At 63.5% G+C, this 57314-nt stretch carries 50 protein-coding genes and 1 pseudogene; 22 read left to right on the top strand and 29 right to left on the bottom strand.

All coding sequences use genetic code 11. The features are described 5' to 3' along the window. Positions 1-22: 22 nt before the first annotated feature. Both BO1_RS24170 and BO1_RS56500 read right to left on the bottom strand, forming a co-directional pair. Positions 23-451 carry a DUF3293 domain-containing protein gene (locus tag BO1_RS24170; RefSeq protein ID WP_028219756.1) on the bottom strand — a complete coding sequence of 143 codons (429 nt, stop codon included), beginning with the start codon at positions 449-451 and terminating at the stop codon, positions 23-25. 114 nt (positions 452-565) lie between these two features. Further along, entirely contained in the window at positions 566-1270 is a 705-nt protein-coding gene (locus BO1_RS56500) for a TetR/AcrR family transcriptional regulator (RefSeq protein ID WP_167338382.1), read from the bottom strand. A 417-nt stretch (positions 1271-1687) separates the two neighbouring features. On the opposite strand from BO1_RS56500, the gene BO1_RS52505 reads away from it, so the two are divergent. The 5 genes from BO1_RS52505 (at position 1688) to BO1_RS61300 (ending at position 6312) form a co-directional block, all read left to right on the top strand. Beyond that, on the top strand, positions 1688-3169 hold the full coding sequence (locus BO1_RS52505) for a flavin monoamine oxidase family protein (RefSeq protein ID WP_052409579.1): 1482 nt from the start codon (positions 1688-1690) through the stop codon (positions 3167-3169). A gap of 3 nt (positions 3170-3172) precedes the next feature. Further along, positions 3173-3559 (top strand): c-type cytochrome, encoded by a 387-nt coding sequence (locus BO1_RS56935; protein WP_063744705.1) that lies wholly within the window; start codon positions 3173-3175, stop codon positions 3557-3559. 139 nt (positions 3560-3698) lie between these two features. After that, complete coding sequence (locus BO1_RS52495; protein WP_043286212.1) at positions 3699-4469, top strand: NAD(P)H-dependent oxidoreductase; 771 nt, start codon at positions 3699-3701, stop codon at positions 4467-4469. Between the two features lie 60 nt (positions 4470-4529). After that, the gene (locus BO1_RS24145) at positions 4530-5207 is read left to right on the top strand and encodes a hypothetical protein (protein ID WP_156992377.1); all 678 of its coding nucleotides are present in this window, start codon (positions 4530-4532) and stop codon (positions 5205-5207) included. Between the two features lie 901 nt (positions 5208-6108). Next, entirely contained in the window at positions 6109-6312 is a 204-nt protein-coding gene (locus BO1_RS61300; protein ID WP_245643891.1) for a hypothetical protein, read from the top strand. Between the two features lie 418 nt (positions 6313-6730). Here BO1_RS61300 and BO1_RS24135 read toward each other — a convergent pair whose 3' ends face one another. Next, positions 6731-7573, bottom strand: a complete 843-nt coding sequence (locus BO1_RS24135) for a DUF1214 domain-containing protein (RefSeq protein ID WP_322788543.1) — start codon at positions 7571-7573, stop codon at positions 6731-6733. On the opposite strand from BO1_RS24135, the gene BO1_RS61885 reads away from it, so the two are divergent. After that, positions 7556-7738: a hypothetical protein gene (locus tag BO1_RS61885; RefSeq protein WP_322788542.1), complete on the top strand. Its 183-nt coding sequence runs from the start codon at positions 7556-7558 to the stop codon at positions 7736-7738. The genes BO1_RS24135 and BO1_RS61885 overlap by 18 nt on opposite strands. Positions 7739-8161: 423 nt before the next feature. Further along, positions 8162-9475 (top strand): DUF1254 domain-containing protein, encoded by a 1314-nt coding sequence (locus BO1_RS24130; protein ID WP_245643890.1) that lies wholly within the window; start codon positions 8162-8164, stop codon positions 9473-9475. Positions 9476-9929: 454 nt separating this feature from the next. Here BO1_RS24130 and BO1_RS24125 read toward each other — a convergent pair whose 3' ends face one another. The 10 genes and pseudogenes from BO1_RS24125 to BO1_RS24080 all read right to left on the bottom strand — a co-directional run bounded on the left by BO1_RS24125 (position 9930) and on the right by BO1_RS24080 (position 21774). After that, complete coding sequence (locus BO1_RS24125; protein WP_028219752.1) at positions 9930-10871, bottom strand: electron transfer flavoprotein subunit alpha/FixB family protein; 942 nt, start codon at positions 10869-10871, stop codon at positions 9930-9932. Between the two features lie 15 nt (positions 10872-10886). Further along, the gene (locus BO1_RS24120) at positions 10887-11636 is read right to left on the bottom strand and encodes an electron transfer flavoprotein subunit beta/FixA family protein (RefSeq protein WP_028219751.1); all 750 of its coding nucleotides are present in this window, start codon (positions 11634-11636) and stop codon (positions 10887-10889) included. A 51-nt stretch (positions 11637-11687) separates the two neighbouring features. Beyond that, entirely contained in the window at positions 11688-12599 is a 912-nt protein-coding gene (locus BO1_RS24115; RefSeq protein ID WP_028219750.1) for an SDR family NAD(P)-dependent oxidoreductase, read from the bottom strand. 33 nt (positions 12600-12632) lie between these two features. Continuing rightward, a complete protein-coding gene (locus tag BO1_RS24110) occupies positions 12633-13088 on the bottom strand; it encodes a MaoC family dehydratase (protein ID WP_028219749.1) in 456 nt (151 codons plus the stop codon). Between the two features lie 17 nt (positions 13089-13105). Beyond that, a complete protein-coding gene (locus BO1_RS24105) occupies positions 13106-14254 on the bottom strand; it encodes an acyl-CoA dehydrogenase family protein (RefSeq protein ID WP_028219748.1) in 1149 nt (382 codons plus the stop codon). A gap of 14 nt (positions 14255-14268) precedes the next feature. Next, on the bottom strand, positions 14269-15471 hold the full coding sequence (locus BO1_RS24100) for an acyl-CoA dehydrogenase family protein (RefSeq protein ID WP_028219747.1): 1203 nt from the start codon (positions 15469-15471) through the stop codon (positions 14269-14271). 45 nt (positions 15472-15516) lie between these two features. After that, positions 15517-16702 (bottom strand): annotated as a pseudogene (locus BO1_RS52485) (lipid-transfer protein). 37 nt (positions 16703-16739) lie between these two features. Beyond that, positions 16740-18281 (bottom strand): long-chain-fatty-acid--CoA ligase, encoded by a 1542-nt coding sequence (locus BO1_RS24090; RefSeq protein WP_028219746.1) that lies wholly within the window; start codon positions 18279-18281, stop codon positions 16740-16742. A gap of 158 nt (positions 18282-18439) precedes the next feature. Beyond that, positions 18440-20545 carry a 3-hydroxyacyl-CoA dehydrogenase NAD-binding domain-containing protein gene (locus tag BO1_RS52480; RefSeq protein WP_043286206.1) on the bottom strand — a complete coding sequence of 702 codons (2106 nt, stop codon included), beginning with the start codon at positions 20543-20545 and terminating at the stop codon, positions 18440-18442. A gap of 23 nt (positions 20546-20568) precedes the next feature. Next, the gene (locus BO1_RS24080) at positions 20569-21774 is read right to left on the bottom strand and encodes an acetyl-CoA C-acetyltransferase (protein ID WP_028219745.1); all 1206 of its coding nucleotides are present in this window, start codon (positions 21772-21774) and stop codon (positions 20569-20571) included. A gap of 246 nt (positions 21775-22020) precedes the next feature. On the opposite strand from BO1_RS24080, the gene BO1_RS24075 reads away from it, so the two are divergent. The 3 genes from BO1_RS24075 to BO1_RS24065 are packed head-to-tail and all read left to right on the top strand — an operon-like array spanning position 22021 to position 25452. After that, positions 22021-23703 carry an AMP-binding protein gene (locus BO1_RS24075; protein ID WP_028219744.1) on the top strand — a complete coding sequence of 561 codons (1683 nt, stop codon included), beginning with the start codon at positions 22021-22023 and terminating at the stop codon, positions 23701-23703. 39 nt (positions 23704-23742) lie between these two features. After that, entirely contained in the window at positions 23743-24405 is a 663-nt protein-coding gene (locus tag BO1_RS56490) for a TetR/AcrR family transcriptional regulator (RefSeq protein WP_052409577.1), read from the top strand. 33 nt (positions 24406-24438) lie between these two features. After that, complete coding sequence (locus BO1_RS24065; protein WP_028219743.1) at positions 24439-25452, top strand: AraC family transcriptional regulator; 1014 nt, start codon at positions 24439-24441, stop codon at positions 25450-25452. Positions 25453-25488: 36 nt separating this feature from the next. Here BO1_RS24065 and BO1_RS24060 read toward each other — a convergent pair whose 3' ends face one another. Beyond that, positions 25489-26631, bottom strand: a complete 1143-nt coding sequence (locus BO1_RS24060) for an acyl-CoA dehydrogenase family protein (protein WP_028219742.1) — start codon at positions 26629-26631, stop codon at positions 25489-25491. A gap of 306 nt (positions 26632-26937) precedes the next feature. Here BO1_RS24060 and BO1_RS24055 point away from each other — a divergent pair, with 306 nt between their 5' ends. Beyond that, positions 26938-27663, top strand: a complete 726-nt coding sequence (locus tag BO1_RS24055) for a TetR/AcrR family transcriptional regulator (protein WP_028219741.1) — start codon at positions 26938-26940, stop codon at positions 27661-27663. A gap of 69 nt (positions 27664-27732) precedes the next feature. On the opposite strand, the gene BO1_RS24050 is transcribed toward BO1_RS24055, so the two are convergent. From BO1_RS24050 to BO1_RS24040, 3 genes are read right to left on the bottom strand one after another with little or no spacing between them, the layout of a single operon-like run. Beyond that, positions 27733-29226 carry a DUF1254 domain-containing protein gene (locus BO1_RS24050; RefSeq protein ID WP_028219740.1) on the bottom strand — a complete coding sequence of 498 codons (1494 nt, stop codon included), beginning with the start codon at positions 29224-29226 and terminating at the stop codon, positions 27733-27735. Between the two features lie 13 nt (positions 29227-29239). After that, entirely contained in the window at positions 29240-30607 is a 1368-nt protein-coding gene (locus BO1_RS24045; protein ID WP_028219739.1) for a DUF1214 domain-containing protein, read from the bottom strand. Between the two features lie 22 nt (positions 30608-30629). Continuing rightward, complete coding sequence (locus BO1_RS24040; RefSeq protein ID WP_028219738.1) at positions 30630-31418, bottom strand: enoyl-CoA hydratase/isomerase family protein; 789 nt, start codon at positions 31416-31418, stop codon at positions 30630-30632. A gap of 181 nt (positions 31419-31599) precedes the next feature. Here BO1_RS24040 and BO1_RS24035 point away from each other — a divergent pair, with 181 nt between their 5' ends. From BO1_RS24035 to BO1_RS24020, 4 genes are all read left to right on the top strand, one after another. Further along, positions 31600-32724, top strand: a complete 1125-nt coding sequence (locus BO1_RS24035; protein WP_028219737.1) for a CaiB/BaiF CoA transferase family protein — start codon at positions 31600-31602, stop codon at positions 32722-32724. Positions 32725-32845: 121 nt separating this feature from the next. Further along, on the top strand, positions 32846-34084 hold the full coding sequence (locus BO1_RS24030; protein ID WP_028219736.1) for a thiolase family protein: 1239 nt from the start codon (positions 32846-32848) through the stop codon (positions 34082-34084). Between the two features lie 74 nt (positions 34085-34158). After that, positions 34159-34905 carry an SDR family NAD(P)-dependent oxidoreductase gene (locus BO1_RS24025; protein WP_028219735.1) on the top strand — a complete coding sequence of 249 codons (747 nt, stop codon included), beginning with the start codon at positions 34159-34161 and terminating at the stop codon, positions 34903-34905. 83 nt (positions 34906-34988) lie between these two features. Next, positions 34989-36152 carry a porin gene (locus tag BO1_RS24020; RefSeq protein WP_028219734.1) on the top strand — a complete coding sequence of 388 codons (1164 nt, stop codon included), beginning with the start codon at positions 34989-34991 and terminating at the stop codon, positions 36150-36152. 90 nt (positions 36153-36242) lie between these two features. On the opposite strand, the gene BO1_RS24015 is transcribed toward BO1_RS24020, so the two are convergent. From BO1_RS24015 to BO1_RS52470, 6 genes are all read right to left on the bottom strand, one after another. After that, positions 36243-36917, bottom strand: a complete 675-nt coding sequence (locus BO1_RS24015; RefSeq protein WP_028219733.1) for an NAD-dependent epimerase/dehydratase family protein — start codon at positions 36915-36917, stop codon at positions 36243-36245. 4 nt (positions 36918-36921) lie between these two features. Further along, entirely contained in the window at positions 36922-37779 is an 858-nt protein-coding gene (locus BO1_RS24010; protein ID WP_028219732.1) for an SDR family oxidoreductase, read from the bottom strand. A 99-nt stretch (positions 37780-37878) separates the two neighbouring features. After that, positions 37879-38724: an SDR family NAD(P)-dependent oxidoreductase gene (locus BO1_RS24005; protein ID WP_028219731.1), complete on the bottom strand. Its 846-nt coding sequence runs from the start codon at positions 38722-38724 to the stop codon at positions 37879-37881. A gap of 59 nt (positions 38725-38783) precedes the next feature. Continuing rightward, entirely contained in the window at positions 38784-39389 is a 606-nt protein-coding gene (locus tag BO1_RS24000; protein WP_245643889.1) for a TetR/AcrR family transcriptional regulator, read from the bottom strand. Positions 39390-39426: 37 nt separating this feature from the next. Further along, complete coding sequence (locus BO1_RS23995) at positions 39427-40176, bottom strand: hypothetical protein (RefSeq protein WP_245643888.1); 750 nt, start codon at positions 40174-40176, stop codon at positions 39427-39429. A gap of 46 nt (positions 40177-40222) precedes the next feature. Then, positions 40223-40513: a hypothetical protein gene (locus BO1_RS52470; RefSeq protein ID WP_156992376.1), complete on the bottom strand. Its 291-nt coding sequence runs from the start codon at positions 40511-40513 to the stop codon at positions 40223-40225. Positions 40514-40729: 216 nt separating this feature from the next. Here BO1_RS52470 and BO1_RS23985 point away from each other — a divergent pair, with 216 nt between their 5' ends. Then, on the top strand, positions 40730-41674 hold the full coding sequence (locus BO1_RS23985; RefSeq protein WP_028219728.1) for a metallophosphoesterase family protein: 945 nt from the start codon (positions 40730-40732) through the stop codon (positions 41672-41674). 34 nt (positions 41675-41708) lie between these two features. After that, positions 41709-42056: a cupredoxin domain-containing protein gene (locus tag BO1_RS23980; RefSeq protein WP_028219727.1), complete on the top strand. Its 348-nt coding sequence runs from the start codon at positions 41709-41711 to the stop codon at positions 42054-42056. Positions 42057-42180: 124 nt separating this feature from the next. Here the strand turns inward: BO1_RS23980 and BO1_RS23975 are convergent, their stop codons facing one another. From BO1_RS23975 to BO1_RS23955, 5 genes are all read right to left on the bottom strand, one after another. Next, positions 42181-42939, bottom strand: coding sequence for an amino acid ABC transporter ATP-binding protein (locus BO1_RS23975; RefSeq protein ID WP_167338383.1), 759 nt, complete (start codon positions 42937-42939; stop codon positions 42181-42183). Between the two features lie 14 nt (positions 42940-42953). Continuing rightward, positions 42954-43613, bottom strand: coding sequence for an amino acid ABC transporter permease (locus BO1_RS23970; protein ID WP_028219725.1), 660 nt, complete (start codon positions 43611-43613; stop codon positions 42954-42956). A gap of 10 nt (positions 43614-43623) precedes the next feature. Further along, positions 43624-44277, bottom strand: coding sequence for an amino acid ABC transporter permease (locus BO1_RS23965; protein ID WP_218002822.1), 654 nt, complete (start codon positions 44275-44277; stop codon positions 43624-43626). Between the two features lie 60 nt (positions 44278-44337). Then, positions 44338-45123, bottom strand: coding sequence for an ABC transporter substrate-binding protein (locus BO1_RS23960; RefSeq protein WP_084688158.1), 786 nt, complete (start codon positions 45121-45123; stop codon positions 44338-44340). A 216-nt stretch (positions 45124-45339) separates the two neighbouring features. Next, a complete protein-coding gene (locus BO1_RS23955; protein ID WP_028219722.1) occupies positions 45340-48387 on the bottom strand; it encodes an aminotransferase class III-fold pyridoxal phosphate-dependent enzyme in 3048 nt (1015 codons plus the stop codon). 331 nt (positions 48388-48718) lie between these two features. Between BO1_RS23955 and BO1_RS23950 the strand changes: the two genes are divergently transcribed. Then, complete coding sequence (locus BO1_RS23950) at positions 48719-49159, top strand: Lrp/AsnC family transcriptional regulator (protein WP_028219721.1); 441 nt, start codon at positions 48719-48721, stop codon at positions 49157-49159. A gap of 69 nt (positions 49160-49228) precedes the next feature. Here BO1_RS23950 and BO1_RS23945 read toward each other — a convergent pair whose 3' ends face one another. Further along, a complete protein-coding gene (locus BO1_RS23945) occupies positions 49229-50170 on the bottom strand; it encodes a hypothetical protein (protein ID WP_028219720.1) in 942 nt (313 codons plus the stop codon). 137 nt (positions 50171-50307) lie between these two features. On the opposite strand from BO1_RS23945, the gene BO1_RS23940 reads away from it, so the two are divergent. From BO1_RS23940 to BO1_RS23925, 4 genes are all read left to right on the top strand, one after another. Further along, positions 50308-51174 carry a M15 family metallopeptidase gene (locus tag BO1_RS23940; RefSeq protein WP_028219719.1) on the top strand — a complete coding sequence of 289 codons (867 nt, stop codon included), beginning with the start codon at positions 50308-50310 and terminating at the stop codon, positions 51172-51174. A gap of 120 nt (positions 51175-51294) precedes the next feature. Next, positions 51295-55203 carry a type VI secretion system membrane subunit TssM gene (gene tssM, locus BO1_RS23935; protein ID WP_028219718.1) on the top strand — a complete coding sequence of 1303 codons (3909 nt, stop codon included), beginning with the start codon at positions 51295-51297 and terminating at the stop codon, positions 55201-55203. Then, a complete protein-coding gene (gene tagF, locus BO1_RS23930) occupies positions 55200-56210 on the top strand; it encodes a type VI secretion system-associated protein TagF (protein WP_028219717.1) in 1011 nt (336 codons plus the stop codon). Before tssM ends, tagF begins: the two co-directional genes overlap by 4 nt. Further along, the gene (locus BO1_RS23925) at positions 56194-57183 is read left to right on the top strand and encodes an OmpA family protein (RefSeq protein WP_043286198.1); all 990 of its coding nucleotides are present in this window, start codon (positions 56194-56196) and stop codon (positions 57181-57183) included. The genes tagF and BO1_RS23925 overlap by 17 nt, the downstream gene beginning before the upstream one ends. The last annotated feature ends 131 nt before the right edge of the window (positions 57184-57314 follow it).

Genomic DNA, 57314 nt, shown 5'->3' with positions numbered 1-57314 from the left:
GACGGCATGTAAAGCGCGCGGGTCAGCGCAAGAGAATCAGGTGCGGCACGGCATCGGCGCCGCACCAGACGATCGCGTTCTGCCCGTGCTTTTCGCCTAACGCCTTCGCGGCGTCGAGCGTCACGCCCAACACGAGAAAGCTGGCTTCGCCGGGCCACTGATTCGACGGATGTTGTCCGACGCCCTCGATGCAGGCGAGGCCGAGCACCTCGAGTTCACGCGCGAGCGCCACTTGCCGGGCAGCATTGGCTTGGGGGTCGAGGCGCTGACTGAACGGATTGCAGGCGGTAATGAACGCGCTACAGTCAACATGGCGGGCGTCATGCAGTGTGGCAAGCGCCGGATTGAATTGACCGATCTGCAGCGTTACCGGCATCTCGCCCAATACCTCGTAGTGCGTCTCGAGGTACGTCTGGATCGTGTCGCGCGCAATGCTTGAATCTGAAACCACAAAAACCTCCGTCTATTGCGACCCGCCTTGCCCGAGAAGGCTCTCAAGAATACGCAGCAGGTGCCCTCAAGCGCAGCGCATTGGCTGCAGGCCCCATCGCTCGGCGGCCATCCCTCAGGGCATGGTGGCGACTGCAAGGATCGCTTTCACCGCCTCGTCCTCGATGCCCTTGATATCCGAAGGGAATCGGTTGCGCTGAGGGATCAATACCAGTAGTCCTTCAATTTGCCCCGTTATGAGCGCGGCCCGGCGCGCCAGCACGAGCGGTGGCAGTTGAGGGTTCACGTCGGCAACGAATCCACTAATCATGCGGCGCTGGAACATGTACCCTTCCTCCATACTCTTGCGTGCGAATTCCTGCGTTTGAGCCAGCGCCCAAAAATTCACAAAGAGGCCTTGGGTTCGAGGTTGTTTGCCGTCTTCAATCAGCAAGCGGACAAGCTTCTCCAGTCGCGCTTCGGGGGACAGCGACGAGTCGGTGCGAAGGCTGTCATAGTTCCTCGAATACTCCGCGATGGTCTCGGTAATGATCGCCGCAAACAGGTCTTCGCGGGTGGGGAAGTAATGCTGCAAATTGGATAGCGCCAGACCCGCATTGGCGGCCACCTTGCGCATGCTTAGCCCGCCGTAGCCCTCGGCCACGAAAATCTCGATCGCGCTGGCAAGGATGCGAGCGACGGTGTTGCGGCCGCGCCCCGTGAGCGAACGACTCGTGTCGCCGGTTTGAGGTTCCACAGGCGCGTCCAGGCGTCGATCGGCCAGTGCATCCTGGTGGCCATTTTTCTTGCCACTTTCGTCTGTCGTCGGTTTCGCGGCCATGAGGTTAGCTTCCCAAGTCGAGCAGTGAGCATCATGCTCAAGCTTGTAGTGATGCATTGTCGGTCAGATGACCTCATTCTGGCAAGCGGCTGCATTGCGTTCCGGGCACCCAAAAGGTCATCTGCACGCCCCCGTTTTGCCGAAGAAAGCTCAATCTTAGGTCGCAAGACCTAGATAATCGAATCTGGAGGTGTGGCAGGAAAGCTGATGCTCCGAGCCGCTCGCTCAAGGATTTATTGAGCTTCAGGCAGTACCTTCACATTGTCTTTAACCAACAAATTCAAGTGTTTATACCGCTCCCCGAGATACCGGGCGCTACGCCATCGCAACGAGATGAGGGTTTAACCTTAGTTGCGGCCCAAAACGCCGATGTGTATAACGCCAACTAGGTCAAATGACATAGTTACGGTGAATGAGATGAAAGAAGATCAGTCGGTAAAAGTAGGGCGGCGTACCTTCATGCGGGGCGCAGGATCCGCGCTGGCAGCGACCGCTTTGGCCAGCTCGGCCCTGGCGAAAGGCGGGCGCGCGTTGGCCGCCGAGCGCCCGTCGCTCCCGGGGCCGGAGTCGAAGTCCGTCGCATCGGGTGCGCAATATGACGTGATCGTTATCGGCGGAGGATTTGCTGGCCTCACCGCCGCGCGCGATTGCGCGTTGCGCGGCATGAAAACGCTGTTAGTGGAGGCACGTGCGCGCATCGGCGGCCGGACGTTTACGTCGTCGTTTGGGGGACATCGCCTCGAAATGGGCGGCACCTGGATTCACTGGAGCCAGCCCCATGTCTGGGATGAGATGACGCGGTATGGAATGGGTATCGTCGACGGCCCGGGCGCGAGTCTGGAGCACGTGTCCTGGCTCTCTGGAGGCAAGATCAAGAGCGGCGATGCGGAAAAAGTGTTCCCCATGCTGGCCGATGCCATGGCGAAATTCTGTGACGTCGATGGCTACGGCGGACGACTGGTCTTTCCACGACCGCACGACCCGCTCTTCCACGCAGACGAGGTTCGAAAGTATGACGGCCTGTCTTTGCAGGACCGACTGGCGGCCGTGGGCTTCAAGCAGGAAGTCCATGATCTGATCTCGCCTCAGTTGACCACCCTTTGCCATCGCGATCCCGCATCTGCGGGACTGGCCGATCAACTGAAACTTTGGGCGCTTTCGGAATTCGACTTGGGACTGCTGTTCGAGAGGGTGAACAAATACCGGATCGAGCAAGGGACTTCAGGTTTGGCGAATGCGATGGCCGCGGACGGTGGGGCGGACGTGATGCTTTCCACACCGGTCGCGCGGGTCGAGCAGGCGGGCGGGAAGGTGAGCGTCACCACCGCATCGGGCGCCCACTACTCGGCCGGCGCAGTGATCTGTACCGTTCCGGCGAACGTACTGAAGAGCATCGATTTCAGGCCGGGACTGAATCCGGCCAAGCTGGCTGCGTCCAAAGCCGGGGTCGCGGGGCAGGGGACCAAGTGCTACATCCACATCAAGCAAAAGATCGGCAAATGGATGGGATGTGGCGCATTCCCTAACCCAATCGCGGTGACCTGGACTGAGCAGGAGCGCGACGACGGCACGCTGCTCGTATCGTTCGGTCCTCCGGGACGGTTGGACATCAACGACGAAGAAGCGGTCCAGACGGCGCTTCGGCAGATTCTGCCCGGTGCCGATGTCGTGGCGACGACCGGATATCAATGGACCGCCGATCCCTGGTCCCAGGGCACGTGGTGTTATTACCGGCCCGGTCAACTAACCCGCGATATGGAGCCGTTGCGTCAGCGCGAAGGCGCGGTTTTCTTCGCAAGCGCGGACAGCGCGAGTGGCTGGACCGGCACCATTGATGGCGCCATTGAGCGCGGGACACGCGTGGCCCAGGACGTCAAAGCTTTCCTGAACCGGAAATAAATCATGAATCGCAAGACTTCCATGATTGCGGTGGCATTCACACTCCACGCAATACACGCAAACGCCGCTGCAACGGAAAACTGCTCCCCGACGATTGGGGAACACGTCTTCGAAACGAAGTGCGCCATGTGTCATTCGGTGGATAAAACAAAAGGAACCCTCGTTGGGCCGAATCTTGCTGGCGTGTTCGGTCGAGCCATCGGGAAGCTTCCGGGATTTGCGTATAGCAGCGTACTTGCGCAATCGACCGGCAAATGGGACGAAAAGGAACTCGACGTCTTTCTCAAGTCGCCTTCCGCGGCCAAGCCCGGGACGGCTATGCCGTTCACGGGGATCAAGAACGACGCGGATCGCGCATCGACGATTTGCTACCTGCAACAACAGCGTTGAATCTGCGTTCCATATATCGGCACATTCATCGCCTCCGTTCTTGCCAATAAGAATGCAGATGGAGGTGAGGTGCTTGATCGGCGCCTCCTCATCATATTTTAAATTCGTCATCCTTGATTAATTGCCAATGGAGAAAATTATGACTGTTGTGGAAGACATCGCGCGGGGGCGGGTGCTCGTGGTGCATGCGCATCCGGAGCCCCAATCGTTCACTTCATCGATGTTTCGCGCTGCGCAGGAAGTCTTGCTCGACTCGGGACACGAGGTGCGTACATCGGATCTTTACGCGAAAGGATTCAATCCCGTTGCCAGCTCGGCCGACTTTGAAACGCGCGAGGATCCGGAGTATTTGGTGTACGCAAAAGAGCAGCGAGCGGGACGCATCGGCGGAACGTTGTCGCCCGACATCGAGGAGGAGGTAGAAAGCGTTCTATGGGCGGATCTCGTCGTCCTGAACTTTCCGATCTTCTGGTTCTCGACACCCGCGATCCTGAAGGGCTGGATCGACCGTGTGTTTCTCTCCGGCCAATTTTATGGCGGCATGCGCTTTTACGATCGAGGTGGATTGAAGGGCAAGCGCGCGTGGGTGACCGCGACGCTTGGGGGCCGTCCGCATATGTTCGGGAAGGACGCCGTGCACGATGAAATCGACATCATGCTGACACACCTTCTTCGAGGCACGCTGGCCTATGTGGGATTCGAAGTGCTCGAGCCGTTCTTCGGTTACCACGTGCCCTATATCAGCGAAAAAGAGCGGGCCGAACTTCTGGCGCGATTCGAGCAGGACGTGAGGAACTGGCAAACGCGCCAGACGCTTTCATTCCGTTCGCTCGACGAATTCGATGAGCATCTTTACCCGCTGGCTCCGGAACAGGCGGCAAGAGACCGGTCTAACCGACGCAAACCTTGACGTGTTGTGCCAGCGCACATTTTTCCCGGAATAGACATGCAAACTGATAGAAGCTCGCTCATGGCCATCCGCCTCACTGCCTTAAGCGCCGTCGTTGGCGGCCTTCTGGTTTATGCGACCCTGGGTCTGCTGACGATGGTCACGGGGTCGGACACGGAGATGGTGTTCCGTGGTTCAACGATGCTGGCGCTTCCGGCCCAGACGCGCGACCTGTTCCGCTGGGCCATGCTCACGGACGTGTTTGGATTTTATTTGCCGTTCGTCGCGATAGGTGGAGGCCTTTGGTATGCCTTTCGCGAGAAGGCCGGGGCTTTCGGTCACATGGCAGCCATGGCGCTGGCGTTCTACGTCACCATGGGAGTAGGTGGCGCGGTGGTCCAGTTAGCCGCGATCGACCCGTTGTCGCAGTTGTACGTTGCCGGAGGCTTAGACGAAAAGGCCATCGCTTCGACTTCCTGGGCGACTGTCGTCAATGTTGCGCAGCGAGGCCTCTGGTGGAGCGAAGCGCCGGCCTTTTTTTTCTGGTCCATGATGATCGGCCGACTGCTGAAGCGGGACGAATGGGGTTGCTCGATACTGATACGAGTAACCGGCTCGCTCGCGGGGGTGTACTTCGTGTGCGGGTTCTTTCGCGAACTCGATACTTTCACAAATGGTATCGAAATGGTGGTCGTGGGGCTCCTTCCGTTGTGGATGATTCTGTTCGGCTGGCAATTGCTACGTCGATCGAGAAAGTAGATAGGTTCGAGAATAGAAAACGACAATTCTATTTTTACCTATATTATTTGTATTCCTATATTTTTACTTCTGCCAGATATGAAACGCCGGACCCTATACCGCGTCTGCGTGAAAGCCGGCGCGAATATCTTATGAGCATGTTGGCCTGGCGCAGTAAGGTGTATAGCTCATGCTGCGCCAGCGTCGGTGCATACCGAGGTAGTGGGGTTCCGCACAGGGATATTCCGCTTGCGTGTGGGGATGTCGCGCGGAAATGACCGCATCGAACACGTCGATCATGGATGGCGTATCGCCCTCCCGGTCACGCTGCGCAAAACGCTCGACACCAGTCAGGCGTTGCCCGCCCCCGAAACGCAACTGGCGCTCGCAGTCTCTGTCAAAATATCGGCAGCCGTTCGCCGGTTCCCGCGCACCCCATTGCGGGTTCGTTTGGCTGCCTGTCGCCGCCAACGGCGACGAACACTGCCGAAGACGGCAACTGGAATCCATCCTCCCGGCGAGCGCAGAAAGAACCGTTACAGCAAGCACGAGTATGGAAGAATGGCAGTTCCGGCTCGATATCGCTGACTCGAGCGAAGACCTTTGAGTCGTGTTGCCGGCGCGGCAAAATGGACGGCAAACCCCGGCCCTGAGCCGGGATGCCAATTTGGCATGTTGCAACCTGTGTGAGTAAAGCCATGGTCGCAGTCAGGTACGATGATCTTTCTTTGGCTTTCGATTTCGTCAGCTACGCGGTGACAACGGAGCATAACGCGTATGTCTCGTTCGATACGGGCAAGATTTGTTGGACGTCTGATTCCAGCGACGCGTTCGACGAGGAGCTTCCTGACGACCTTGCATCGTCAGATCGCCACCTTGCGATACGCACAAGAACGAACTCGATCTCGGAAGACGTCTCGCCTTGAGCTTTGTCGCACAGGAGTTGCCTGCGTGTTACGAACAGGTCGAAGGTTTTTTCCGACGGCAAGGGGCTTACGCCCGTTTCAAGGATTTGCTGGAGCGTGAAGGCGTTCTCGATCGCTGGTATTCGTTTGAAGCCGATGCTGTCGAAAGCGCGCTGAGGCAGTGGTGTGCCGAAAACGGGCTTGAGCTTGTTCTGACGTGATGGACACTGTCAGCTTTCGCAACGCCAGGGTATCAGTCGTGCCTCGGTCAGCGCCTGGATAACCTTGAACCGGTCGACTTCGCGCATCGTCATCGTTATCCGTTCTGTTGCTGCTGCCATCGACGCTCCCGAAGCTGGATCTCCAGCGGGCGGCAAGCTTACGATGAACTCGAAGCGGACATTTGAACTTGGCTAAAAGCGGACATTACAACTTAGCCGTTACAATCAAAAACTTCGATAATTTGCATTATGTAAAATAATTGAGCACACCACACCATGCTGCCCACACACCATCCAACGCCACACGACGATCCTCGCGCGGCCCGAACGCTGAAAAACGCTGCACCCGCATGCTGAAGTGAATCAGGCAAATCAGGCGCCGGCCGACATCACCGGCCGGCGCCATCAATACTTTGCATCAGTTCGCCGCCACCGCCACCGGGAAATGCCACTTTCCGTCCAGGATGGCAGCTCGAGGCCGGTAAAGCCGAACCATATAGTTCCATCCGTCGGTGATAGGCAGGCAGTTCGGAATCTTGCCGTCACAACCGCCGAACTGGACGTCAACCGAGCCATCGCTTGCGCGCTTCGCCGTCACGTTGTTCACCGTATAGGCGTCGAGATCGTTCTTTTGGAAGAAACCCTGAGCGTTATACACGCTGATCGACCAGAATCCATCCACCGGCACGTCCTTCGCCCGCAAGTGGTAAATGGTCTTGCCGTCGTTCTTCTCCGGCGTGACATTCAGATAGATCGCGTCCTTGGTCGGATTGCCGCCCCACGCGCTGGCCGTTCCGATCAGATGGCGCACCGGATCCACCTGCCCCTTCGCACCGAACATGCCGCCCAAATCGGGCAGCGTCGAACCCAGCACCCGCAGCGCGTCGCGGACCTTCGCCTGGCTCACCGGATCCCAGTCCGGTATTTCGAATTTTCCGGGACTGGCCTGTTTCACCACAACGGCATCCTGCAGATGGCGCGCCTTCTCCAGGTCAGCCGGATCGTCGGGGTTGACGAGCGTACGCACGGCCATCACCACATAGCGGCTGCCGATTTGCTTGCGGGTAAACGTATAGCTTCCCGGCTGGTAGATGACCTCTGGCGTGTACTCTTCCTCGGTAATGACCTGCATGGCCATGTAGCGGTGAGCCGCTTGAGGCAGCGTGATGGTGAGCGGGCCCGCATCGAGATCGAATACGCCCACGGAGTAAAGCGTGTCGCGGTTCGGGCGGACGACAGGCTGATGATCGATCGGCGCCACGTCGCGATTGTGAGCGAACTTGCCGAATCCGCCCATCTTGACGAAATTCGCGAACGACACATCGCTTTCGGCGCGCGCAAAATTCTCGACGGTAACGGGCACGCGTTCCGCCGTAGTGGACTGGGCGTAAGCGGAAATGGCAGTCAGCATAAGCGCCGCAATTGAGGCTCGGCAAAAAGTGTATCTTTTCATATCGTTGTTCTACATGAAAGTTGATAAATATCCATCACAGCAGCATTCTGGATTGCAGAATAATGAAGTTTTCACTGCCGTGCATAGTCTTCGCTTCATCGCTCATGCCTGCTGCCTCGCCAGTATAATCGGAGCCATGCGTATGCTTGATTCGTTGCTGACGCACCGGGGGGCCACTGCTATCGCCTGAGCGGTCACATTACCCAATCTTCGTTTCACACACCCTTCAGGAAGGAAAGTATGGGATATATACGCGACATTGGCCAGCCTCTCTTGTCATGCATACAGAAATTGCGCCGCCTGAGGCGTCTTGCAACTTGCGCCATTCTGGCCACCTCGATAACCGGATTCATCCAGCCTGCAACAGTCGCCGCAGAAACCCTGTCTGCGGAACAGGTGAGAGCCATTGCCAAAGAGGCCACCGTCTACGGTTTTCCGCTCGTCGACAACTATCGCATTCAGTACTCTTATTTTGCTGACGAGCATGGTCCAAACTTCAAGGCGCCATGGAACTCGATCGCCAACTCGGCGCGCGTGTATACGCCGGAGGACAAGACCATTCAGTCTCCCAACTCCGACACGCCCTACTCGTTCCTCGGTGCCGACCTGCGTACCGAGCCGCTCGTCCTGAGCGTGCCCCCGGTGGACAAAGGGCGATACTACGCAGTTCAGTTCATCGACTTGTACACGTTCAATTTTGCGTATGCCGGCAGCCGCACCACGGGCAACGGTGCGGGCAAGTTCCTGCTGGCCGGCCCCGAGTGGAAGGGCACCGTTCCCAAGGGCATCAAGTCGGTCATTCGTTCGGACACGGATTTCGCGTTCGTTTTCTACCGTACGCAATTGTTCAATCCGGGTGACATCGACAATGTGAAGCGCATACAGGCGGGATATAAGGTTGAAACGCTTTCGCAGTATCTCGGCAAGCCCGCACCCACACCTGCCCCTGTTGTCAAGTTCATCCAGCCGCTCACGCCTCAGGAAGAGCGCAGCTCGCTGCAATTCTTCAATGTGTTGAATTTCGTGCTCCAGTTCTGCCCGACCGATCCTTCGGAGAAGGCATTGATGGAGCGTTTCGCGAAGATTGGCGTCGGAGCCGGCAAGCCGTTCGATGCGAATGCCCTTGCGCCTGAGATACAAAAGGCAATGCAGGATGGCATGGCCGACGCCTGGAGCGCGTACGCCGAATTCAAGAAAAACGACCTCGATACGGGCAAGATATCGAGCGCCAGTTTGTTCGGAACCCGTGCCGCCCTGCAGGGAAACTATCTGGCGCGCATGGCCGGGGCAGCCGTCGGAATTTATGCCAACACCAAGACGGAAGCGTTCTACCCGGTCTATTTCGTCGATTCGCATGGCGAGGCGCTCAACGGTTCGAACCGCTACACGCTGCACTTCCCGCCGGGAAAACTGCCTCCCGTCCACGCGTTCTGGTCGCTCACGCTCTATGAACTGCCCGCCAGCCTGCTCTATGCCAATGAGCTGAACCGCTATTTGATCAATTCGCCGATGTTGCCCGGGATCAAGCGCGACGCGGATGGGGGCATCACGCTGTATATCCAGCATGAGTCTCCCGGGCCCGCGCTCGAATCGAACTGGCTCCCGGCGCCGCAAGGCCCCTTCCTCACGGCGTTGAGGCTCTACTGGCCCGCGTCCCCCGCACTCGATGGGCAATGGAAGGCTCCGGCCATGGAGCGCGTGCAGCAATGACGCTTGAGCGGCCATGCCGTCGAGGCCGGGATTTCCCGCCACGACGTCATGGCGGCGTGCTGCCGAACCCGTTGCGCGCACACGGCATGGCGCCGGGCCGGCGCATCATCCAGCAGGTGCTCAACCGGGCAGCCACGCGGAGGCCCCGGTCGCCGGCCATAGGTGCGAGGGTGGGAACACGCACCACCCTCCGTCCCGATGGCGAAAGAATACGATCGCCAGCAAGCCGGACGGCCGCTCGCTTTCGACACGAACGAAGCGCCAGTGCCTGGCACTCGCGCGACGGCTACGCGTCACCCGGGTGCGGTGTGCGGGATCCGTCCCAAACCACTTTTCCACTACGACGCGCAGCGACTTGTCGCGAGTGTTCATCGCATGCTCCTGCACCTTCGATATTCTGCGCCGCGCAGCAATGCCAGAACCGGCACGATGCGCGCGCTTGCTGCTACGGCTATCACTGCAGGCCCGTCGCGCTCGCCAGCTCCGGCACGACGGTGAACAGATCGCCCACGAGGCCGTAATCGGCCACGCTGAAGATCGGCGCTTCCTCGTCCTTGTTGATTGCCACGATCACCTTCGATTCCTTCATGCCGGCAAGGTGCTGAATCGCGCCCGAGATGCCCACCGCGATGTACAGCTGCGGTGCGACGATCTTGCCGGTCTGGCCGACCTGGTAATCGTTAGGGACGTAGCCCGCATCCACTGCCGCGCGCGATGCGCCCAGTGCGGCGTTGAGCTTGTCTGCGAGCGGCTCCAGAACTTTCGTGTAGTTCTCGCCGCTGCCCAGACCCCGGCCGCCCGAGACGATGATCTTCGCGCTCGTGAGTTCGGGACGGTCGAGCTTCGTGACTTCACGGCTCAGGAATTGCGAAAGGCCGCTGTCGGCTGCCGCTTCGATCTTTTCCACCGTTGCGCTGCCGCCTTCGGCTGCAACGGCGTCGAAGCCGGTCATGCGAACGGTGATGACCTTGATGGGGTCTTGCGACTGCACCGTTGCGATTGCGTTACCCGCGTAGATTGGACGCTCGAACGTGTCCGGCGAATCCACTGCCGTGATGTCCGAGATCTGCGCGACGTCCAGCTTCGCGGCGATACGCGGCGTGACGTTCTTGCCCGCAGCCGTAGCAGGCGCCAGGATGTGCGTGTAGTGCTTCGAGATCGAAAGAACCGTCGCCTCGACATTTTCCGCGAGTCCCACTTCGAGTTGCGGCGCGTCGGCCAGCAGCACTTTCGAAACACCGGCGATCTTCGCCGCCGCGTCGGCGGCCGCCTGGGCGTTGTGCCCTGCAATCAGCACGTGCACGTCGCCACCGATCTTCTGCGCGGCAGCCACGGTGTTCAGCGTCGCAGACTTCACAGTTGCGTTGTCGTGTTCGGCAATAACCAGATTCGTCATTTTGCTTCGCTCCCCTTACAGCACCTTGGCTTCGGTCTTCAGCTTCTCGACCAGCATATTCACGTCCGCGACCTTCACGCCGGCGCTGCGCCTGGGCGGCTCGGCAACCTTCAGGGTCTTCAGGCGCGGTGTGACATCCACGCCCAGATCCGAGGGCTTGACCGTGTCCAGCGGCTTCTTCTTGGCCTTCATGATGTTCGGCAGCGTAACGTAGCGCGGCTCGTTCAAACGAAGGTCCGTCGTGACCACTGCGGGAAGCACCAGCGAGAGCGTTTCCGCGCCGCCATCGACTTCACGCGCGACCGTGGCACGGCCGTCGGCGACCGTGATCTTCGAAGCGAAGGTTGCCTGGGGCAGACCCGCCAAAGCGGCGAGCATCTGCCCGGTCTGGTTCGAATCGTCGTCGATGGCCTGCTTGCCGAGAATGACCAATGAAGGCTGTTCCTTGTCGACGAGCGCCTTCAAAAGCTTCGCCACGGCGAGCGGTTGCAGATCCTCATTAGATTCGATCAGCACAGCGCGATCCGCGCCAATCGCCAGCGCCGTGCGCAGCGTTTCCTGCGCCTGCGTGACACCAGCAGACACAGCGATGACTTCCGTCACCACGCCCGCTTCGTTCAATCGCACCGCTTCCTCAACGGCGATTTCATCGAACGGGTTCATCGACATCTTCACGTTGGCAATGTCGACGCCCGTACCATCCGACTTCACGCCGACCTTCACATTGGGATCGACCACTCTCTTGATTGCGACCAGTACTTTCAAAATGCACTCCCGACTTCCAGCAAAACAGAGCCGTTTTCAACGGCAAGGATTTCAGTCTCGCGTGGACTTGAGCGCGGCTTCAATGAAACGCCCCACTTCCTGCCCGGCCTCGGCGTATGCCGAAGCAGTACTCCAGTCAGCAATTTCAGCGAAACGGCCCGCGATCGATTCGGGGCTCAGGTCGCGATCGGCAATGTGGCACGGCGCCGTCTCAACCACAGTCGCCGCGGCAAACGACCCGCCGCCGGCGGAAAGCACGACGCGCGACGGCGCGTCCTCGCTGCACAGGAACAGCACCGCGGGTGTCACGCGCTCCGGCTGGATGGCGGCCAACGCTGCCGGCGGCAGGATCTCTTCGGTCATGCGCGTCGCCGCGATGGGCGCAATCGTGTTGACCTTGATGTTGCTCTTGAACCCCTCCTGATGAAGCACGTTCATCAGGCCAACCAGCGCCATCTTCGCCGCGCCGTAGTTCGCCTGGCCGAAACTGCCGTAGAGCCCCGCCGCCGACGTGGTCATGACGATGCGGCCGTACTTCTGCTCTCGCATCGTCTCCCATACCGCCTTCGTGCAATGCATCGAGCCCATCAGGTGCACGTCGAGCACTGCGCGAAAATCCGCCACGTCCATCTTGGCGAAGCTCTTGTCGCGCAGAATGCCGGCATTGTTCACGAGGATATCGATGCGCCCGAAGGCATCGAGGGTCTGCGCGACCATGGCCTGAACCTGGGCGAAGTCGGCCACGTTGGCACCATTGGCGATCGCTGTGCCGCCCGCGGCGCGGATTTCCCCGACCACCGCCAACGCGGCCTCGGAGGAGCCACCGCTGCCGTCGCGGCCGCCGCCGAAGTCGTTGACCACCACCTTCGCGCCGCGCGCGGCAAATGCCAGGGCGTGCTGGCGTCCAAGGCCCGCTCCAGCGCCCGTCACGATGGCGACCTTCCCGTCAAATCGAATGCTCATGTCTCGTTCCTCTTCTTCATTAGCGGCGCGTTCTTAGCGGAAAAAACGCAGAATCGGCTCGGCCACGCAGGCCGGCTTCGGTGCACCCTCGCACTCGATCGTCATCTCGATCTTGATTTGCACGGCACCGTTGCCGAGCTCGTCCCATTCGAGCAGCCGGAACAGCCCGCGAATGCGGCTGCCCACGAGCACGGGCGAGGGAAAGCGAACCTTGTCGAGGCCGTAGTTCACGCCGGCCGACGTGCCGCGAACCTCGAAGGCCGAAGCGACCAGCCCCGGCAACAGGCTCAGCGTCAGGAAGCCGTGCGCGATGGGTGCGCCGAACGGCCCCGTTTTGGCGCGCTCGACGTCGACGTGAAGCCATTGATGGTCGTCGGTCGCGTCCGCGAACAGATTCACGCGCGGCTGGTCGATCAGCAGCCAGTCACTCGTGCCGATGGACTCCCCCTTCAGCGGCTTCAACGCATCGGGCGTTTCATAAACTTTCATCAAAGGTTCCTTGGTATTCACGTCAATGAGCGCTCGAGCGCGGCGGCACAGGCCGCCTCATGCTGGTCGCTGCTGCCGAGGACGAGCTCCGCCACAACGGCGCGCTTGAAGTAGTGGCCGATGGCATATTCCTCAGTCATGCCGATGCCGCCGTGTAGCTGGATCGCCTGCCCGCAGACGTTCCTCGCGGCGCGACAGACGAAGGCCTTGCACGCGGACACCGCGTACTGCAGCGCCGTCTCTTCGCCGGCCTCGAAGGCCGCGAGCAGCGCGAACAGCATCGAGCGGGCCAGCTCCATTTCGGCCGCCATGTCGGCCATGCGGTGTTGAAGCGACTGGAAGCTGCCGATCGGGACTCCGAATTGCTTGCGCACCTTCAGATATTCGGACGTGGCCTCGATGGCCGCCTCCATGACACCAATCAGCTCGGCGCTTTGCACGGCGACGGCGTGGGCCAGCCCATGGCGCAACGCCGGCAGGCAATCGCCGCCGTAACCGACGCGCGCATCGGCACTCACCTGCACGCCATTGAGCTGCACGTCCGCGGCCCAGGTGCCGTCGTGCAACGGCAGCGCACGCTGCGCGAGTCCGGCGCTGCCGGCTTCGACGAGGAACAGCGCCACACGGCCCGGATCAGCCCCGACGCCGTCGATGAAGGCGGACACCAGCAGCATGTCGGCCGCCGGTGCGCCCACGACCAGCGTCTTGTGGCCATGCAGCGCGTAGCCGTCGGCATTGGGTGCCGCCCGCGTCTTCACGCGTGCGGGATTGCCGCGCGCCTCCGGCTCGCTGAAAGCGAGCGCGATGCGCAGGGTCCCTTCGGCCAGACGTGGCAGCAGGGCTTGCTTCTGCGCGTCGGTCGCGCACGCGGCCAGCGTCTGGGCAGCGAGCACGCCCAGCCCGACGAACGGATCGGTCACGAGTCCCCGCCCCAGCTCAAGGCCGATCAGGACGTTATCGAGCACCGAGCCGCCCAGCCCGCCATAGGCATCCGGCAGCGCCGCGGCCAGCCAGCCGTTATCGGCGAACACCCCCCAGTTGCGCGCACAGGCGTCCCGGCCGGCCTGCACCTGCGCGGCGCGTGTTTCGAAGCTGCACGCCTTCGTCACGAAGCGGCGCACGCTGTCCTGCAGCATCTGCTGCTCGGCATTCAGATTGAAATTCATGGTGGCGTCCCGCCTCAGAGTTGAAACAACAGCTTGGCGATGATGCCGCGCTGGACTTCGCTCGTGCCTCCATAGATCGTCGACGCGCGGCGGAAGAACATCTCGCTGGCGAGGCCCGGACCTATGCCCGCGGCCGGAACCGGCAGCGCGTCGCCCTGCTCCGCGTGCGGCTCCGCGGTGTACGCGATCGCACCGTAGTCGCCCAGCGATTCAACGAGGAACTCGCTCATCTTCTGTTGCAGCTCCGTGCCGCGAATCTTCAGCATGGACCCCATCACGTGCGCCGTGGGACTGTGGTCCTGTTCCAGCACCGCCACCCGCTGGACCATCATGGAGACCGCCTGCAGCTCGGCTTCGAGGCGGGCGAGCCGCAGCGCGAAGGCCGCTTGGCGCACGAGCGGCTGGCCGTCCACGCGCAGCGTGGCCCCAACGGTGCGCAACTGCTTCTTCAAGCGCAGGAGCGCCGGCAAATCGGCCGTCCCCGCATGCTCGTTGTTGAGGAGAAACTTGGTGACGGTCCAGCCCGCGCCCTCGCCGCCCACGCAGTTGGCGACCGGCACGCGCACGTTGTCGAAGAACGTTTCGTTCAGGTGATGGCAGCCGTCGATCGTGATGATCGGGCGCACCGTGATGCCCGGCGTTTGCATGTCGACGAGCAGGAAGCTGATACCGGCCTGCTTCTTCACGGATGCATCGGTGCGCACGAGCAGGAAGATCCAGTCCGCCTCGTGCGCATAGCTCGTCCAGATCTTCTGGCCGTTCACGACGTAATGATCGCCGTCGCGCACGGCCTGCGTACGCAGCGATGCGAGATCCGATCCCGAGCCAGGCTCGGAAAAGCCCTGGCACCAGAGCCGCGTGCCGGCGAAGATGTGGGGCAGATGCTCGGCCTTCTGCTCCGGCGACGCGAAATGATTCAGCACCGGGCCAAGCAGACGCTGGCCGAAGACGTCCTGGGTCGGCGCGCCGGCGGCAGCACACTCTTCGTCGAAAACGAGGCGCTGCTGCGGCGTCCAGCCCGTGCCGCCATGCGCCGTTTCCCAACAGGGTGCGCCCCAGCCGTGTTCATTCAGGATACCTTGCCAACGGATCAGTGCGGCGCGCGGCGAGCGCACGCGATGTTGCGAGCCGGCCAGGTCGGCCGGCAAATGGGCGCGCAAAAATGCGCGCACTTCCTCACGGAATGCGGTCAAACCCGCATCGGGTTGAAAGTCCATCGGACCGTCTCCTGAATCGAGTGGATGCTTGCGCAGCCTGAACAATCAGACGCGCTCGTAGAGCGTCACCACGCAGGCGCCGCCAAGGCCCACGTTGTGCTGGAGCGCGAGGCGCGCGCCCTCCACCTGGCGCGCCTGTGCCGTGCCGCGCAGATGCTGGACCAGCTCGACGCACTGGGCTATGCCGGTGGCCCCGAGTGGATGGCCCTTCGAGAGCAGACCGCCCGACGGGTTGGTCACGTACTTGCCGCCGTAGGTGTTGTCGCCGTCGAGCACGAACTTTTCGGCGCCGCCTTCCGCGCACAGGCCGAGCCCTTCATAGGTCAGCAGTTCGTTATGGGCGAAGCAGTCGTGCAACTCGATCACATCGATATCCTGCGGCGAGACGCCGGCCGCTTCGTACACCTGGCGCGCGGCGGCTTTCGTCATGCCGACGCCGGCGACTTCGCGCATGTCGCGGGCCTCGAACGTCGAGGTGAAATCGGTCGTCATCGCCTGCGCGGCGATGCGCACCTGCCGGTTCAAGCCGTGGCGCTTCGCGAAGTCTTCCGAGCAGATGACGGCGGCGGCCGCGCCGCTGGTCGGCGGGCAGGCCATCAGCTTTGTCATCACGCCCTCCCACACCATCGGCGACGCCATGACTTCGTCTTCCGTCACGACGTTGCGGAACACGGCGAGCGGGTTGTTCGCGGCGTGGCGGCTCGCCTTGGCCCGGATCTTCGCGAAGGTCGAGAGCTTCGTTCCGTACTGCTTCATATGCGCGAGCCCGGCGCCGCCGAAATAGGCGCAGCGCGGGCGGCACATCGTTCGCGCCCAGCAGTTCTTCGGCCACCACGGCGAAGCGGTCGAACGGCGACGCACGGTCGTGGAAATACGTGCTCAGTGCGCCAGGATTCATCTGCTCGAAGCCGAGTGCGAGCACGCAGTCGGCCGCGCCGCCCGCCACGGCCTGCCGCGCCAGGTACAGCGCGGTCGAACCCGTGGAGCAGTTGTTGTTGACGTTGATGACCGGAATGCCGGTCATGCCGACCTCATAGATGGCGCGCTGACCCGCCGTGGAATCGCCGTAGACGAAGCCCGCGTAGCACTGCTGGATCTGCTCGTAGCCGAGACCCGCGTCTTTCAGCGCGAGTCGCGCGGCCTGCGCACCCATCTGCGGATAGGGCTCGTTTGCGCCCGGCTTGGTGAACGGGATCATGCCGATCCCGGCAACGTAGACGTCTCGACTCATGTGGGTATGCTCCTGCTGTATCGATTGATATGAACCGTCACGCCACGCTGCGCGAACGATCTTTCCAGTGACGCTCGCGCAGCCTGACCTTGAGCACCTTGCCGGCGCCCGAGACAGGCAGCGCGTCGACGAACTCGACGCTGCGCGGGCACTTGTAGCCCGCTATGCGTGCCTTGCAATGGGCGATGATGTCGTCGGCGCTCACGCTGGCACCCTGCGCGGCCACGACGACCGCATGCACGGCCTCCCCCCAGCGCGCGTCGGGCACGGCGATCACGGCCGCTGCGGCAACCGCCGGATGCGACGCGATGGCGTTTTCCACTTCGGCGGAATAGACGTTCTCGCCGCCCGTGATGATCATGTCCTTGAGGCGATCGATCACGTGGAGAAAGCCGTCGTCGTCCATGTACGCGCCGTCGCCCGTGAAATACCAGCCGTCGCGCAGCACGGCCGCCGTCTGCTCCGGCTTGTTCCAGTAGCCCTGCATCACGTTCGGCCCGCACAGCGCCACTTCGCCCGGCGTGTTGCGCGGCACTTCCTCGCCTCTCGCGTCGACGATCTTCACTTCGACGCAGTAGCAGGGCCGCCCGGCCGCGCCCTCTGGCGCGAGGCCGGCTGCGCCGCCGGTTTCGATCGACACCGGACCGGCCTCCGTCATGCCGTAGATCTGCACGAACCGCGTGCCGGGAAACGCGGCCTGCGCCCGCGCGAGCAGCGCCGAGGTGACCGGCGCGGCGCCGTACGCCACCGCTTCGAGCGTCGACACGTCATAGTGGGGCATTTGCTCGATATGCTCGACGAGGCGCTGAATCATGGTCGGCACGAGCACCGTGTGGGTGACGCCGTAGCGCGCAATCGCCTCGAGCACGGCGCCCGGCTCGAACGAGGGAAGGATCACATGCGCATTGCCTTCGACCCAATGCGGCCCGGCAAGCCCGATGTCGGCGATATGGAACATCGGCGCCGCATGCAGATAGACCGCGCCGGGCCGCGCGAGGCCCGTTGCGCACGCGGTGAGCGCGGCCACGCCAAGGTTGGTGTGGCTCAGCATCACGCCCTTCGGGAAACCCGTCGTGCCGCCGGTATAGAAGATGCCGGCCAGATCCTCGCCGCGCCGGTACTGGTCGGCTACGGGCGCGGCTGCGGCGACCAGCGCCTCATAGGAGCGCATGCCGTCCGGCACCGCACCGTCGCCGCAATAGATCAGCTCGCGCACGGTTTGCGCGTCGCGGCGCAGTTGCGCGCCAAGCTCGGCGAACGCGTCGTCCACGAGCAGCATGGTCGAGCCCGAGTCGTCGAGCGCGTAGAGCAACTCTGCCGCGGACCAGCGGATGTTGCAGGGATTGAGCACGCCGCCGCCCCACGGCACGGCCATCTGGAACTCGAGATAGCGATCCGAATTCAGCGAAAGCATCGCGATGCGGTCGCCTTCCTCCATGCCCAGCTGCTGCAGCGCGCCGGCGAGCCGCGCGACGCGCTCCGCGAGTTCGCCGAAGGTGCATTCGCGCCCCGCGAAACGGACGGCCACACGATTGCCGTACTGTTGCCGCGCGCGATGCAGCGCCTGGGTTTGATACATGGATGTCTCCTGTCTTTGTGCATGTATGTTAGGGACCGCCGCGCCGTCCGGCGATTGCGCAATCCATCGAATACATTGCAAAAGACGGCAAAGCGCTTGTGTGCCGCCCCAGCCAGAGAGCAGGAGGATGGCCGCCCGCCTCGAGCGGCCTCGTTACGCTACGCCTGCGGCGGCGCAAAACGCTCGCCGTACCGGCCGGCCAGCTCGTTGCAGCGCGCGATGAACCGCTCCATGCCCTGCGACTCGATAAAGCGCCAGGTGCCGCCCGTCCACGCCGGAAAGCCGATCGCGGTGACCGAGCCCACGTTGGCGTCGTGCGTCGTGCGCAACACGCCCTCCTTCATCGCCCGCAAGGTCTCCAGCGATTGCCGGAACAGCAGCCGGTCGCGCAATTCGGCGATGTCCCACTGCACGCCTGCCCTGCCGAAATGCTGCTTCAGCCCCGGCCACAGGCGCTTCCTCTCCCCCTCCGGGTAGTCGTAAAAGCCGCCTCCGCCTGCGCGCCCCTGGCGCCCGAGCTCCTTCACCATCTTCTCGATGACGAGGTCGCCGGGCTCCTTCAGGTACGGCCTGCCCTCCGCCCTCAAGTCCGCGATGGTCTGTTCGGTGATGGAAAGCGCCAGCGAAAGCGAAGTTTCGTCCAGCACCGTGAGCGGCCCGACCGGCATGCCGGCCGAGAGCGCCGCATTTTCGATGACTTCCGCAGGAATGCCTTCCATCAGCATGCCTACGCCTTCCTTGACGAAGCTGCCGAAGGTCCGGCTGGTATAGAAGCCGCGCGAATCGTTGACCACGATCGGCAACTTGCCGATCTGCAGCACGTAGTCATAGGCGCGTGCGAGCGTGGCGTCGCTCGTCTGCTCGCCCACGATGATCTCGACGAGCGGAATCTTGTCGACGGGCGAGATGAAATGCAGCCCGATGAAGCGCTCGGGATGCGCCGATGCGGCGGCCAGTCCCGTGATCGGCAAGGTCGACGTGTTGGACGCGAACACGCCGTCCGCGGCCAGCATCGGCTCGGCCTCGCGCGTTACCTGAGCCTTCAGCTCGCGGTTTTCGAATACTGCTTCGATGATGAGATCGCAACCCTGCAGATCTTGCGCATCGGCTGAGGCGTGGATGCGCGCCAGCACCTGGGCCTGCTGCTCGGCCGTCATGCGGCCTTTTGCAACGCGCGCGTCGGTGACCTTGCGCGTGTAGGCCTTGCCGTGCTCCGCCCGCTCGGGCGTCACGTCCTTCAGGACGCAGTCCATGCCGCGCATGGCGCTCACACAGGCAATGCCCGCGCCCATCATGCCGGCGCCGAGAATGCCCACCTTCCCCACGGCTTGCGGCGCCACGCCCGCCGGACGGGAGGCACCCGCCTTGATGCGCGTGCGGTCGAAAAAGAAGTTGACGAGGTTCTGCGCCACGGGATCGACGAACAGCTTCACGATGGCGCGCGATTCGAGCCGCATGGCCGTGTCGAAGTCCACCTGCGCGCCCTCGACCGCGCACGCCAGAATGGCCGCCGGCCCCGGCATCAGGCCGCGCGTTTTCTGCTCCAGCGCGGCGGACATGACGGCCAGCGCCCCCGCGATCTTCGGCGTGGAGGGCGTGCCGCCCGGCATGCGATAGCCCTTGACGTCCCAGGGCTGCGACGCCACGGGATTGGCGTCGATCCATTCAACCGCGGCCTCGCGCAGCGCGTCCGGCGTGTCGACAAGGCGCGGCACGAGACCGATGCGCGCGGCTTCGGCGGCCGTCATGTTCCTGCCTTCGAGCAGCCAGGGCAAAGCCTCTGTGAGGCCGAGCAGGCGCACCATCTTGGTCACGCCGCCGCCCGCCGGCAGCAGGCCGAGCGTCGCCTCCGGCAAGCCAATCTGGATCTTGGGACTATCCACGGCCACGCGATAGTGGGCGCACAGCGCAATCTCGAGGCCGCCGCCCACGGCGCTGCCCGCCAGGCACGCCACGACAGGCTTGCCAAGCGTCTCGAGACGCCGGAAGTTTTGCTTCGCGACTTCGATGCGCGCGAATACGGAGGGCATGTCCTTTGCTTTGTACTCCTGAACGGCCTTCAGGTCGGCGCCGGCAACAAAGGTCGACTTGGCCGATGCGAGGATCACGCCGCGGATCGTCTCCTTCGCGGCGACGAGGCGCTCCACCGCCTCGGCAAAATCGCGCTGCCACTGCTCGCTGAGCGTATTGACGGGGGCGTCGGGGTCGTCGAACGTGAGCGTGACGATCTGGTCGGCGCCGGTTTCGTAGCGAATGGTCTTCATGACGAATCTCGTAAGGGGCGCGCTCAAAGGCGCTCGATGATGGTGGCGATGCCGATGCCCGCCGCGGCGCACAGCGTGACGAGGCCGTAGCGGAGGTTGCGGGCCTCCAGCTCGTCGAGCAGCGTGCCGAGCAGCATCGCGCCGGTGGCGCCGAGCGGGTGGCCGAGCGCGATGGCGCCGCCGTTGACGTTGACCTTCTCGTGCGGCACGTCCATGAGACGCATGAAGCGCAGCGGCACCGACGCAAACGCCTCGTTGACTTCGAACAGATCGATCTGGTCGACTGTCATGCCGGCCTTGGCCAGCACCTTGTGCGCGGCCGGTGCGGGCCCCGTCAACATGATCACGGGCTCGGAGCCGGTCACAGCCGTCGCGACGACGCGTGCGCGCGGCGTGAGGCCCAGATCGCGCCCCTTCTTTTCGCTGCCGATCAGGAGCGCCGCCGCGCCGTCGACGATGCCCGACGAGTTGCCCGACGTATGCACGTGCTCGATGCGCTGGACCTGCGGGTAGTAGCGGATCGCCCGCGCGTCGAAGCCCATCTTGCCGGGCGCATCGAACGCGGGCTTGAGCGCCGCGAGCCCTTCCATCGTCGAATTGGGACGGATCAGTTCATCGTGATCGAGGATGACCATGCCGCTCGCGTCGCGCACGGGCACGAGCGAGCGGGCAAAGCGGCCGCCCTCGCGGGCCGCGGCGGCGCGCTGCTGCGAGGCGAGCGCATAGGCGTCGAGGTCCTCGCGCGTGTACCCGTCGAGCATCGCCTGCAGATCGGCGCCGATGCCCTGCGGCACGAAGCCGAGGTCCATCGCCGTCTGCGGGTCCTGGGCCCACGCGCCGCCGTCCGACCCCATGGGAATGCGCGACATCGACTCGACGCCCCCCGCCACCACGAGATCCTCCCATCCGGAGCGCACCTTCTGCGCGGCGAGATTGACGGCCTCCAGGCCCGACGCGCAATAGCGGTTGAGCTGCACGCCCGAGGCGTTCCAGTCCCAGCCCGCGTTGAGCGCCGCAATCTTCGCGAGATTGCCGCCCTGCTCGCCCACGGGCGCCACGATGCCCATCACCACGTCGTCGACCTCGCCCGTATCGAGATCGTGACGCCGCTGCAGTTCGCGCAGCACGCCCGACAACAGGCTGATGGGCTTGACCTCGTATAGCGCACCGTCCGCCCGGCCTTTGCCGCGCGGCGTTCTGAGCGCGTCGAATATCAGCGCTTCGCTCATCTTCGTCTCCTTGAATGGCTCCGGTTTTGCCGGGGCATTTTTCCAATGGGTCACATGACCGGTTACGCGAATGCTACACGAGCAAGGCGATATGTCAACCAGGGAGATCGGGCGTCCGGGCAAGCGTTGCGAAAACCGGTCACCCGACTTATTATGGAAAAAATAGTGGAATCCGGATCATCTGGATTGCTGGCAATCATGCTGACAACGAGGCCTCGAGAGATGCGGCCCCATCAGGAGACAGGAATGAGCGCACCGTCCGCCGACACCCTGCCGCTGCAGCGGCTCTACTACTGGGAGCGCACGCGTGCGGACGCCGTCTGGCTGACCCAGCCCTGCGGCAACGAGGTGATCGACTACACGTGGGGCGAAGCTGCGTCGCAGGCGCGTCGCATGGCGGCCTGGCTGAAGCAGCAAGACTGGCCGGCCGGTTCGCGCATTGCGATTCTGGGCAAGAACAGCGCACACTGGATCATCGCGGATCTGGCCATCTGGATGGCCGGCCACGTCGCCGTGCCCCTGTTCCCCGCCAACACCGCCGAAAGCGCGAGCCAGATCCTCGCGCATTCGCGCGCCGTGGCCTGCTTCGTCGGCCGCCTCGACGACGACTGGGCCCGCTTCGCGCCCGTGCTCGCGCAGCCCAACCTGCCATGCATCGCCCTGCCACTCGCGCCCGCGATAGACGCATTGCAATGGGACGCGATCGTCGCCAGCACGGCGCCTCTCGAGGGGGAGCCCGGGCGCGCAGCCGGCGACCTCGCAACGCTCGTGTACACCTCGGGCACGACCGGCATGGCCAAGGGCGTGATGCACAGTTTCGGCACGCTCACGGCCGCCGTGACCATGATCGCGACGCGCATCCGCTATGGCGAAGAAGACCGTATGCTCTCCTATCTTCCGCTGGCTCACCTCGCCGAGCGCGTGCTCGTGGAGCTCGGCTCGCTGGTGGGCGGCATGCGCATCTACTTCAGCGACACGCTCGCCACCTTTGCCGCGGACCTGCGCCGGGCGCGTCCCACCATCTTCGTCTCCGTGCCACGCCTTTGGTCGAAATTCCACGAGGGCGTAAGCGCGAAAATCCCGCCGGAGCAACTCGAGCGCATGCTGGACATGCCGGGCGCCGGCGAGAAGCTCAGGCAGGAACTCCTCCAGGGTCTCGGACTCGCCGAAGTGCGCTTCGCGATCTCCGGCACCGCGCCCATTGCGCCGGAATTGCTGCGCTGGTACGCTCGCCTCGGCCTGCTGATCACCGAGGGGTATGGCATGTCCGAGAACGCCGCCGCCTCGCATTCGACGCTGCCCGGCGAGTTCTATCCGGGCACGGTCGGCAAGCCCTATCCCGAACTGGATGTGCGTCTCGATCCGGACACCCGTGAGGTGCAGATGCGCGGCCCTTCGCTCATGCTCGGCTATTTCGAGGACCCCGAGCTCACGCACGCGGCCTACACCGCCGACGGCTGGTTCCGCACCGGCGACAAGGGCGAGCTGGACGCGCACGGCAACCTGAAGATCGTCGGGCGGGTGAAGGACAACTTCAAGACGAGCAAGGGCAAGTACGTTGCGCCCGCACCGATCGAGAATCAGCTGATGGCGCACCCTGCGCTGGAGAACTGTCTCGTGGCGGGCGCCCACCTGCATCAGCCGCTCGCACTCGTCATACTCAACGAAACGGCGCTCGGCGAGTCACGCGGCCCCGGCGGGCGCGAGGCGCTGGAGCGCTCACTCGCCGCCCATCTGGAACAGGTGAACGCCGGTCTCGATCCGCACGAAAAGCTCCAGTGCCTCGTGATCTGCGCAACGCCCTGGTCGGTCGAGGACGGCACGCTCACGCCCACGATGAAGATCAAGCGCAGCCGGATCGAAGAGCTGCTCTCGCCGCGCTTCGGGCACTGGGTAAGCCAGGGCCGCTCCGTGGTCTGGAACACGTAGTAAGATCGGCGGCTTTCCTCACTCGTTTACCCACGCAGCATGAATCTCACCGGCCAGCAACCTTTGCGCGGCAAGACCTCGCCCACTACGCAGCGGGGTCATGCGCGAGCCAACGAAATTCTCGCAGCGGCGCAGGCGATTTTCATACGCGACGGCCACGCGGGCTTCTCGGTCCGCAGCGTGGCCGCAAGTGTCGGTATCGGCCTGAGCACGCTGCAGCACTACTACCCCAGCAAGGACCACTTGCTGGAGGCGATGTGGCTGTTCCTGATGGACCGCTATCAGGCCGCCATCGACGAGGTCATCGCGGCCATGCCCGAGGCGTCGCAGCTCGAACGCTTCCTTGCCGCGATGAAAATGTTCGTCAAGCTGGCAAGAGACCCCGCGACGGCACGGATTCTGGTCCATCTCGCGTCGGCCGCGCTCACCGACCCCGTGGCCGCGCGGACCATGCAGAAGCTTCAGCGGCGCGAGCGAAAAACGATCGCGGAGCTGATCCGGGGCATCGCCCCGGCTATTTCGGATGCGGAGCGTGACGCGCGCGCGGCCCTGATCGTCGCGCAGCTACAGGGGCTCGTGATGCGCAATGTCGGCAGTCAGGGCGCGTCGCGCGCGGCTTCGGCGGTCCTGGACCAGACTGCGCTGGCCTCGTTCCAGTGGCTCGCCACCGGCGGCCCGGCCATTGACGATACGGCCGCGTAGCGCCGGCTGGCAGAACACCGGACCCCACACGCCATGTCGCGCGCGCCCGTTACGCTTTCCATCGTGTCGGTGCAGGGCTTGCTCTGCGGCCTGCGCAGCCGTGGCGCCGAAACGCCCGAGTGGATCGAGGCCGCGCTCGCCGACGCCCGCATCGATCCCGCCCTGCTCGACGAAGCCGGCGCGCGGGTCACGGCCGAGCAATACGCGGCGCTCCTGAGCCTCTTGATCGAGCGGCGCGACGACGAGGGCCTCGGCCTGTTCTCGCGGCGGCTCCGACGCGGCAGCTTCGCGCTCGTCGCGCGTTCCGCGCTGGGTGCGCCGTCACTCGCCACAGCGCTGCGGCGCGCCGCGCGTACGTTTTCGCTGCTGCAGGACGACGTCCGCATGGATTGCGTGGACCAGGGTGGCCTGAGCGGTCTCGCGCTCGAGTTTCACGAGCCGCAGGCCGCCGCCCAGAACTTCCTGCACGAATTCCTGTTGCGCACGTTCTGGCAGTTTCTCGCATGGCTGCATGGCGGCCGGCTGCCGCCACGGCGGTTCGATTTCAGTTTCGATCAGCCCGCCTACGCAGCGATCTATGCGCCGATCTTTCCCGCCCCGCTGCAATTCGCGCAAGCGCACTCGGCGGTCTGGTTCGACGCGGACTTGCTCGCGGCTCCGGTGCGTCGCGACGAGCAGGCGTTTCGAGCCGCCTGGCGCGACGTCATCCCCAGGCTGATCGTTCCGAAGCCGGGCGAGCATGCGTTCAGCGCGCGCGTGCGCGAGCAGTTGCAGCTCACGAGCCCGGCATGGCCCGACCTGGAGACCATCGCGAAGCGCCTGCACGTCTCCGCCAGCACGATGCAGCGCCACCTCGCGGCGGAGGGCACGTCGTATCAGGCGCTGAAGGACCGGCTGCGGCGCGATCTCGCGATCATGCGGCTCACCACGAGCGCCGTGCCCGTCGCGACGCTGGCCGCCGAACTCGGCTTTGCGGACAGCGCCGCGTTTCAGCGCGCCTTCAAGTCCTGGACCGGCAGTCCCGCGGGCTCCTACCGGCAGCGCTGAGCGGCGCGCCGGTGAAAGCGCGCCGGGCGTTTCTCGTCAGAGGCTGCGCGCGATGATCAGCTTCTGGATGTGGCTCGTGCCTTCGTAGATCTTGCAGACGCGCGCGTCGCGCGCATAGCGCTCGACGGGGAAATCGGTCAGATAGCCATAGCCGCCGTGGATCTGGATCGCGTCCGAGCACACCTTCTCGGCGATCTCGCTGGCGTAGAGCTTCGCGATCGACGCTTCCTTCGCACACTCGATACCCTGCTCGCACAGGCGCGCTGCGTGCAGCGCGTACTGGTAGGCGATTTCGACCTGCGCGGCCATATCGGCGAGATCGAAGCTCACGGCCTGCAGTTCTGCGATCGGCTTGCCGTAGGCTTCGCGGTCCTTCGAATAGGCCACTGCCGCGTCCAGTGCCGCGCGCGCGACGCCCGCTGCGATGAACGCGATGCCGATACGCCCATCGGACAAGCCGCCCATGACGATGCGATAGCCATCGCCTTCGCGCGCGAGCAGGTTTTCGGCCGGCGCGCGATAGCCTTCCAGCGCGATCTGCGCGGTATGCGCGGTGTGCTGGCCGAGCTTGGTCTCGATGCGCGTGACCGCGTAACCCGGCTGCTTCGGATCGACGATGATCATGCTCGTCCCGCGCTTGCCGCCGGCCTTGTCGGTGACGACGAAGGCGAGCCCGACACCGGCCTCGCTGCCATTCGAAATGAACTGCTTCGTGCCGTCGAGCACGTAGTGATCGCCATCGCGGCGCGCCGTGGCGCGCAGCGCGGCGGTATCCGACCCCGCCTGCGGCTCGGTCAGCAGGAACGCGCCGATCGACTCCCCGCGCGCCATGGCCGGCAGATAGCGGCGTTTTTGTTCTTCGCTGCCGTGCGTCGCGATGCACAGCGCCGTGAAGTTGTGCACGTGCAGAATGGTCGCGAGCCCCGCGTCCGCCGCGGCGAACTCGTACTGGGCGAGGCAAAAGTCGACCACGCTCGCGCCGGAACCGCCGTATTCCTCGGGCACGAGCATGCCCAGGAAACCGAGATCGGCGAGCGCCGCAAGCTCCGCATGCGGCCACGCCGACGTGCGGTCACGTTCGGCTGCCGTGGGCGCGACGACCTCGGCGGCAACGCGCCGTGCCGAGTCGCGAATCAGGATTTGCTGCTCAGTCAGAAATGCGGTGGATGCGTCTGCCATCTCGGTCTCCGTGCTCCAGGTTGCTTCGATTGTTTATGGCGCCTAGCCGTTCCGAATCATGATCGCAAAGCGCGCATCGCGTGCTCCGCTCTCACAATTCTACTCTTGAGTAAATTTTGATTCTGATGGGTTAATCTGTCAATGGGGGTGACTCCCCAGCCGTTGCCTGCCCTGTTTTTACAGGTCCGCCGGTCGAGCCGGGAGGCGCATGGCAGGAACCCCACGTGAATCGGCATCAGTTCCACTGGCCGTCATGCAGTCGACTGCGTGGTAAGATCGCCTGACTCCATTTCAACCTCATTAACCATGAAAGCGACCGAGTCGAAGCCCCGCGCCGCCCGCAAGCCGAAAGAATCGACGGCGCGGTGGAAGAATGCGCTGCCCTCGCGTGAAGATCTCCAGAAGCTCAAGAAGGCGGCGCTGATTCGCGAGGCGAGCCGCGCCTTCAAGGAAAAGGGGTATCACAACGTCTCGCTGGACGACGTGGCCGAGCGGCTGAACGTCACGAAGGCCGCGCTCTATTACTACGTCAAGGGCAAGCGCGAACTGCTCTACGAGACCCAGTGCGTCACCCACGACCTGGGCGACATGGCGCTCGCGGAAGCGAACAAGGGCAAGAACGGGCTCGACAAAGTGGCGAGAATCGTCAGCCGGTTCATCCAGCTCGTCACGGACGACACCGTGATGAGCCCTTTCATGTCGCCGCTCGACGACATGCTGCCCGAGCATCAGGAGATCATCCGCAAGCGGCGCCGCGCATTTGACAAGCGCATGCGCGAAGTCGTGCAGGAAGGCATCGACGACGGCTCGATCGCGCCGTGCGAGCCGAAGCTGGCCATCGCGTGGCTGATGGGCGCCATCAACTGGATTCCGCAATGGTTCGACAGCGAAGGCGAATATAGCCCCGAAGCCCTCGCCGAGACGCTAGTCCAGTTCATGTCGCACGGCATTGCGGCTCAGGCACAGTCTCCCGCGCCCCCCACCCGCTCGACAGCCGCCACGTCGCCCAGACGCTCCGAAGCGGCTTCATAGGTCTCTAGCCGTGCTCGTGATGGGGGCACCCCTTTGCGGCGGCGCCCCGTCGTCGCGCGAGCGCGCCGCTCACTGCATGGCGATGGCCGGCGGCGGCGTCCACGCGCCCGAGGCGACGGCCTCGTCGGGCCAGTACGCGCGCAGCATCAGCGAAAATGCGCCGCTGCGAGGCGCCGGCAGCCAGTTGGCGCGCTGCTGCGGGTCGGTTGGCTCATCGGCTTGAATGTAGACCGTGAGCGAGCCGTCGGGATTCGGCTTCAACTCCAGATTGCGCGTGCCGACCGAATAGCGCCCGATCGGATTGGGCGCGAAGAAGTGGTACGGGTCGTAAAGCGTCAACGACCAGAAGCCGCGCACCGGCGGCAACGCGCCGTTGGCAAACGTGACCCTGTAGCGCTTCGCCCCATCGAGCCGCGCGCCGGCCGCGTCGAGATCGAGGTAGAAGTAGCGCGTTTCCGCCGGCTTGTTGACGAAAATATTCGACTTCGCTACGGCCGTGCGCGTGAAGTAATCGTCGCCAAACTGCGCGCCATTGGTCTGCGTGCTCCAGTTGCCGGCCAGCGCAATGCCGTAGTTCCGGAACTGCAGCAGCGGGTCGATCATCTCCTCTTCGGTCCGCTTCGCCTCGTCGATCATGGCCTCCTTCAAGGCCGGATTGCTGCGCGCGGCGGCGATCACCGAAAGCACCTCCGCATAGCGCGCCGCTTCGCCGGGCCTCGGCGGTGCATCCTTGAGCACCGCGGGCAGCTCGTCGAAAAAGCGCTCGGGATACACGAGACGCGTTTCGCCATGCCCGCCCCCGGCATGCGCGGGCAACGGGAAGGCGCGTAACTGGCGCCAGTCGTGTGTTTTCATCGTGCCGTCGTACATCGCGAGCGGATACATGTCGATGCTGCCAAGCGACGCCTGAATGGCGGCGTGATCCGCGGGCGTGTCGTCCTGGAACACGCGTGGAATCACGAAGGCGGTCTGCGTCGTGGAGCGAAACACGCCGGCGATGCCCTTCGGCACTTCGCCATGCCAGTCGGGCCCGGCGAGCAGATAGAAGCCCGGCTTCGTGCCGTACATCGCGCCGAGATTCGCCACGCTGTCCGTGCGCAGGTCGACGACCTGATAGACCCAGAAACGCTTGCCGAAATCGGGCACCTGGATCACGACGGGGCTCTTGTCGAGCGCAGCGATGCCGGCGCCATACACGACGTCCTGATTGGGACAGGCGACGAGCCGCTCGGCCGGATCGACATAGTCGGTCAGCATCGCCAGCCGGTTAAGCGGGGCAACCGGCATCGCACCGCCGGCAAGGCCCGGCTCCGGCACGCGCTCGAAGGCGAGACGCCGGTTCCAGGTATTGACCATGGGCCAGGCCCAGAAGTACGCGTTGCGCGCCACCATGCGGGCGTAGGCCTCGGTGATGCGCGTACCCGGCGCGAACGCGCCGCCCTCGCCGGCCGCAGCCGCCGGCACAGCAGCGGGCATGTCCGCCGCCTGCGCGGATGGCGCGAAGCTCGCTGCACACGCGATCAACGCGCTCGCGATGGGTCCGATCAGCAGTTCCTTCTTCATCTATTCGTACCCCTTATTGATTTTCGAGCTTCACGAGCGGCGGCGGATAGTACGGCGCCTCCGACGCACGGGAGATTTGCCCGTAGAGGCGGAACGTCAGGTTGTACTGCTCGCCTGACGGCGTGGGCAGCCAGTTCGACTCGGGAACGCCATCCGGCTTGCGCGGGCCATAGGCGAGCGTGACCGAGCCATCCGCGTTGGGCCGAATCTTCGACTGCCGGTTCAGCGTGTAGCGATCGAGCGGATTGTGCATGACCCGGTAGTGCGTCGCATCGACCGCCATGACGGACCAGAAGTAGCGCGCCTGCGCCTGCGGCAGTGCATCTTTTGCGAAGGTCTGCGTGTAAGTCGCGCCGCCATCCAGATGCGGCATGGCGAAATACGTGACCTCAGCTGGCGTGTTGGCCCAGATGCCGGCGAAATCGACTGCCGTGCGCTGAAGATAGTCGCCGCCGTAGGTGCCTATCACCGTCGGGTGGGCCCAGCCGTTGGCACGGGGACCCGGCGCGCGGAGGCGGCCCGCGAGCGCGGGCAGCGCCAGCTTCGCCACCACGTCGTCGACACGCTGCCTCCCGGCCGCGCCCGAGCGCACCAGTTCGGCGACCTCCCCGACCTTGGTGCGCACGGCGTCCATGCCCGGGTTGAGGTCGGGCTGGCCCGCGAGGATCGCGTCCGCGAAATCGAAGGCCTGCGCGCGCGGCAGCGCTGTGTTCGCGAACAGCGGCACCTGAATCGGTGCCGGGATCTTCGGTTCGCCAAGCGGTGTCAAGCGGAACGCGTGCTGCAGGTGTTCCGCCTGCGCGGCGGAATCGCCCAGCTCCACACGCAATAGCGCGCGCGCCGTGCGCACCGGCAAGTCCACGCGCAGCGCATCGGCGGGAATGCTCACCTGGCTGCCTTTCAGGCACAGCGCATAGCGGCCATGGGGATGCCCGGCAAACGTGCGCTCGTTGATGTTGAGGATCGTCTCGCCCCAGCCGTCCAGCATCTGCCAGGTGTAATAGCGGCCCTCGATGCGCGGAATATCGAGCAGGACGCAGCTGTGCTCGTCGACGGCGATCCACGCTTCCGAGTAGACCACATCGAGATTCGGATTGGCCCACTCGACACCGCCGGGCGTGCGGTGAACCAGCTGGTTCCACTGAAAGCCGTTGCGCTCGAAATCGAGCCGCTGCTGGCGCAGCACGAGCAGGCGGCCCATCAGATAGATCCAGGCGTCGCTGATGTCCTGGTCGGACACGCGCAGTGCGGCTGCCTCCCCGGCGGGAGCGGCCTGCTGAACGGCGGCAGCCGGTGGCGTGGACGTCTTGCAGGCGTCGAGCGCCACGGCCGCCGAAGCCGCGCAAAGCGCAGCGACAACGGCACGAATCGGAGTACGCATGATGGTTGCCTCCGCTATGCCATCAGTGGCCGGTGAAGCGCGGCGCGCGCTTTTCCTGGAACGCCGCGAGGCCCTCGCGCAGATCGTCGCTGTGCTCGTGCAGCGCGGTCATCAACAGTTCCTGGCGCAGCGCCACTTCCACAGGCTGCTCGAGGCCGTCGTTCACCAGCGCCTTCATGCGGCTCACGCCGAGCGGGCTCTTCGCCGCGATCTTCGCGACGAGCACGTCGACCGCCTGCGCGAGCGCGCCGTCGTCGACCAGCTCGTTGACGAGCCCGGCCGCCTCCATGGCTGCGGCCGGCACGAATTCACCGGTGAACATCAGATACTTGGCGCGCGCCGCGCCAATCTTGCGCGGCAGGCGCACCGAGCCGCCGCCGCCGGGCAGGAGCCCATAGTTCGCGTGGGCGTCGCCGAAGCGCGCCGATCTGGCCGCCAGCACGAGGTCGCAGCACAGCACGAGCTCGAGCCCGCCCGCGAGCGCCAGGCCGTTGACGGCCGCGATGACCGGGCGCGGAAACCGTTCGAGCCGGTTGAGCAGTTCGAGCAGGCTGCCGAGGAACTGTCCGGCGCCCGACTGGCCGCCACCGGTTTCGCCGCGCACGAACTTGAGATCGGCGCCCGCGCAGAATGCGCGCCCCGCACCTGTGAGCACCACCACGCGCGCGTCGTCGCGCGCGAGCGCTTCATCGAGCGCGCGACCAACGCCATGAACCACTTCCGGCGAAATGGCGTTCATCGCCTCAGGCCGGTTCAGCGTGATCCACATCGCTCCGCCTCGCACCTCCGTGACGACACTTCTCTCCTCCATGCTCCCTTCTCCTTGTGTTGCTGCGGGTTGTTCCGGTTTGATCGATCGATGCACCGCCCAGACGGGCGAATTACCAACGGGAATTTATATTAACTCACGAGTAGAAATGTGCGAACATGTGATTTCCCCCTATACCTGTCGCCGCCTTTGCTGCGGCCGCGGAAAACACGAAGGAGACACCATGAGCCTGCCACTCGAGGGCATTCGCATCGTCACGCTCGCGGAGCAGTACCCCGGCCCCTTTGCCACGCTCGTGCTCGCCGACCTCGGCGCCGACGTGATCATCGTCGAGCGTCCGTCCGGCGGAGATCCGGCACGCCAGCTGCCCGACTTTCATGCCGCGCTCAACCGCGGCAAGCGCTCGGTTGCGCTGGACCTGAAGGACGAAGCCGACCGCGCCACGCTGCGCCGCCTGATCGAAACCGCGGACGTGCTGATGGAGGGTTTCCGGCCAGGCACGATGGCGCGCCTCGGCTTCGGCCATGAAGACGTGGCGAAGATCAACCCGCGCACGGTCTATGTGTCGATCTCGGGATTCGGTCAGACCGGCCCCTGGCGCGACCGTCCCGCGCACGATCTTTCATACCAGGCCATCGCGGGGCTGCTGTACCGCCAGGCGGCGACGGGGCAGATCGAGGCTTCGCCCGACCTCGCGATCGGCGACCTCTCGTCCGCGATGTTCGCCGTTGCCGGGTGCCTCGCCGCGCTGCTCGAACGCACCCGCACGGGCCGCGGCAAATATGTCGACGTCTCGATGACGGACGGCCTCGTCTCGTGGATGAGCGTGTTCCTCGCGCCGGTCATGAACGGCGGCCAGCTCGGCATGGCGCACATCAACGCGCAACCCGCCTACGGGGTGTTCCGCTGCGCCGACGCGCGCCTGCTCACGCTTTCCGTGACGCACGAGGACTGGTTCTGGGCGCCGCTTTGCGAGCTGCTCGGGTTGCCGGCGCTCGCGCCGCTCGGGCACGCCGAGCGCAGCGCGCGCGAAGCGGAGCTCAAGCCCCTGATCGCCGAAGCCCTCCTGAAGCGCTCGCGCGACGAATGGGGCGCCCTGCTCGATCAGGCGGGCGTGGCCTGGGGGCCGGTCAATAGCCTCGAGGAAGTCACGCAGGACCCGCACTTTCGCGAACGCGGCATGTTCCGCAGCGTGCGCGAGCGCGACGGCCGCGAGAGCTGGTACGTGGCGCAGCCCCTCATTTTTGGCGACGCCGGCCACCCCGGCCCGGTCAGCGGCGTGCCCGCCGTGGGCGAGCACAACGACGCGATCCTCGCATCGTGCGGCGCACGCCCGGCCCTGGGGTAAACGTCGAATTAATCCTTCTAGACAGTTTTTCTACTCGTGAGTAATCTAGCTGCCAGAACAGAAACCCAGCGCACGAATACTGCGCAGCAATGAACCGGCAACCTCTGTCAGGGAATCCGCAATGAAAGACATCTACGTAGTCGGCGTCGGCATGACGCCGTTCGGCCGCCTGCTCGAAGAGAGCGTCAAGTCGCTCGCCCGCGGCGCGACCGCAGCCGCGCTGAAGGACGCCGGCATCGGCAAGGACGCGCTCGACGCCGCGTTCTACGGCAACGCCTCGCAAGGCCACATGGACGGCCAGCACATGATTCGCGGCGAGATCGCGCTGCGCGACATGGGCATCGGCGGCATCCCGGTCGTCAACATCGAGAACGCCTGCGCGAGCGGCAGCAGCGCATTCGTGCTCGCGGTCAACCACCTGCTCGCGGGGGCCGGCGAGGTCGCGCTCGCGATCGGCGCGGAGAAGATGTTCTCGCAAGACCGCGAGCGCATGTTCTCCGTCTTCGACAGCGCGCTCGACGTCTCGCGCGCCGCACAGATCCAGGCCGAACTGCTGAAGATCGGCGAAGGCCTGGAGATTCCGCCGGGCACGACTTCGCCGAAGCCCTATAGCGTCTTCATGGATGTTTATGCGGCGATCTCGCGCGCGCACATGAAGCGCTTCGGCACCACCCAGCGCCAGATTGCTGCCGTGGCCGCGAAGAACCATCAGCACTCGGTCCACAATCCGCTCTCGCAATACCGCGTCGCCTATACCGTCGACGAAGTGCTCGCGGCGCCGCCCATCACCTATCCGTTCACGGTGCCCATGTGCTCGCCGGTCTCGGACGGCGCGGCCGCGGCCATCCTCTGCACCGGCGATGCGCTCAAGCGCCTGAATATCGATCCGAAGCGCGCGATCCGCGTGCTCGCCTCCGTGATCCAGACCGGCACGGACCGCGACGCGGCGGAGATCGACAAGCACGTCACCGTGCGCGCCGCGCGCCGCGCGTATGAGATCGCGGGTATCGGGCCGCAGGACGTGTCTGTGGCCGAAGTGCACGACGCCACGGCCATGGGCGAGATCGTGCAGATCGAGAACCTCGGCTTGTGCGATTTCGGCGATGGCGGCCGCATGTCCGAACGCGGCGAAACGACCATTGGCGGGCGCATTCCCGTGAATCCCTCGGGCGGCCTCGAATCGAAGGGGCACCCGGTCGGCGCCACCGGCATCGCGCAGATTCACGAGCTCGTCACCCAGTTGCGCGGCGAAGCTGGCGCACGCCAGGTCGAGCATGCCCGCATCGCCGTGGCCGAAAACGGCGGCGGCCTGTACGGCGTGGAAGAGGCCGTGGCCTGCATCACGATCCTCGGCCGCTGAGGCGCTGTGTCCCGTCATGGGTCTTGCCGGACACCATGATCAGGATGACTTATTGTTATTGGTAAGGATAAGAAATGAATCTTCAGAACAAGGTTGCAATCGTCACCGGCGCTGCCTCCGGACTCGGTCTTGCCACGTGCAAAGCGCTGGCGGCGGCGTGCGCGACAGTCGTCGGCTTCGACCTCGAGCAGAGCAAGCTGAACGACGCGCTGGGCGCCGGCATCGAAGGCATCGCCGTGGACGTCTCCAACGAAGCAAGTGTGAAGGCCGGCATCGACGCAGTCATCGCCAAGCATGGCCGTCTTCACGTGGCGGTCAACTGCGCGGGCATCCTCGGAGCGTGCAAGACGCTCTCCAAGGGCGAGCTCTTCCCCAGCGACCTGTGGAACCGCGTGCTGGCCGTCAATCTCACCGGCACCTTCAACGTCGTGCGTCATGCGGCACTCGCGATGACGGCCAACGAGCCGGAGGACACGGGCGAGCGCGGCGTGATCGTCAACACGGCATCCGGCTCCGCGAAGCAAGGACAGATGGGGCAAGCGGCTTACAGCGCGAGCAAGGCCGGCGTGATCGGCATGACGCTGCCGGTGGCCCGCGACCTCGCCGAGCACGGCATCCGCGTCCTGGCCATTTCGCCGGGCCTGTTCGAATCGGGCATGTCGGCCAGCATGCCGTCCAAGGTCTCCGAGGGCGTCATCAACAAGATGCTGTTCCCGCGCCGCATGGGCAAAGCCACGGAGTTCGCCGCGCTCGTGCAGCATGCCGTCGAAAACGCATACATCAACGCCGCAACGCTGGAAATCGACTGCGGCACCCGCTAAGGGCAACGCGCGGCCAACGCTGCGCTGGCCGCGCCAACGTACCGTGCATGGCGTCACAAAACACAACAGGAGAGGAGACAGGTATGCATTTCGCGATTCGAGGACTTTGTGGGGCAGCCTTCGCTGTCGCGGCCGGCAGTGCCGCGGCGCAAAGCAGCGTGACGCTCTATGGCGTGGTAGACACCTTCGTGCAGTACATGAACAACGGCGGCTCCGGCTCGGTTTCCGAGCGCAGCGGCGGCTCGACCGGGTCGATGGTCGGGCTCAGGGGCAGCGAGGACCTGGGCGGCAAGCTCAAGGCCGTGTTCGACCTGGAAAGCGGTTTCAACGTCAACAACGGCGGCCTGATGGCCGACACTTCGGTGCTGTTCTACCGGCAGGCATGGGTCGGCCTGCGCCACGACGACTATGGCACCTTGAGCTTCGGCCGCCAGTATCAGCCGAGCTTCTGGGCCATCTACTATGCGGAGCCGTTCCGTGGCGACGAGGTGCTCTCCCCGCTCGCCGCCTTCGATCTCGCTTCCGCCTCGGACCGCAATACGCTGGCCACGCAATACGCGCCGGGGCGCCTCAGCAATACGATCTTCTATCAGTCGCCCAAGGTGTACGGCATGAAGCTCTACGCCATGTACGGATTTCCCACGACCTCCACGCAACCGGTCCCGACCACCACGGGCAACGTGGTCGACGTGGCCCTCTCGTATGAGGGCTATGGACTCTACGCTGCACTGGCTTACATCAACCAGCACGGCGGAAAAGAAACCCTGCAGCTCGCGCCCGCACCGCTCGCGGCTTCGACGTTCGATCTGGTCGGCACCGAGCATTACACCGCAGCCCTGGCCTACCGCATCGGCATCGTCAATCTGCAATTCAACTACAACTATGCGCGCCCCAACGACGTGGCGGCCAACTCCCTCGTCACGGTCGTGCCCGGGCGCGTGAGCCTGCCGCTCGATTCGCTCGCGCATTCCCTGAGCTACATGGAACTGGGCGCCACCATCCAGGCCAGTTCCGCCGATGTGATCGAGCTCGCGGCGCTCACGCGCAACGTGCGTGGCGCGCACGACAATTCAGTAGGCTTCGAGGTCGGCGTCGACCACAACATTTCCAAGCGCACCAGCCTCTACGCACGCGCCGGCTACATCAAGAACAACGGCACGGCCACGGTGTCCTGGCCCGGCTACACGGCAAACACCGCAGGCGCCTCGCAAACGCTCGTGGCGGTCGGTGTCTCTCACCGGTTCTAGGATCGGCAATCGCCCTTGCGAGTTTTTGGAGCATGTCGACGAGCCGTGTCTTCCTGTCCGGGGCGGAGGGAGAACACGGCTCGTGTGCGCTCATTGACCCATCGCCAGTCGATAGATATCGGCCGGCTTCAGGATCGCGTGCGGCACGCCGCGACGCACGGCATTGAGCATGGCATCGCCGACAATCCCGGTGGTCAGGACACTCGCGGGCGAGATGCGCCGTGCCAATGCCAGCAACGGCTTGAGCACGATATACAGCCACCGGTAACTGGCGGTGCGCGACTGGATCCCGTCCTCTGGAATGATCGCCGAGGGCCGGAAAATGGCCACCTGCCGGAATCCAAGCCGCTGCAACGCGTTTTCAGTTTGTCCGCGAACGCGGGCCCACATGGTCTTACCCTGCTCGCTGCTGTCCGCACCCGCCCCCGAGACATACACCATCGTCATGCCGGGACTGCGGGCGAGCAGTTGTTGCGCGACATGAAGCGTGAGGTCGTAGGTCACCGCGCGATATGCCGCCTCGGACATGCCGAATGACGTCACGCCGACGCAAAAGAAGCATGCGTCGACGTTGGCGAACACGGCATCGCTGGCCTCGAAGGCATTCAGGTCGGGAGCGATGAAGATCCGCAATCGCGGATCCGCATAGCCCGGCGGCGCTCGCCGTCCAATCACAATGATTTCGGTGACATCGCGGGCTTTGAGGCACGCACGCAATACGCCCTGGCCCACCATGCCGGACGCACCGATCAGGACAACCCGCATGGTCTCACTCCGACGGCCACTCGGGCGATGCCGCGCCGAAATCGGCAGCGAGGGTGACGGATTTCCAGCGCTGCTTCGTCTCGCGGCGCGCCTGTTCCTCGGCTTCGACGACCTGCCAGGCGTCCGAGCCCAGCACAAGGCGCGCGGGAACCGTAGTACTCGAGGCAAGCGCCACGATGAGCTGGGCAATGCGCTCGGGATCTCCCACTTCATGACCGACGTAGGCATCCATGAGCGCCTTGAAGTCTCCCAGCGATGCCAGATAGTCTTGCGGCAGATTCTGAAGCGTCGCGCGAGCCTCATGGCCCCACCCGGTTCGCATGCCGCCGGGCTCCAGCGTGCAAATGCGGATTCCGAAGGGCGCGACTTCCTTGCCCACGACGTCGCTGAATCCACCCACGGCCCATTTTGCCGCCTGATAGGCCGAAAGCCCCGGGGTGCTGATGCGGCCGCCCGCCGACGAGACCTGAAAAATGTGACCGCCGCCCTGTCCTCGCATAGCCGGAATGGCCGCACGCGTGAGGTTCACCACGCCAAAGAGATTGGTCTCGATTTGCGCGCGGAAATCCTCGGCGCTCGTGTATTCGAACGGCTCGATATGGCCATAGCCAGCATTGTTGACCAGCACGTCGAGCCGCCCGAACAGGCGGACCGCTTCGGACACGGCCTCTTTCGTCTGCGGTTCGTTCGTGACATCCAGCTCAAACGTTGCGAGGCGCTCGCCGTAGCCCGCATGCAAATCGGTGAATCGTGACGTGTCGCGCGCGCAAGCCAGTACCTTGCCGCCATCCCGCAACGCCGCTTCGAGGATGGAGCGGCCCAAACCTCGGGACGCACCGGTAATCAACCAAACTTTGGACATGATCGTTCGACCTTCGAGAGGCACCGATCCCGGTGCGTTTTTGACAGATCTGCGCACGACTCCGAAACTAGTCGGCCTGCGATGCAGCGGTCACCCTGCTCACTGCGGATTGAATCCCGCCTTACCCGCGAACATCACGGACTCGGCTAGCGCCTTTTGCGCCTGCAAGGCCGTGAGGCTTCGCGAGTAAGCCGCGTCCAGCACCGCATAGGCATCGCCGCCAAGCACGGTGCGCAGCGGCGGCGCCGGCATCTGGCTGACCGTATAGATGGCGCCGGCCATTTTCACAGGGTCGCCCGAAGCTTGTTCGTCACCCACCTCCACAATCTGGCGACGAAGCTTTCCGACGATGCCGTCCTTGTAGGCGTCGAGCTCCTGGGTCCAGCGTATGTTGGCCACAAAGCCCGTCTTGATCGAGCCCGGCTCGATGATGATGGTCTTGATGCCAAACTCGGCGACTTCCTGGCTCACCGATTCAGCAAAGCCTTCCAGGCCGTACTTCGCGGCGTGATACATGGAACCGCTCGGGAACGCCGCACGCCCGCCGACGCTACTGACATAGAGGAGCGTGCCACCCTGCTTCGCGCGCAATGCCGGCAGGAACGCACGCGTCACATGAATGGGCGCGAGCAGATTCAGCGCGAGCTGCTGCTGGATATCGGCTTCGGTCATTTCCTCCATCGCGCCGATCACGGCTCCGCCCGCATTGTTGGCGACCACGTCGACATCGGTGTGGCGCGCAGCGACGGCCTGCACCTGCTCGCGATCGGTCACATCGAGCGACTCCACCTCGAGCAGCGCCGGGTATTGCTGCGCCAAGGCCCGCATCGCGTCGACACGGCGCACCGCTGCTACGACACGGTGCCCTTCCGCGAGCACCTTTTCGGTGAGAGCAAGCCCCAGACCACTGGACGCGCCGGTGATGAACCACTTTTGACTGGACATGATCCTGTTCTCCTTGCGAATAAATGAGCGATTACGCGCTCAATTAAAGTCGAAAATTTTTACTGCGTGATCGCCCGCCACAGGACGCGAAATCCCAGCTCCCGGTGACGTCCTGCATCCTCTGGATGCTTGTTCACGTACTCGATGGTGGTATCGGCAATATGCTCGATCACCGATGACAGAAAGCTGACCGGCGCATCCACCAGCACGCCATCGCGCACGCCGGACTCCATCATCTGGGCCACCGCCAGAAAAGCCTCCATCCCCTGTGTCCGGGTCTCGTCCAGCAGTTGCCCCGAAGCGGAGAGCCGCGCGATGGCGAAGCGCCCGGCGGCATTCGAGAGCCCCCAGCTTACATAGCGCTGGAAAACGTGCTCCATGCGTTGCTGGTAGTCCGCTGCATCCGGATAGTCGGGCATCACCGTTTCCGCGAGGCTGCGCTTGAGGTGCAGGTAGACCTCCTGGAACAGCACCTCCTTGCTCTCGAAGTACGTGAACAAGGTCCCCTCGGCCACGCCGGCGCCCCGGGCAATGCTCGCCGTGGTGGCCAGCACGCCCTGCTCGGCAACGGCCTCGGTTGCCGACATTAACAGGGCGTTGCGTTTTTCAGGGCTCAAAGGACGTGCCATCGTTTCTGCATCAATATTGACTGAGTACGCGCTCAATTATACACGCCTTTTGGAAGTGTGCAATTTAAGCTGATCAGGAACTTAGTGAGCTTCTTCGCAGCCTTCGACGTTCAAGGCCGTTGCGCAACTGGCCCAGGATCAACGCGCTGGCAATCAGGGCGAAATACAGGGTGAGGAGATTGCGGCGCCAGGCGTCGAGCGCGGCCTGATGGGCCACGAGCACGGGATCGACGTGTCGAAGCATGAGGCCCTTCGCCTCGACCGCGCGCATCATCCGGCCAAAGCCCGCAGCCGACAGCAACGGCAGCAGAATCATGAACGCCAGCAGTGCCGGCTTCATGCGGCGTGCCCACTCATAGTGGCGCAACCGGAACCACAGACCGAGGCATCCGTGTATCCAGCCCGGTGCCAGCAGCGCCAGCTGCAAACCCTGCGTGCCGCTCGTGAGCAGCACGACGATCACGCGCTCGTAGTCGGGCTCGAAGCCATAGAGCGTGGACGCAAGCCGGGTCGACACCGCATGGCGGATCAGCAGCATCGGCAGGCTGAGGCCGGCCCAGAGGCGGATCCATTCGGCGGGCGGCAGCGCCCAGTGACGCCGCCCGCACAGCGTGTGCAACGCCAGCGCAAAATGCAGGGCTGCCGCACCGTACAGCGCGATCGTTCCGGGCGTGCTGCGCCACAGCCGCAGTGCGAGCACGAGCGCGTGTCCCGCAAGCTCCAGCGACGCGATCCCGAGCGCGTGGTTGACCAGATGCAGAAAGAGATACGTCAGCATCACCAGCCCCGAGGCGAGCTGGAGCTTGCGCAGAATGGCTTGCACTCCGATCCTCACTGCGCCGGTCGCGCGCACGTCGCGCCGAAGCCGCTCACTTCCGGCTCCGATGAACGACGCGGGACATGTTCCGGGCGGGCTTCGCCATGGCGCCCGTTATGCTCGCCAGCCGGCTGATGCGCCGGCGCAACCGGCCAAACACGCTGCCCGCCGATGACCGGCGCGGGGCGCCGTCATGCCGATGCGCAACACCCTGATGCAGCGCATCGGCGAACCGCTCTAACGCCGATATCGGACCGCATACGCTCTGGTATTCCTCGCGGCCAATCCTGCCGTCGAGGATCACGGTCAAGCCCGACGCACGGGCCATCTGGATGAGGTCCATTTCGATCTCCCATTTTGGGTGCCTTGCCTGCAATACCGCGCTCAGGCGCCCGTTATTCCCGCGAGCATAACGCTCCATCAGTTGCCAGCCGTGCGATAGGCGGCCGGGAATAAAACCGGCACCTCCCCGGTATTACGTCTGAAACCCGCCCTGGAAGCCCTCCGGATCGATCCGGCAGCCGGCTTCCTGAATCCAGACTCCACACCAGAGGACATCATGCCTTCAGATCTTCCTTCCCAGCCGTCGCGCCGCAACGCCCTGAAATGCCTCGCTTTCGGCGGCGCAGGCACCCTGTTTGTCCTGGCCGGTGGGGTTTTCACACCCGTGGAGCTGGCGCTCGCGGCCAGCAGCAAGGATCAATCAGCGGCTTCCGGCACGCCCCTTTTCCTGCAGATCAGCGACTCGCATATCGGCTTCAACAAGGAAGCCAATCCGGACGTTGCGGGGACGCTCAAGCAGACGATTGACTACGTCAACGCCATGCCGGTCAAGCCCGCCCTGACGATACACACGGGCGATATCACCCATCTCTCCAAGCCGGAAGAATTCGATCTCGCCAGCCAGTTGCTGTCCGGGCTGAGCATTACCGAGCTGCACACGGTGCCCGGCGAGCATGACGTGACGGACGGACCGCAGGGCGAATACTTCAAACGCTTCGGCCAGGCGTCCGACAACCGGGGCTATTACAGCTTCGACCACAATGGCGTGCACTTCATCGGCCTCGTCAATGTGATGCATTTCAAGCCGAACGGGCTCGGGAGTCTGGGCGACGACCAGCTTGCCTGGCTCCAGAACGATCTGAAGGGGCGCACGTCCAGCACGCCGATCGTGGTCTTTACCCATATGCCGATGTGGACGATCTACGAACCCTGGGGTTGGGGCACGGGCGACGCGGGCCAGGCGATGGACGCTCTGAAGCGGTTCGGCTCGGTCACCGTTCTGAATGGGCATATCCATCAGATCGTCTCCAAGGTGGAAGGCAATATCACCTTCCATACCGCGCGCTCGACCGCCTATCCGCAACCGATGGCCGGCAATGGTCCCGGACCCGGGCCGCTGACGGTGGCGAGCGATCAACTGCCCAAGATGCTGGGCGTGACGAGTATCCGCATCACGCGCCATCCGCTTGCCGCGACGCTTTCCGACACGACGCTCGCCTGACCGCGAAATTCATCATTCAATCAGGAGCCAAGCCATGCCATCCCCTTTCTCTCGTCGTGCCTTCATCCTTTCCCTCGGGAGCGCCCTGCTCACGGCAGCATTGGCCATCGGGTCGCCTGCCGCGCATGCCCAGGACCCCAATGAGGTCATCATCAAGAATTTCATGTTTTCGCCGATGTCCCTCACCGTCAAGGCCGGCACGACGGTGACGTGGAAAAACATGGATGGCGAGCCGCATTCGGTCGTCAACGACGCGGGCATATTCCACTCGGCCGCGCTCGATCAGAACGATACGTATCAGTTCAAGTTCGACAAGCCGGGGGTGTACAACGTGAACTGCGGCATTCATCCGTACATGAAGGCGACCATTACTGTGCAGTAGGCCGATTCAGGCGAGCCATGGCCGCGAGCGCATTTCATTCGATAAGGAATCCATATTTTTTCAGTGAAATCGCCCGCGGCATGGCCGCTTTGTCGCCGACACGGCGCATGAAGCGAGGCACGCCTCACACTCGCTCGGCCGAGGCCAGATGATTCTTCAAGAATGCGCGCGTTCTACCTTGGCACGGATCGCGAAGCACCTGATCTGGCGCGCCTTCTTCAACAACCACGCCACCGTCCATAAACACGATCCGGTCGGCGACCTCCGCGGCGAAACGCATCTCATGCGTGACAATCAACATCGTCATCTGTTCGGCCGCCAACTGCTTCATCACAGCATTGACCTCGTCGACCAGCTCCGGGTCCAAAGCCGAGGTCGCCTCGTCGAACAACATGACTTTGGGCTGCATCGCCAACGATCGTGCAATCGCCACTCGCTGCTTCTGCCCTCCAGACAATTGCGAAGAGTAAGCGTCAATCTTGCTGGCAAGTCCGACTTTCGATAGCAGCCCCCGTGCACGCTCACGGGCATCGTCCTTGCGCATGCCTTTGAGCTTGATGGGGCCCAACACAATATTTTCCATAACGGTCAAGTGAGGAAACAAATTGAAGTGCTGGAACACCATCCCCATCTGCTGCCGGACGGCATTGATGTGCCTCTCGAACGCGCGTCCTTTCAATGGCTGATTCACTTGTGTGCCGTCGAGCCAGACCTCTCCCCCATTCAATGTCTCGAGATGATTGATCGAGCGCAGCAGCGTGCTTTTCCCAGACCCACTGGGGCCAATGATCGCGACGATCTGGCCGCGCGACACGGAAATATCGATGCCCTTCAAGACCTCCACGGCGCCATAAGCTTTGCGCGCATTCTTCACTTCGACCATGGGTTTCAAGGCACTCATCGCGTCACCTCCACATTTTTCTCAAGGCGTCGAAGGCCGAATTCCATCGCAACATTGCAAACGTAGTAAAGCGCCGCAATGCTCAGATAGAACTCAAACGGACTGAAGGTATCGCTGATGGCATGCTGGGCACTATTGACGAGCTCGGTAATTCCGATGACCGATACGAGAGACGAGTCCTTCAAGAGAACAATCATGTTATTTCCGATCGGCGGAATCGTCTTTCTTACCGCTTGTGGAATCACGATATGGATCAGCGTTTGCCAGCGGCCAAAGCCAATCGAGCGCGCCCCTTCCGTCTGACCATGATCCACGGAAAGAATCCCCGCGCGAATGACATCGGCGTTGTAGGCCGCAAAATGCAGGCTCAGACCGATGATGCCGGCAATAAAGGCCGAAATATCGATGCCAATCTGCGCGAGGCCGAAGTAGATGAGGAAAAGCTGCAGCAATAGCGGCGTCCCCATGAACAGCCAAATGAAGAGACGCACCGGGTAACAAACAAAGGCCGGCGCATACAGCACGACAAGCGCAAATACCACGCCAAAAACAAGACTCAGGAGTGAGGACAGCGCCGTCAGGATCAACGTCCAGGCCAAGCCTTGCAGAAGCAGCCCTGTGTACGGCAAAACTATGCTGAAATCGAGTGATTGCATCGGTTCTTCCTCAGCGAGCGGCGAAGCGTTTGTCCAGAAGATCGACTATGCGCACTACGACGTAGATGACGATCATGTACAGGACTGCCGCGATCGCGAATATTTCGAAGGGCTTATAGGTGGACCCAATGTATCGCTGCGCGGTATACGTCAGCTCCACCACGGACACCGTTGAAACCAGCGCCGATCCCTTTACGAGCCCGACCGTGTTGACGCCCAGCGGACGTATCATCAGGCGCGCTGCCTGTGGCAGGACAATGAGCCTCATCGTCTGCCCGCGTGACAGCCCGATTGAGCGGGCCGCTTCGGTTTGCCCGCGCTCGACGTTCACGATCGCGCCACGCATCGACTCGGACATATACGCGGCAATGTTCAGGCCCAGCGCGATATATCCGGCGCTGAACGGATCCAGATTGAGCCCGATCTGCGGCCCGCCGAAGTAGAGGATAAACAACTGCACCAGATTGGGCGTGCCGCGAAAGATGCTGACATAGGTCGTTGAGAGCGCGCGCAGAACCCGGTTATCCGAGAAGCGCCCTGCCACCAGCACAACGGCGAGGGCGAGTCCAATGACAAAGGCAAGTGACGAAATCTGTACGGTCACCCATGTCGCCTCCAGAAAAAACGGCAGGGTTCGCAGCACCAGTGCAATGGCCATATCCATGAAAATCTCCGCATCGCCTTCAACTGACTCGGCGTGCCCGAGTCGGCCCCGCTAGTTCGATCAGCGGATATCGCTGCCGATCCATTGCCTGGAAATTTTCTCGTAGGTGCCGTCGGCCTTCATGTCGTCAAGCGCCTTTTGCAAGGCCACTTTGAGCTCGGGGTTGCCCTTGCGGACTGCGATGCCGATACTGTCCGGCGATGCTTGCGCACCGGGAATGGCAAGCATCCTGACTTTCTGGCCGGTTTCCTTGACGGCGACCATGACGGGAACACTGTCCATGATAATGGCGTCGATACGGCCGTTCTGAAGCTCCATCAACATCTCGGGCAGCCCCTTATAGGTGCGGATGTTCCAGTTGCTTTGCGCCTGCGCCCACTTGTCGTTGGTATCCCCGAGGATCACGCCCACGGTCTTGCCCTTGAGGTCGTCGATTTTTTGAATTGGAGAGCCCGCCGCGACCACGGCGACACGTTCCACATGGTAGTACGGGCCGACGAAATCCACGGCCTTCTCACGCGCGGGCGTGATCGTCATCGACGCGACAACGATGTCGTATTTCTTTGCCAGCAAGCCGCCGATGATGCCGTCAAAAGGCGTCGTCACGATCACCGGCTTGAGCTTCAATCGCCTGGCAAGCTCGGAACCAATCGAGGCGTCAAACCCGACGATCTCGTTCTTGTCATTGGCGAAACTGAAGGGTGGATATTGACCGCTCATTGCAATGCGAAGCTCGCCCGTACTCTTCAATGCCTGAAGCTCGTCAGCCATGACAGAGTGAGCGGGAAAGGTGACAGCCATAGCCGTCAGCGCTACCGAAATCAGGCGTTTAATTTTCAAAATCATGGCAAGCATCTCCTCCAGAATTGATCGTCTGTTTTTGCCGATCTCTTGTTCCGTCCGTCAAAATCTTGACATAATTCCCATTGGCGGAGAGCCGGCAAAGTGCCGGTGGAGTCCGATATAGCGTCGGATCCGGCCGGCATTTTGCCGGCTTCGCTGCCCTGGCCAGGCCCTCGCAGAACGCACCCGGCACGCACGGGCATCCACACACCAGTTTCTTTAACGAAGTGCGGCTTCGATGCTATCTGCCAGCACGCCGAGCAAATGATCCGCATTGGCGCGGCTGAAGATCATCGACGGGCGCATTTTCAACACATTGTCGAACGGGCCCTCCGTGCCCATCAGGACGCCGCGCTCGCGCGCGCCATCGCAGATTTTCTTCGCCATGGCCGTGGCCGGTTCCTTGGTCTTGCGATCCAGTACCAGCTCGATACCGAGGAACAGGCCCTGCCCACGCACGTCGCCAATCACGTCGTAGCGCTTCTGCATGACGCGAAAGCCCTCGAGCAGATACTGTCCGACTTCGAGTGCGTTCTGCCGCAGACCGTCGCGTTCAATGACGTCGAGCACGGCGAGGCCAGCGGCGCACGCCACCGGATTGCCCGCGAACGTGTTGAAATACTCCATGCCGTTGTTGAAACTGTCAGCAATCTCGCGAGTGGTCACGAGCGCCGCCATCGGATGGCCGTTGCCGATGGGCTTGCCCATGGTGACGATATCGGGCACGACGTCCTGCATCTCGAAGGCCCACCAGTGGCTGCCGACCCGGCCGAAGCCAACCTGCACTTCGTCGGCGACGCAAAGTCCACCGGCGGCGCGCACCATGGCGTAGACCTCCTTCAGATACCCTGCCGGCAGGAAGATTTGCCCCGCCACGCTCGGGATCGACTCGGCCATGAACAAAGCGGGCTTGCGGCCTTGCTTTCTCATGGCGTCGATCTGCTCGGCTACGCTCTGCGCGAAACGCCTGCCATGCTCCTCTAGCGGCCAGCCCAATGGCGCGCGGTAGCTATCGGGAATGTCGGCCTGGAAGACATGGTCCGGCTTGCCTTTACCGCCTTTGCTCTTGTATTTGTAGGGGCTCAGGTCGATCAGCTCCTGTGTGTTGCCGTGATAGGCCCAATCCAGCACCAGAGCGTCGCGGCTGCCAGTATGGTGGCGGGCCATGCGCAGCATCAGGCTGTTCGCCTCGCTGCCCGAGCAGACGAAGCTCGCCACCGCAAGGCCTGGCGGCAAGGTGGCGGTCAAGCGCTCGGCGTACGCGACGATGTTGTCGTGCAGATAGCGCGTATTGGTGTTGAGGATCGCCGACTGCCTGGCGATGGCCTCCACGACGTCGGGATGCGCATGGCCGAGATGGCAGACATTATTGAAGCAGTCGAGATAGGCGCGGCCGCGATGGTCGATGAGCCAGACACCGTCGCCGCGCACAAACTTGATCGGCTCGGAATAGGAGATCGACAGATTGGGCAGCAGGATCGCTTTGCGACGCTCAACAATCTCGGCGCGGCTGCGCCCCGTCTGTTTGAACGCTTCGGGTGGGATGCCGGCCAGTGCGGCGACGTCCGGAAACATATCGGCCCATACGTCGAGATAGGCGGCCTCGCCCACCCCGAGCACTTCCGTTGCGGACAGATCGACGTCCGTCGACACCTGTAGATGAAGATGCGGAGTCCAGCCGCCATTCTCATCGGCTGCCCCCATGTAACCGACGAGATCGCCCGCAGCCAGCCTCTGCCCCGGCTTCAGGCGCGCCAGGGCTTCATGTCCCATATGCCCCCAGAGCGTCACGAAAGGCGGGCACCCTTGCGGTTCATGCAAGAGCGCGACCAGCCCGCCATAATCGAGGGGATCCGGCTCGATCTGCACGCTTCGCACCGTGGCATCCAGTGGTGTATGGACGGCGGTACCGGCAGGCATGAACAGATCGACGCCGAGATGGCAGACGCGATGCTGGCCGTTGATGAATCTGGACTCAAACGCAGCATTGCTGTAAACCGTGCGCTTTTCACCCCACGGCCCTACACCAAGCTGAACATGATGGCGCGCGCAGAAGTCGTTCCACCATGCCGTGGCTTTCCCGGGACGCTGCGCAGCCGAGTCGAGCGTCATTTCATGCGTTGCATCGCCGAAAGGAACGAGCGCCTTGGCCAGCGTCGCCGGATGCGGCCGCACGATCGGTGCGAAGCCCTTCGCGTTGGCGGCAATCCAGTTGCGTGTCGCGACCGCCCCTTCCACCGCTTCGAACCCGCACGCCTTGCGCAGGATGGCCGTGGCGAAGCGGGGATTCATCGCGTCGAGCCGGTGCAATAGCCGCCAGGCCGGCGCTTCGCTGATCGCGAGATAAGGATCGTCCTGAATCCGGTCACGGCGGGAAGCAGAGAACGTCACGCTGATGACGAGCCGCATTGCGATGAGATCGAACAGCATCTCGACCTCTTCCGGCAGGAGCGGGTATTTCTCGTGAAACCCGGCGGCAAGTGCACCCGCAGCGCCAATCGGATCGTCCATGTCCAGGATCGAATAGGCGCATGCAATCGCGACGTCGGCAATCAGCACCGTATGAACGGCGTCGCCGAAATCGATCAGCCCAGCAATGTCACTGCGTGTTGCTTCGTCGACGAGCACATTCCAGTCATTCGCGTCGTTATGGATGACCTGAGCGCGCAGACGCGACAGCTGCGGCACTACATGACGTTCGAAGCGCGTGATAAACCGCTCGAGAATCGAGCGCTTCGCCTCGTCGCGGACGAAGTGCAGACGGGCGCGTGCACGGGCGGCGTGCCGAAGATCCCAGTCGAGATTGCGCAGTGCGCCGGGATGGATAAACCCCTGCAAGGCGCGATCGAGCTCACCCATGGCACGACCGAGATTGCGCAACAGTTCAAAGCTTCTCTCGACTTGCGCGAGCGGGGTGCCTGGAATCCATTCCACGAGGCGCACGGCATGCGCTTCTCCCGTCGATGACACCGTCGACGCAAGCCGCTCACCGCTGAGGCTCGGCTTCAGATGCGGAACGGGTATACGGGGGTTGACTTCGTTCAGATGATGCAGAATCGCGGTCTGCAGCTCGCTTTCAACCTTGGGTTCGCTGGAATTCACGATCTTCAGAATCCAGGCCGCACCCGTCTGCGTGATCAGCCGGAAGTTACGGTCCCGCTCCCCGTCGAGCAAGGAGGCGGTTGCCTTCACGCCAAAAATCTCTTCGCTGAGCTTTTCGGCGTCGGTGACAGTGTAGTGGGGTGCAGGGCGAGTGAGATCAGTCATATCGAGCTTCCAGCGCGGATTGCCAAAAGACCTGTTCAAAACACCGGTTATGCGCCGGCATTAGTCAGGATCACTTATTGAATGCCACGGACAAGAATCGAAGGCAGCATGCGCGACGTCGAATCGACCCGCCTCGCGCAGTTTCACGAGCGGCGGTTCGTGCCGCCACTCGCCCCTTCAAGCCAGCCGCCTGCCTGATGGTTCGTCGAACAGGCTATTCTGGCAACATGTTGGCATGCAATCCGTTTTGCGACATCATGTAAGTTGCCGGAACGTCCGGCAGATTGTCGGAATGGACCGGCATCTATTCGGTTGACGGGGACGATGACTGATGCGAGAGCTTGATGCGACTGACCGTGAAATTCTGACTATCCTCGCCAAGGATGCCCGCATCGCGTTGAAGGCCTTGGCTGCCCGCATCGGGCTATCGCGTAGCGCAACGAGCGAGCGCGTCAGCAATCTTGAAAGAAGCGGTGTGATACGGGGTTATCGCGCGGACATCGGCGAGATCAACGCCAACGTGATTCGGGCGGTTCTGCTGGTCAGTCTGAAGCGAACGCCCGCGAATCAATTGCTCGACCTGTTGGCTGAACAGCCCGAGGTTCGACGCGTGTCGTCGGTTAGCGGCGAGCTTGACCTGATTGTGGAGATTGAAGCGGGCAACATCGACGGGCTCAATCGGGTCCGTGACTGGGTCGCGAACTACGAGGCGGTCGACGATCTGACGACGGCAGTCGTTCTACGGCGAAATATTGACCGGGAAATGCGCTGACGCTCAGGCGCAAGCAGAAGTGAACGACCGGTCGAGCGTTGCACCCCACCCGGCCGTCCAGCCGCGCTCTCAATGCTCGTTGCTCGCCCGCGCCGCCGAGGGGCACGCCGGATCCGTGCCCCAGTGGCCATCGCACACGCGCCAGCGGCACAACTGATCTTCGAAGAATCCCCGATCGCCGCACGCCTTCACTTGCTGCGCCAGCGCTGCATTGCTGTCGCTCTGGGCCTTGCCCGCGGCCTTCGACGTACGCGCGGCCGCCTTGGCATCGGCCGGCTTCGTGCGCGCCACGAGCACGGCGAGCAGATCGACGTCGGAATCATCCTGCTTCGCGCCGTTGTGCGGCTTCTTCGACTGCGCAACGGCCGCCTTGCTTTCCGTGCGGCGGGTATTCGCCGCCGGATGCTTCGCCGCGGCCTTCTCGCGCGATGGCGCCGATTGGGCTCGAGGCGCCTGCGCCTTGGGCACGGCTGCCGCAACCGTGGCGCCGCTCGCGCTGCCGTCGCGCGCGCCGTCTGTCAGTGCGTGTGAAAGCCGGTCGGCATCGTTCGCCGGTGCCGGAGCGGCATTGGCCGCGGCGGACTTTGCATTGGCCGTATCGTCGTCGGCGACGATCGTTGCCGCGTGCGATGCCGAAGCGGCGTCGGGCGCGCCGGTCTGTGCGCCCGCAACGACCGCCTGCGATGCGCTCGCGGCCGCAGCAGCCGCCACCGTGGCGCTTGCCGGCGTGGCAGAGGCGCTCGATGCCGTGGAGGGCGCGCGCGTCATCAACTGCCATGCGCCGAGCGCGCCGGCGCCGATCACGAGCAGCGCAACGAGCGCGGCCGTCTTCGAGACGCGCGCCGGCTTTCCTGCCGGTGCGGCAGGCGGCACGACGCGCCCTTCAAGATTCGCAAGAATGCGCGAGCCATTGGGCGCGCCGCCGTTGGCGGGCGCGCTGGCCGCTTTGCCGGGGCCATCAGCAAGCAGGCTGGGTGGAGCTTTAGGGCGGGAGTTGTCCGGCACACTCATTAGAGTCTCATTCGAATCGTGCACATTGAATCGGGCCTGTTTCGCCGTAATAATACGGGTCGACCCGGCTTCGGGCAGGCCTGATTCTAAAATCAAGCATTACAAAAAACAATTGCCTCCAGTTCAAGAGGTTGCTTTTGGTTGCCATTGCACTCGTAGTCTATTTCGCCATTACCGTCCCGTTAGCGGCAATACTGCTTCTTCCGGGCGTGCGTGCGGTGTTTTTCGACGTCATATCCAATTTGCATAACATCGTTACGCAACGTATATCGGCAAGCGCCACGCAAGCGCGTAAAGGCATTTCAAGATCGGCAAAATATTCCCAATCAAGCATGACGGGTATGCAAAATTTGCTGATTAAACGGCGCTTGCTGATTTTGTCGACGACAGGTATTCTTGCGACGCCGCCGTTGGTTGCCATTGCGCTTCGCGGCCACCAGTTATTCCAATACGATGACACGCTTCGGGCGCCCGATGAAAAAATCTCGGCGTTGCTCAATGGCGAGCAGCTCGTCCCGCCGCCGCCATTGCCGCCCGAGGTGTTCGCCACGCAGGAGGTCGAACAGCTTCGCCCCGCGCTGGTGGATGCGAGCCGCGACTGGAATCTGCTCGATCCGGATTTCCGTACGCGTCTATTGCTCGTTTATAAAATCATGCACGAGCAATACGGTTATCAAATGGCATTGCTGGAAGGTTATCGGAGCCCCGAACGGCAGGACCGGCTGGCGAAAATGGGGGGCAGCGTGACCAATGCCGCGGCGTTTCAGAGCTACCACCAATACGGACTCGCGGCGGATAACGCGTTTTTACGAGACGGCAAGCTCGTCATTTCAGAAAAAGATCCTTGGGCCATGCGCGGCTATCAGTTATATGGGCAGGTGGCCGAACAGGTCGGGCTAACGTGGGGTGGCCGGTGGAAATTGATGGATCTCGGGCACGTCGAATATCACAAGCCCGGTTTCGTGCTCGGGCGCAGAGCCGCGGCTCGTCAAAAAGTCCAATAATCCGCGCCGACATGGTTTCGCAATCAGACGCCTATAAGCTCGAGCGGCCCGCCGTGGCCGCCGTAGCTCACGCTACGCACCATCAGAACAGCACTCAAAGCACCAGGACCTGACCGGCTTATGCAACGCATCCTCAACGTGTTGACCCACAGGCGCACGCTTTCCATCATCACCTTGATCGCAGTGGCCACGGGGCTGTTCGCTCTCGTCGCAGCGGGGCAAATCGCGCTCATGTGGGCCGTGCTCGCACTCGGCGTGCTGCTCTTGCTATCGCTGCTCGTCTGGTTCGTGCGCCGCAAGCGCGTGCGCCGCGGCAACAACAAGCTCGGCGAGATGCTCGAACAGCAGGCTCAGGTCGAGAGCACCAGCAGCGCTGCCGCGAGCGGCACGCAGGTCGAACTCGACGCGCTGCGCACGCGCCTCGTGGAAACGGTCAAGACCATCAAGACCTCGAAGATTGGCCAGCTCTCGGGCGGCTCGGCGCTCTACGAGCTGCCGTGGTACATCGTCATCGGCAATCCGGCGGCGGGCAAGAGCAGCGCCGTGCTCAATTCGGGACTGCAATTTCCTTTCGCCGACAAAAAAGACGCCATCGTGCACGGCATTGGCGGCACGCGTAATTGCGACTGGTTCTTCACGACCGAAGGCATTCTGCTCGACACGGCGGGCCGCTATTCGGTGCACGAGGAAGACCGCGGCGAATGGCTCGGCTTTCTGGGGCTGCTCAAGCGCTTCCGGCCCAAGGCGCCCATCAACGGCATCATCGTGACCGCGAGCATTGCCGAACTCACGGGCAACCGCCCCGAGTTCGCGATCAATCTCGCGAAGAACCTGCGCCAGCGCGTGCAGGAGCTCACCGAAAAGCTCGAAGTGTTCGCACCGGTCTACGTGATGTTCACGAAGGTCGACCTCATTACGGGCTTCACCGAATTTTTCAGCGGCAGCGACCGCAACGAATACGACCGCGTCTGGGGCGCCACCCTGCCCTACGAACCGGACGAGAAGCGCGACATCGTCGCGCTGTTCGACGAGCGCTTCGAAGAGCTCTACGACGGCCTCAAGGAAATCAGCATCGCGCAGATGTCGATCAGCCGCGGCAACGCACTCACGCCGGGGCAACTGAGCTTCCCGCTCGAGTTTTCCACCATCAAGCCTTCGCTGCGCGCGTTCCTCGCCACGCTGTTCGAGAACAATCCGTTCCAGTACAAGCCCATTTTCCGCGGCTTCTACTTCACGAGCGCCTTGCAGGAAGGCGAAACCAACAGCGCCGCCGCGCAGCGCATCGCCAACCGCTTCTCGCTCTCGACCGACAGCCTGCCCAAGCCGCAAGCGGCGTTCTCGAAGAACGGCTTCTTCCTGAAAGACCTGTTTTCCAAGGTGATTTTCGCCGACAAGCAAACGGTCCGCCAATTCGCGAGCCCCGCGAAGACGCGCCTGCGCTACGCCACGTTCTTCGGCGTGGTGGCCGCGCTCGCGCTCGCGCTCGGCGGCTGGACCTGGTCGGCGATCAACAACCAGCAGCTCGTGGCGAACGTGCAGGCCGACCTCGACAACGTGGAAAAGCTGCAGCAGAACCGCAACGACCTGCAGTCGCGCCTGCAGGCCATGGACATTCTCGAGGACCGCATCGAGCAGCTCGAGCAGTTCCGCCGCGACAGGCCGCTCGCGGTGTCGCTGGGCCTCTATCAGGGCGACCGCGTCGAGCAGCACTTGCTTCAGGAGTATTACAACGGCGTGCGCCAGATCATGCTCACGCCGGTCTCGCAGAATGTCGAAGCGTTCCTCAAGGAAGTCGACGCGCATCCGGACCAGCTCGCGCCCATGACGCGCACGCCCGATTCGGGCGCGGTGCCGGTGTCCGCGCACGCGGCCATGGCGAGCCCGAGCCAGGGCGGCCTCTATAGCGACGCGTCGCCCACCAGCGTCGAGGACGCGTACAACGCGCTCAAGACCTACCTGATGCTCTCGGACAAGCGTCATGTGGAAACCGCTCACCTCACCGACCAGATCGCCCGCTTCTGGCGCGGCTGGCTGGAGACCAATCGCGGCAACATGCCTCGTGACGAGATGATCAAGAGCGCCGAGCGCATGATCACCTTCTACCTCTCGCGCGTGTCCGACGACGACTGGCCGATGATCGACGCGAACCTCGCGCTCGTCGACCAGACGCGCGAGGACCTGCGCCACGTGGTGCGCGGCATGCCGGCACGCCAGCGCGTCTATGAGGAAATCAAGGCGCGCGCCTCCACGCGTTTTGCGCCGATGACGGTCGCACGCATCGTCGGCGACGGCAATGCCTCGCTCGTGGCGGGCAGCTACGCGATTCCGGGCACCTTCACGCGTGAAGCATGGTTCCAGTACGTGCAGCCCGCGATCCGCGATGCCGCCACGAAGGAGCTGCAGGCGAAGGACTGGGTGCTCAACACCTCGGCCAGCGACGACCTCACGCTCGAGGGCAGCCCCGAGCAGATCCAGAAGACCCTGGTGGGCATGTACAAGGCCGAGTACGCGCAGCACTGGCAGAAGTTCATGCAGGGCATCGCCGTGCAGGATTTCGGCAGCTTCGGCCAGGCCGTCGACGCGATGAACCGCCTCGGCGACCCGCACGATTCGCCGATCCGCAAGATCCTCGAAACCGCGTACGACCAGACTTCGTGGGATAACCCGTCGCTCGTCAACGCCACGATGAAGCAAGCGCAAAGCGGCATCACGGGCTGGTTCAAGAACCTGTTCTCGCGCGCAAAGAGCGGACCGATCCAGGCGAACATCGACATCAACGGCAATCCGGTCGAGATGCCGATGGGCCCGGTCGGCCAGGCGTTCGCGGGGCTTGGGCGCATTGTCGTCACGCACGACAACGGCTCGCTGCTGCAGGGCTATATGGACTCGCTCTCGAAGGTGCGCACGCGCTTTAACACCATCAAGAATCAGGGCGATCCGGGACCGGGCGCACGCCAGCTGATGCAGCAGACGCTCGACGGCAACGGCTCGGAGCTGTCCGATTCGCTGAAGTTCGTCGACGAGCAGATGCTCACCGGCCTCACCGACGACCAGCGCAAGGCGCTGCGGCCGCTGCTCGTGCGCCCGCTCATGCAGGCCTATGCGGTGGTGATCCAGCCGGCCAGCGCGGAAGTGAACAAGGTGTGGAACGCCCAGGTGTACCAGCCCTTCCAGGCGTCGCTCGCGAACAAGTATCCGTTCTCGAGCACGGCGAAGATCGAGGCGGGCTCGAGTGAAATCGCCCAGACCTTCGGCCCGGACGGTGCGATCTCGAAGTTCGTGAGCACCACGCTCGGGCCCCTCGCGGTGCGCCGCGGCGACACGCTCACCGCGCGCACGTGGGGCGACATGGGGCTCGCGCTCACGCCCGACTTCACCAACGGCTTCGCCCGCTGGGTGGCGCCGCTCGCGGGCGGCGCGTCCAGTGCGAACGGCGGCACGAGCGAACCGCAGACCGTGTTCCAGATCCTGCCGCAGCCTTCGAGCGGCACGACCGAATACACGATTGCGATCGACGGCCAGCAACTGCGCTACCGCAACACGCCGCCGCAGTGGACCAACTTCGTGTGGCCGAATCCGGCGGGCGCGCCGGGCGCGACGCTCTCCGCAACCACCTTCGACGGCCGCACGATCCAGCTCGTCAATGAGCCGGGCCGCTACGGTCTGGAGAAGCTGATCAACTCGGCGCAGCGCAGCCGCCGTCCGGACGGCACCTTCGACCTCACGTGGACGCAGGGCAGCGTGTCGGTTTCGGTGAGCATGCGCATCATCAGCACTTCGCAGCCCACGGCTTCGAGCGGCAACGCTCCGCAACAGCAGGGGCTGGGCGGCGTGCAGCTGCCGTCTTCCGTCGCGAACGTGGGCCCGGCGGCGGGTAGCCCCGACTCACCCAACGCGCCCGCTGTGCCGAACGCCGCGCCCGCAGCGGGCAACGCGCAGAACAACACCGCCCCCGTGAACGCGCCCGCCGGCGCGGTGACGACGGCCAACGCCACGGGCGCCAACAACAACGCGGGAGACGCGCAATGACGCAAACCGTACAGGCGCAGATCGCCTACTTCGGCAAGATCCCGTCGCGCGGCGACTTCGTGAAAAGCGCACACAATCCGCAGCTCCTGCAGACGCTCGACCGCTGGATTGCCGAAGCGATGGACATGCTCACCGACGATCCCCGCTGGAAGATCGTCTACGAAGAAGCGCAGCCGATGCACTTCGCGTTTCTCGGCTCGCAGAGCAAGCTCGCGATCGCGGGGCATATGGTGGCGAGCCGGGACCAGTCGTCACGCCGCTTTCCGTTTCTCGCGGCCACGGCGCTCGAAGTCGAGCAGCCGCTCGCCTTTCTCGCGCGCAGCCCGCTCGCGCTCGCACGCCTGTGGTCGCGCGTCTCCGCGCAGATGCAGCCACTCTTGGGCCCGAGCGAACCGGCCGGCGCACTACAGGCGCTCGGCGAGACCTTCGTGCCGGTGGACGTGGGCGGCGCGGGCAATCCGCACGACGGCACCTTCGCCGACTTCATCGAGCATCAGACACTCTCTGGGCTCGAGCAGATGCTGCTCGCCAGCGGCCATCCGGTGCGCCTGCGCGGCGCGATGCTCGCGCTCGGCTCGCTGCTGCGCCCGGTGATGACGAGCGGCGCGGCGCATCTCGAGCGGGGCCTCACGCTGCCGCTGCCGACCGACCCGTTCTACCGCAGCCTCGTGGCGGCATTCTGGCTCGAGCTGATCGCACCGTTCGTCTCGAAGGCCGACTTCGAACTGGCGATTTTCATGGGCACCATCGCGCAGCGCGAGCGGCTCATCATCGGCTTCAACGGCGCCTCGGCGAAGACCTTGCATAGCGTGGTCGATCCGCAAACTTACTCGGCCCATAACATCGATATCGACGATCCCGAGTGGGTCGACGAACATGCACAGAACGACCATGGCATCAGCAAACTCGTCAGCTACCTCGATCAGCCGCAACTGTCACTGCGCGTCTCGATCGACACGTTCCGCGAGGCGTTCATCGGGGAGCCGGTCAATGGCCGCCGTGCTTGAGCTGCCCAGGCGCAGCGCCCTCGCCGCCGCGGCGGCGCTGACGTTGGGTGCATTGATTGGTGCATTCGGCACGTTCAGCGCCCCCGCATTTGCCGACGATGCCAGCCCCGCGCGCGTCACGCCCGTGGATACGAGCGGCGGGCAGATCCGCACCACGGAGCTGCCGGGCACGGCATCCTCTGCTGGGCAGGTCAGCCAGGCCGGCACAGTCAATGCCGCAGCCTCCGCTCCCGGCACGCGCGGGACCGCGAGCTCGACGCCGGCTCCGGCGAACACGGCGCCGGGCCAGGTCGTGGTGGGCGGCAAGGTGCCTGACGAAGCCACGCACGCCGCCGTGCTGCAGCGCCTGCGCGACACCTATGGCGCGGCGAACGTGGTCGATCAGATCGAAGTGGGCGACGTGGCCACGCCGCCTAATTGGTCGGCGAACGTGCAGAAGCTGATTAATCCAGGGCTGAAGCAGATTCACAAAGGACAGCTGCAGATCGATGGCACGCAGATCGACGTGCGGGGGGAAGTGGGCAATGAAGCCCAGCGGCAGCAGATCGCGAGCGATATGGCCAATGCGCTTAATCCCACCTATACGATTCGCAATGGGTTGCGCGTGAGTGCGTCAGAGCAAGGGTTGCTTGATCAGACGCTCGCGAATCGCACGATTGAATTCGAAACGGGAAGCGCGACGCTCGCGCCGGAGGGCCGCGCGATTCTCGATCAGATGGCGGCCGTGCTGGTGAAAATGAATACGCGGACGGTGGAGATCATCGGTCATACCGATAACTCGGGTAATCGTGCGTCGAATATCGCGTTGAGCCAGGCGCGGGCGGATGCGGTGAAGGGGTATCTTGTTGGTAAGGGGATCTCGCCGCAGCAGCTTACGACGGATGGTGTTGGGCCCGATCAGCCCGTGGCGTCGAATGATACCGCTGATGGGCGTGCGAGGAATCGGCGTATTGAGTTCCGGGCGGGGATCTGATGCTTCGCAGTGCGATTGCTTGATTTTTGCTGGCGCGCTTGCGGGCTTTTCGCGGTAACTTGTTTTCGCGGTAACTTGTTTTCGCGGCGGGCCGCAGGCGTTGCCCCTGTGCGGGGCGGCACCTACTTTTC

The sequence above is a fragment of the Paraburkholderia oxyphila NBRC 105797 genome (genome assembly GCF_000685075.1).
Classification (GTDB): Bacteria; Pseudomonadota; Gammaproteobacteria; order Burkholderiales; family Burkholderiaceae; genus Paraburkholderia; species Paraburkholderia oxyphila.
This window is presented reverse-complemented; position numbering and strand designations above follow the sequence as displayed.

What these genes read in the sequence shown, in the direction of transcription:
- BO1_RS52470 (WP_156992376.1), bottom strand. Translation starts at nt 40,513, where the DNA reads ATGGACCTCATCCAGATGGCCCGTGCGTCGGGCTTGACCGTGATCCTC.
- BO1_RS24040 (WP_028219738.1), bottom strand. Translation starts at nt 31,418, where the DNA reads ATGGAGGAGAGAAGTGTCGTCACGGAGGTGCGAGGCGGAGCGATGTGG.
- BO1_RS56500 (WP_167338382.1), bottom strand. Translation starts at nt 1,270, where the DNA reads ATGGCCGCGAAACCGACGACAGACGAAAGTGGCAAGAAAAATGGCCAC.
- BO1_RS24005 (WP_028219731.1), bottom strand. Translation starts at nt 38,724, where the DNA reads ATGTCCAGTCAAAAGTGGTTCATCACCGGCGCGTCCAGTGGTCTGGGG.
- BO1_RS23965 (WP_218002822.1), bottom strand. Translation starts at nt 44,277, where the DNA reads ATGGATATGGCCATTGCACTGGTGCTGCGAACCCTGCCGTTTTTTCTG.
- BO1_RS23985 (WP_028219728.1), top strand. Translation starts at nt 40,730, where the DNA reads ATGCCTTCAGATCTTCCTTCCCAGCCGTCGCGCCGCAACGCCCTGAAA.
- BO1_RS52480 (WP_043286206.1), bottom strand. Translation starts at nt 20,545, where the DNA reads ATGAAGACCATTCGCTACGAAACCGGCGCCGACCAGATCGTCACGCTC.
- BO1_RS24015 (WP_028219733.1), bottom strand. Translation starts at nt 36,917, where the DNA reads ATGCGGGTTGTCCTGATCGGTGCGTCCGGCATGGTGGGCCAGGGCGTA.
- BO1_RS24090 (WP_028219746.1), bottom strand. Translation starts at nt 18,281, where the DNA reads ATGTATCAAACCCAGGCGCTGCATCGCGCGCGGCAACAGTACGGCAAT.
- BO1_RS23955 (WP_028219722.1), bottom strand. Translation starts at nt 48,387, where the DNA reads ATGACTGATCTCACTCGCCCTGCACCCCACTACACTGTCACCGACGCC.
- BO1_RS24115 (WP_028219750.1), bottom strand. Translation starts at nt 12,599, where the DNA reads ATGAGCATTCGATTTGACGGGAAGGTCGCCATCGTGACGGGCGCTGGA.
- BO1_RS56935 (WP_063744705.1), top strand. Translation starts at nt 3,173, where the DNA reads ATGAATCGCAAGACTTCCATGATTGCGGTGGCATTCACACTCCACGCA.
- BO1_RS24110 (WP_028219749.1), bottom strand. Translation starts at nt 13,088, where the DNA reads ATGAAAGTTTATGAAACGCCCGATGCGTTGAAGCCGCTGAAGGGGGAG.
- BO1_RS24060 (WP_028219742.1), bottom strand. Translation starts at nt 26,631, where the DNA reads ATGGCAGACGCATCCACCGCATTTCTGACTGAGCAGCAAATCCTGATT.
- BO1_RS23950 (WP_028219721.1), top strand. Translation starts at nt 48,719, where the DNA reads ATGCGAGAGCTTGATGCGACTGACCGTGAAATTCTGACTATCCTCGCC.
- BO1_RS52505 (WP_052409579.1), top strand. Translation starts at nt 1,688, where the DNA reads ATGAAAGAAGATCAGTCGGTAAAAGTAGGGCGGCGTACCTTCATGCGG.
- BO1_RS24080 (WP_028219745.1), bottom strand. Translation starts at nt 21,774, where the DNA reads ATGAGCGAAGCGCTGATATTCGACGCGCTCAGAACGCCGCGCGGCAAA.
- BO1_RS24145 (WP_156992377.1), top strand. Translation starts at nt 4,530, where the DNA reads ATGGCCATCCGCCTCACTGCCTTAAGCGCCGTCGTTGGCGGCCTTCTG.
- BO1_RS24065 (WP_028219743.1), top strand. Translation starts at nt 24,439, where the DNA reads ATGTCGCGCGCGCCCGTTACGCTTTCCATCGTGTCGGTGCAGGGCTTG.
- BO1_RS23980 (WP_028219727.1), top strand. Translation starts at nt 41,709, where the DNA reads ATGCCATCCCCTTTCTCTCGTCGTGCCTTCATCCTTTCCCTCGGGAGC.
- BO1_RS24010 (WP_028219732.1), bottom strand. Translation starts at nt 37,779, where the DNA reads ATGTCCAAAGTTTGGTTGATTACCGGTGCGTCCCGAGGTTTGGGCCGC.
- BO1_RS23960 (WP_084688158.1), bottom strand. Translation starts at nt 45,123, where the DNA reads ATGATTTTGAAAATTAAACGCCTGATTTCGGTAGCGCTGACGGCTATG.
- BO1_RS23975 (WP_167338383.1), bottom strand. Translation starts at nt 42,939, where the DNA reads ATGGTCGAAGTGAAGAATGCGCGCAAAGCTTATGGCGCCGTGGAGGTC.
- BO1_RS24025 (WP_028219735.1), top strand. Translation starts at nt 34,159, where the DNA reads ATGAATCTTCAGAACAAGGTTGCAATCGTCACCGGCGCTGCCTCCGGA.
- BO1_RS24035 (WP_028219737.1), top strand. Translation starts at nt 31,600, where the DNA reads ATGAGCCTGCCACTCGAGGGCATTCGCATCGTCACGCTCGCGGAGCAG.
- BO1_RS23945 (WP_028219720.1), bottom strand. Translation starts at nt 50,170, where the DNA reads ATGAGTGTGCCGGACAACTCCCGCCCTAAAGCTCCACCCAGCCTGCTT.
- BO1_RS24045 (WP_028219739.1), bottom strand. Translation starts at nt 30,607, where the DNA reads ATGCGTACTCCGATTCGTGCCGTTGTCGCTGCGCTTTGCGCGGCTTCG.
- BO1_RS24100 (WP_028219747.1), bottom strand. Translation starts at nt 15,471, where the DNA reads ATGGACTTTCAACCCGATGCGGGTTTGACCGCATTCCGTGAGGAAGTG.
- BO1_RS24020 (WP_028219734.1), top strand. Translation starts at nt 34,989, where the DNA reads ATGCATTTCGCGATTCGAGGACTTTGTGGGGCAGCCTTCGCTGTCGCG.
- BO1_RS24125 (WP_028219752.1), bottom strand. Translation starts at nt 10,871, where the DNA reads ATGACGAATCTGGTTATTGCCGAACACGACAACGCAACTGTGAAGTCT.
- BO1_RS24105 (WP_028219748.1), bottom strand. Translation starts at nt 14,254, where the DNA reads ATGAATTTCAATCTGAATGCCGAGCAGCAGATGCTGCAGGACAGCGTG.
- BO1_RS61885 (WP_322788542.1), top strand. Translation starts at nt 7,556, where the DNA reads ATGATCGATCGGCGCCACGTCGCGATTGTGAGCGAACTTGCCGAATCC.
- BO1_RS23925 (WP_043286198.1), top strand. Translation starts at nt 56,194, where the DNA reads ATGGCCGCCGTGCTTGAGCTGCCCAGGCGCAGCGCCCTCGCCGCCGCG.
- BO1_RS52495 (WP_043286212.1), top strand. Translation starts at nt 3,699, where the DNA reads ATGACTGTTGTGGAAGACATCGCGCGGGGGCGGGTGCTCGTGGTGCAT.
- tssM (WP_028219718.1), top strand. Translation starts at nt 51,295, where the DNA reads ATGCAACGCATCCTCAACGTGTTGACCCACAGGCGCACGCTTTCCATC.
- BO1_RS23970 (WP_028219725.1), bottom strand. Translation starts at nt 43,613, where the DNA reads ATGCAATCACTCGATTTCAGCATAGTTTTGCCGTACACAGGGCTGCTT.
- tagF (WP_028219717.1), top strand. Translation starts at nt 55,200, where the DNA reads ATGACGCAAACCGTACAGGCGCAGATCGCCTACTTCGGCAAGATCCCG.
- BO1_RS24075 (WP_028219744.1), top strand. Translation starts at nt 22,021, where the DNA reads ATGAGCGCACCGTCCGCCGACACCCTGCCGCTGCAGCGGCTCTACTAC.
- BO1_RS24055 (WP_028219741.1), top strand. Translation starts at nt 26,938, where the DNA reads ATGAAAGCGACCGAGTCGAAGCCCCGCGCCGCCCGCAAGCCGAAAGAA.
- BO1_RS24030 (WP_028219736.1), top strand. Translation starts at nt 32,846, where the DNA reads ATGAAAGACATCTACGTAGTCGGCGTCGGCATGACGCCGTTCGGCCGC.
- BO1_RS24050 (WP_028219740.1), bottom strand. Translation starts at nt 29,226, where the DNA reads ATGAAGAAGGAACTGCTGATCGGACCCATCGCGAGCGCGTTGATCGCG.
- BO1_RS56490 (WP_052409577.1), top strand. Translation starts at nt 23,743, where the DNA reads ATGAATCTCACCGGCCAGCAACCTTTGCGCGGCAAGACCTCGCCCACT.